The 57671-nt window shown below is 58.9% G+C and carries 46 protein-coding genes, 1 tRNA gene and 1 pseudogene (1 of these 48 running past the window's edge); 20 read left to right on the top strand and 28 right to left on the bottom strand.

The window, feature by feature from the left end; translation table 11 throughout:
• Both cobS and ACFSE1_RS13485 read right to left on the bottom strand, forming a co-directional pair.
• On the bottom strand, nucleotides 1-924 hold the 5' portion of the coding sequence (gene cobS, locus ACFSE1_RS13490; protein ID WP_377402179.1) for a cobaltochelatase subunit CobS. It extends 69 nt beyond the left edge of the window; 924 of the gene's 993 nt are visible here — the first part of the coding sequence; the start codon lies at nucleotides 922-924; the stop codon falls past the left edge of the window.
• Nucleotides 925-997: 73 nt separating this feature from the next.
• Nucleotides 998-1624 carry a J domain-containing protein gene (locus tag ACFSE1_RS13485; protein ID WP_377402176.1) on the bottom strand — a complete coding sequence of 209 codons (627 nt, stop codon included), beginning with the start codon at nucleotides 1622-1624 and terminating at the stop codon, nucleotides 998-1000.
• Between the two features lie 101 nt (nucleotides 1625-1725).
• Here ACFSE1_RS13485 and ACFSE1_RS13480 point away from each other — a divergent pair, with 101 nt between their 5' ends.
• Nucleotides 1726-2007, top strand: coding sequence for a BolA family protein (locus ACFSE1_RS13480; RefSeq protein WP_377402173.1), 282 nt, complete (start codon nucleotides 1726-1728; stop codon nucleotides 2005-2007).
• A gap of 13 nt (nucleotides 2008-2020) precedes the next feature.
• On the opposite strand, the gene aroB is transcribed toward ACFSE1_RS13480, so the two are convergent.
• Nucleotides 2021-3151, bottom strand: coding sequence for a 3-dehydroquinate synthase (aroB, locus tag ACFSE1_RS13475; protein WP_377402170.1), 1131 nt, complete (start codon nucleotides 3149-3151; stop codon nucleotides 2021-2023).
• Nucleotides 3148-3741: a shikimate kinase gene (locus ACFSE1_RS13470; protein WP_377402167.1), complete on the bottom strand. Its 594-nt coding sequence runs from the start codon at nucleotides 3739-3741 to the stop codon at nucleotides 3148-3150. The genes aroB and ACFSE1_RS13470 overlap by 4 nt, the downstream gene beginning before the upstream one ends.
• A gap of 159 nt (nucleotides 3742-3900) precedes the next feature.
• On the opposite strand from ACFSE1_RS13470, the gene ACFSE1_RS13465 reads away from it, so the two are divergent.
• The 5 genes from ACFSE1_RS13465 to ACFSE1_RS13445 all read left to right on the top strand — a co-directional run bounded on the left by ACFSE1_RS13465 (nucleotide 3901) and on the right by ACFSE1_RS13445 (nucleotide 7770).
• Complete coding sequence (locus ACFSE1_RS13465) at nucleotides 3901-4062, top strand: hypothetical protein (RefSeq protein ID WP_377402164.1); 162 nt, start codon at nucleotides 3901-3903, stop codon at nucleotides 4060-4062.
• Nucleotides 4059-5006 carry a site-specific tyrosine recombinase XerD gene (xerD, locus tag ACFSE1_RS13460; protein ID WP_377402161.1) on the top strand — a complete coding sequence of 316 codons (948 nt, stop codon included), beginning with the start codon at nucleotides 4059-4061 and terminating at the stop codon, nucleotides 5004-5006. The genes ACFSE1_RS13465 and xerD overlap by 4 nt, the downstream gene beginning before the upstream one ends.
• Before the next feature lie 49 nt (nucleotides 5007-5055).
• The gene (locus ACFSE1_RS13455; protein WP_377402158.1) at nucleotides 5056-6009 is read left to right on the top strand and encodes an acetyl-CoA carboxylase carboxyltransferase subunit alpha; all 954 of its coding nucleotides are present in this window, start codon (nucleotides 5056-5058) and stop codon (nucleotides 6007-6009) included.
• A 190-nt stretch (nucleotides 6010-6199) separates the two neighbouring features.
• Nucleotides 6200-7537 carry a L,D-transpeptidase family protein gene (locus ACFSE1_RS13450; protein ID WP_377402155.1) on the top strand — a complete coding sequence of 446 codons (1338 nt, stop codon included), beginning with the start codon at nucleotides 6200-6202 and terminating at the stop codon, nucleotides 7535-7537.
• A gap of 5 nt (nucleotides 7538-7542) precedes the next feature.
• Nucleotides 7543-7770, top strand: coding sequence for a sulfurtransferase TusA family protein (locus ACFSE1_RS13445; protein WP_377402152.1), 228 nt, complete (start codon nucleotides 7543-7545; stop codon nucleotides 7768-7770).
• A gap of 155 nt (nucleotides 7771-7925) precedes the next feature.
• Here ACFSE1_RS13445 and ACFSE1_RS13440 read toward each other — a convergent pair whose 3' ends face one another.
• Both ACFSE1_RS13440 and ACFSE1_RS13435 read right to left on the bottom strand, forming a co-directional pair.
• Nucleotides 7926-9110, bottom strand: a complete 1185-nt coding sequence (locus tag ACFSE1_RS13440) for a CobW family GTP-binding protein (RefSeq protein ID WP_377402149.1) — start codon at nucleotides 9108-9110, stop codon at nucleotides 7926-7928.
• 153 nt (nucleotides 9111-9263) lie between these two features.
• Nucleotides 9264-10373, bottom strand: a complete 1110-nt coding sequence (locus ACFSE1_RS13435; protein WP_377402146.1) for a D-alanyl-D-alanine carboxypeptidase family protein — start codon at nucleotides 10371-10373, stop codon at nucleotides 9264-9266.
• 148 nt (nucleotides 10374-10521) lie between these two features.
• On the opposite strand from ACFSE1_RS13435, the gene ACFSE1_RS13430 reads away from it, so the two are divergent.
• Entirely contained in the window at nucleotides 10522-11685 is a 1164-nt protein-coding gene (locus tag ACFSE1_RS13430; protein ID WP_377402143.1) for a M20 aminoacylase family protein, read from the top strand.
• Between the two features lie 42 nt (nucleotides 11686-11727).
• Nucleotides 11728-11804: transfer RNA gene (locus ACFSE1_RS13425), tRNA-Arg, on the top strand.
• 94 nt (nucleotides 11805-11898) lie between these two features.
• On the opposite strand, the gene ACFSE1_RS13420 is transcribed toward ACFSE1_RS13425, so the two are convergent.
• The 3 genes from ACFSE1_RS13420 to ACFSE1_RS13410 all read right to left on the bottom strand — a co-directional run bounded on the left by ACFSE1_RS13420 (nucleotide 11899) and on the right by ACFSE1_RS13410 (nucleotide 14560).
• Nucleotides 11899-12516, bottom strand: coding sequence for an exopolysaccharide biosynthesis protein (locus ACFSE1_RS13420; RefSeq protein WP_377402140.1), 618 nt, complete (start codon nucleotides 12514-12516; stop codon nucleotides 11899-11901).
• 169 nt (nucleotides 12517-12685) lie between these two features.
• The gene (locus ACFSE1_RS13415; protein ID WP_377402137.1) at nucleotides 12686-13033 is read right to left on the bottom strand and encodes a hypothetical protein; all 348 of its coding nucleotides are present in this window, start codon (nucleotides 13031-13033) and stop codon (nucleotides 12686-12688) included.
• 315 nt (nucleotides 13034-13348) lie between these two features.
• Nucleotides 13349-14560, bottom strand: a complete 1212-nt coding sequence (locus ACFSE1_RS13410; RefSeq protein ID WP_377402134.1) for an FAD-dependent oxidoreductase — start codon at nucleotides 14558-14560, stop codon at nucleotides 13349-13351.
• A gap of 148 nt (nucleotides 14561-14708) precedes the next feature.
• Between ACFSE1_RS13410 and dxr the strand changes: the two genes are divergently transcribed.
• Nucleotides 14709-15869 carry a 1-deoxy-D-xylulose-5-phosphate reductoisomerase gene (gene dxr, locus ACFSE1_RS13405; RefSeq protein WP_377402131.1) on the top strand — a complete coding sequence of 387 codons (1161 nt, stop codon included), beginning with the start codon at nucleotides 14709-14711 and terminating at the stop codon, nucleotides 15867-15869.
• Between the two features lie 4 nt (nucleotides 15870-15873).
• On the opposite strand, the gene scpA is transcribed toward dxr, so the two are convergent.
• The gene (gene scpA, locus ACFSE1_RS13400) at nucleotides 15874-18012 is read right to left on the bottom strand and encodes a methylmalonyl-CoA mutase (protein WP_377402128.1); all 2139 of its coding nucleotides are present in this window, start codon (nucleotides 18010-18012) and stop codon (nucleotides 15874-15876) included.
• Nucleotides 18013-18118: 106 nt separating this feature from the next.
• Between scpA and ACFSE1_RS13395 the strand changes: the two genes are divergently transcribed.
• Nucleotides 18119-18388: a type II toxin-antitoxin system ParD family antitoxin gene (locus tag ACFSE1_RS13395; protein ID WP_377402125.1), complete on the top strand. Its 270-nt coding sequence runs from the start codon at nucleotides 18119-18121 to the stop codon at nucleotides 18386-18388.
• Nucleotides 18378-18740 (top strand): type II toxin-antitoxin system RelE/ParE family toxin, encoded by a 363-nt coding sequence (locus tag ACFSE1_RS13390; RefSeq protein WP_377402122.1) that lies wholly within the window; start codon nucleotides 18378-18380, stop codon nucleotides 18738-18740. The genes ACFSE1_RS13395 and ACFSE1_RS13390 overlap by 11 nt, the downstream gene beginning before the upstream one ends.
• Before the next feature lie 26 nt (nucleotides 18741-18766).
• Here the strand turns inward: ACFSE1_RS13390 and ACFSE1_RS13385 are convergent, their stop codons facing one another.
• The 5 genes from ACFSE1_RS13385 to ACFSE1_RS13365 all read right to left on the bottom strand — a co-directional run bounded on the left by ACFSE1_RS13385 (nucleotide 18767) and on the right by ACFSE1_RS13365 (nucleotide 24160).
• Nucleotides 18767-20767 (bottom strand): acetyl-CoA carboxylase biotin carboxylase subunit, encoded by a 2001-nt coding sequence (locus ACFSE1_RS13385; protein ID WP_377402119.1) that lies wholly within the window; start codon nucleotides 20765-20767, stop codon nucleotides 18767-18769.
• Nucleotides 20768-20784: 17 nt separating this feature from the next.
• Nucleotides 20785-21147, bottom strand: coding sequence for a hypothetical protein (locus tag ACFSE1_RS13380; protein WP_377402116.1), 363 nt, complete (start codon nucleotides 21145-21147; stop codon nucleotides 20785-20787).
• 39 nt (nucleotides 21148-21186) lie between these two features.
• Entirely contained in the window at nucleotides 21187-21564 is a 378-nt protein-coding gene (locus ACFSE1_RS13375; RefSeq protein ID WP_377402113.1) for a hypothetical protein, read from the bottom strand.
• Nucleotides 21565-21633: 69 nt separating this feature from the next.
• Complete coding sequence (yghU, locus tag ACFSE1_RS13370; protein WP_377402110.1) at nucleotides 21634-22527, bottom strand: glutathione-dependent disulfide-bond oxidoreductase; 894 nt, start codon at nucleotides 22525-22527, stop codon at nucleotides 21634-21636.
• Between the two features lie 100 nt (nucleotides 22528-22627).
• Nucleotides 22628-24160 carry an acyl-CoA carboxylase subunit beta gene (locus tag ACFSE1_RS13365; RefSeq protein WP_377402107.1) on the bottom strand — a complete coding sequence of 511 codons (1533 nt, stop codon included), beginning with the start codon at nucleotides 24158-24160 and terminating at the stop codon, nucleotides 22628-22630.
• Between the two features lie 128 nt (nucleotides 24161-24288).
• Here ACFSE1_RS13365 and ACFSE1_RS13360 point away from each other — a divergent pair, with 128 nt between their 5' ends.
• On the top strand, nucleotides 24289-25698 hold the full coding sequence (locus ACFSE1_RS13360; protein WP_377402104.1) for a helix-turn-helix domain-containing protein: 1410 nt from the start codon (nucleotides 24289-24291) through the stop codon (nucleotides 25696-25698).
• Between the two features lie 3 nt (nucleotides 25699-25701).
• Here the strand turns inward: ACFSE1_RS13360 and ACFSE1_RS13355 are convergent, their stop codons facing one another.
• The 5 genes from ACFSE1_RS13355 to ACFSE1_RS13335 form a co-directional block, all read right to left on the bottom strand.
• Complete coding sequence (locus tag ACFSE1_RS13355; protein ID WP_377402101.1) at nucleotides 25702-26820, bottom strand: serine hydrolase domain-containing protein; 1119 nt, start codon at nucleotides 26818-26820, stop codon at nucleotides 25702-25704.
• Between the two features lie 86 nt (nucleotides 26821-26906).
• Nucleotides 26907-28121, bottom strand: coding sequence for a 5-aminolevulinate synthase (hemA, locus tag ACFSE1_RS13350; RefSeq protein ID WP_377402098.1), 1215 nt, complete (start codon nucleotides 28119-28121; stop codon nucleotides 26907-26909).
• 312 nt (nucleotides 28122-28433) lie between these two features.
• On the bottom strand, nucleotides 28434-29231 hold the full coding sequence (locus ACFSE1_RS13345; RefSeq protein WP_377402095.1) for an FAD binding domain-containing protein: 798 nt from the start codon (nucleotides 29229-29231) through the stop codon (nucleotides 28434-28436).
• Nucleotides 29232-29244: 13 nt separating this feature from the next.
• Nucleotides 29245-31608: a xanthine dehydrogenase family protein molybdopterin-binding subunit gene (locus tag ACFSE1_RS13340; protein ID WP_377402092.1), complete on the bottom strand. Its 2364-nt coding sequence runs from the start codon at nucleotides 31606-31608 to the stop codon at nucleotides 29245-29247.
• Between the two features lie 115 nt (nucleotides 31609-31723).
• A complete protein-coding gene (locus tag ACFSE1_RS13335; RefSeq protein WP_377402089.1) occupies nucleotides 31724-32215 on the bottom strand; it encodes a (2Fe-2S)-binding protein in 492 nt (163 codons plus the stop codon).
• 277 nt (nucleotides 32216-32492) lie between these two features.
• Here ACFSE1_RS13335 and ACFSE1_RS13330 point away from each other — a divergent pair, with 277 nt between their 5' ends.
• From ACFSE1_RS13330 to ACFSE1_RS13305, 6 genes are all read left to right on the top strand, one after another.
• Complete coding sequence (locus ACFSE1_RS13330; protein ID WP_377402086.1) at nucleotides 32493-32756, top strand: glycine zipper domain-containing protein; 264 nt, start codon at nucleotides 32493-32495, stop codon at nucleotides 32754-32756.
• 182 nt (nucleotides 32757-32938) lie between these two features.
• Nucleotides 32939-34852, top strand: coding sequence for an autotransporter assembly complex protein TamA (locus ACFSE1_RS13325; RefSeq protein WP_465269780.1), 1914 nt, complete (start codon nucleotides 32939-32941; stop codon nucleotides 34850-34852).
• A gap of 64 nt (nucleotides 34853-34916) precedes the next feature.
• Entirely contained in the window at nucleotides 34917-41015 is a 6099-nt protein-coding gene (locus tag ACFSE1_RS13320; RefSeq protein ID WP_377402083.1) for a translocation/assembly module TamB domain-containing protein, read from the top strand.
• A gap of 290 nt (nucleotides 41016-41305) precedes the next feature.
• Nucleotides 41306-43093, top strand: coding sequence for a methyl-accepting chemotaxis protein (locus tag ACFSE1_RS13315; RefSeq protein WP_377402079.1), 1788 nt, complete (start codon nucleotides 41306-41308; stop codon nucleotides 43091-43093).
• Nucleotides 43093-43572, top strand: coding sequence for a chemotaxis protein CheW (locus ACFSE1_RS13310; RefSeq protein ID WP_377402076.1), 480 nt, complete (start codon nucleotides 43093-43095; stop codon nucleotides 43570-43572). Before ACFSE1_RS13315 ends, ACFSE1_RS13310 begins: the two co-directional genes overlap by 1 nt.
• Before the next feature lie 245 nt (nucleotides 43573-43817).
• The gene (locus tag ACFSE1_RS13305; RefSeq protein ID WP_377402073.1) at nucleotides 43818-44666 is read left to right on the top strand and encodes an asparaginase domain-containing protein; all 849 of its coding nucleotides are present in this window, start codon (nucleotides 43818-43820) and stop codon (nucleotides 44664-44666) included.
• A gap of 181 nt (nucleotides 44667-44847) precedes the next feature.
• Here the strand turns inward: ACFSE1_RS13305 and ACFSE1_RS13300 are convergent, their stop codons facing one another.
• From ACFSE1_RS13300 to ACFSE1_RS13270, 7 genes and pseudogenes are all read right to left on the bottom strand, one after another.
• Nucleotides 44848-46500: an OFA family MFS transporter gene (locus ACFSE1_RS13300; protein WP_377402070.1), complete on the bottom strand. Its 1653-nt coding sequence runs from the start codon at nucleotides 46498-46500 to the stop codon at nucleotides 44848-44850.
• Between the two features lie 68 nt (nucleotides 46501-46568).
• Nucleotides 46569-46910, bottom strand: coding sequence for a formate dehydrogenase subunit delta (locus ACFSE1_RS13295; protein ID WP_377402067.1), 342 nt, complete (start codon nucleotides 46908-46910; stop codon nucleotides 46569-46571).
• Nucleotides 46897-47723: pseudogene (gene fdhD, locus ACFSE1_RS13290) on the bottom strand (formate dehydrogenase accessory sulfurtransferase FdhD). The gene ACFSE1_RS13295 and the pseudogene fdhD overlap by 14 nt, the downstream one beginning before the upstream one ends.
• A gap of 8 nt (nucleotides 47724-47731) precedes the next feature.
• Nucleotides 47732-50614 (bottom strand): formate dehydrogenase subunit alpha, encoded by a 2883-nt coding sequence (gene fdhF / locus ACFSE1_RS13285; protein WP_377402064.1) that lies wholly within the window; start codon nucleotides 50612-50614, stop codon nucleotides 47732-47734.
• Nucleotides 50615-50618: 4 nt separating this feature from the next.
• Nucleotides 50619-52175 (bottom strand): formate dehydrogenase beta subunit, encoded by a 1557-nt coding sequence (locus ACFSE1_RS13280; RefSeq protein ID WP_377402061.1) that lies wholly within the window; start codon nucleotides 52173-52175, stop codon nucleotides 50619-50621.
• Complete coding sequence (locus ACFSE1_RS13275) at nucleotides 52172-52651, bottom strand: formate dehydrogenase subunit gamma (protein WP_377402058.1); 480 nt, start codon at nucleotides 52649-52651, stop codon at nucleotides 52172-52174. Before ACFSE1_RS13275 ends, ACFSE1_RS13280 begins: the two co-directional genes overlap by 4 nt.
• A 116-nt stretch (nucleotides 52652-52767) precedes the next feature.
• The gene (locus tag ACFSE1_RS13270; protein WP_377402055.1) at nucleotides 52768-53703 is read right to left on the bottom strand and encodes a LysR family transcriptional regulator; all 936 of its coding nucleotides are present in this window, start codon (nucleotides 53701-53703) and stop codon (nucleotides 52768-52770) included.
• A gap of 168 nt (nucleotides 53704-53871) precedes the next feature.
• Here ACFSE1_RS13270 and glpD point away from each other — a divergent pair, with 168 nt between their 5' ends.
• Both glpD and ACFSE1_RS13260 read left to right on the top strand, forming a co-directional pair.
• A complete protein-coding gene (gene glpD / locus ACFSE1_RS13265) occupies nucleotides 53872-55386 on the top strand; it encodes a glycerol-3-phosphate dehydrogenase (protein ID WP_377402052.1) in 1515 nt (504 codons plus the stop codon).
• 76 nt (nucleotides 55387-55462) lie between these two features.
• Nucleotides 55463-56530: an HWE histidine kinase domain-containing protein gene (locus ACFSE1_RS13260; RefSeq protein WP_377402049.1), complete on the top strand. Its 1068-nt coding sequence runs from the start codon at nucleotides 55463-55465 to the stop codon at nucleotides 56528-56530.
• A 174-nt stretch (nucleotides 56531-56704) separates the two neighbouring features.
• On the opposite strand, the gene ACFSE1_RS13255 is transcribed toward ACFSE1_RS13260, so the two are convergent.
• Nucleotides 56705-57667 carry an L-lactate dehydrogenase gene (locus ACFSE1_RS13255; RefSeq protein ID WP_377402046.1) on the bottom strand — a complete coding sequence of 321 codons (963 nt, stop codon included), beginning with the start codon at nucleotides 57665-57667 and terminating at the stop codon, nucleotides 56705-56707.
• Nucleotides 57668-57671 lie beyond the last annotated feature (4 nt).

The raw sequence follows: 57671 nt of genomic DNA, 5'->3' as shown, positions 1-57671 counted from the left end.
AGCCACCAGCGTCCGTTCAAGTTCATCGCATTTGTTGAGGAAGGTGATGCGGAAGGCGAAGGCGACATCGCCGAAGATCGCCGCATTTTCCGCCCAGGTGATCACGGTACGCGGGCTCATGACGGTCGAAAGATCGCCATTCATGAAGGCAGCGCGCGTCATATCGGCCACGCGAACCATCTTGGAAACGATTTCGCGACCTTCAGATGTTGCGCCGAAGCTCTTCACCTTTGCAGCAACGATATCGACTTCCTTGTCATGCGGCAGATAATTCAATGTCGTCACGATAGACCAACGGTCCATCTGCGCCTGGTTGATCTGCTGCGTGCCGTGATAAAGGCCGGTGGTATCGCCAAGGCCAACCGTGTTGGCGGTTGCAAACAGGCGGAAGGCGGGGTGAGGACGGATCACGCGGCTCTGGTCGAGAAGCGTCAGGCGGCCTGAGCTTTCGAGAACGCGCTGGATCACGAACATCACGTCCGGGCGACCTGCATCATATTCGTCGAAAACCAGAGCCACATTGTGCTGGTAAGCCCAGGGCAGAATGCCATCCTTGAATTCGGTCACCTGCTTGCCGTCCTTCAGGACGATAGCGTCCTTACCGACAAGATCGATACGGCTGACATGGCTATCGAGGTTCACGCGAACGCAAGGCCAGTTCAGGCGCGCTGCAACCTGCTCGATATGGGTTGACTTACCCGTGCCGTGATAACCGGACACCATGACGCGGCGGTTGTGCGCGAAACCGGCAAGAATTGCCAGTGTCGTGTCGCGGTCAAACAGATAGTCCGGGTCCAGCTCCGGCACATAGGGGTCGCCATTGCTGTAGGCGGGGACCTTCAGATCCGTGTCGATGCCGAAAACATCACGTACAGAGACGGTTGTGTCCGGAAGGTTGGAAATATCAAGATCGATTTTGCTCATCACCACTCCACGCCAAACCGCGTCCCGGTCCGGTCGCAATCCTCACTGCCATGTTGCCTTGCACCAGAACGGCTTAGCAGAAACCTGACTGCTTTAACAATTGGTAGGCTTGTATCACAGCCCTAAATCGTTCTTCCGATCCGCGATCGCCGCCATTCGCGTCCGGATGGTGCTTCTTGACCAGTTCCTTGTAGCGGCTCTTGATTTCTGCTGCGGTTGCACTCGCAGTCAAGCCCATTGTGTCGAAAGCTTTCGCTTCAAGCGTCTTAACTTTGCGCATTGGCTGCGCTGCACCGCCGGCCGCACCCTGCCCTTCTCGAACGAATCCGAACGGATCCTTGACCCGGTTGAAGCTTGCGGCAGAACCAGAGCGCGAGGTTGAATGCAGCGGCGACTGCTTCGCCGACTTATTGACACCAATGGTCCAGGTCGGGCGATGCCCGGTAATGGCTTCCTTCTGATAGCGGGCAATCTCGCTGTCAGAGAGGCCGGAGAAATAATTGTAGCCCTTGTTGTAATCCTTCACATGTTCAAAACAGAACAGGAAGAACTGGCCCTCGGCATTGCGGCCAACGGGTGCGCGATGCACACCCGGCCTGTCGCACCCGTCCCACTGGCAGGTCGGCGCCTGCGGGGGCGCCTCCTGCTCACGTTTCCGGCGCGTCCGGATGCGGTCGAAATATTTGGAATCGAGTTTCATCTAGCCACATTATGGGGTGCCGGCAGAGGCAGGACAAGAATTGACAAAGCGGTTTCTTGCTGCTTTCTGGGCTCCCCTTTCACGAAAGAAAGTTCACGATCATGACTGTCCGCTCCCGCATTGAAGCCACACTCCGCGAGCACCTCACGCCGGAACGGCTGGAGGTGATCGACGAGAGCCATCACCATGCAGGGCATCAACCCGGCATAACAGGTCAGGAAGAATCTCACATGCGGGTGCGCGTCGTCTCAGCTCGCTTTTCCGGCCTCACCCGGCTTCAAAGGCACCGTCTGGTCAACGATCTCCTGAAGCCGGAACTGGATGCCGGATTGCATGCTCTGGCGGTGGAACCAGCGGCACCGGGCGAGCCGACCCGCTGGTAACTAAAATAAGGTCTCAAGCCAAGTTTTGCGAGAGGAACGTCTGAACCTCAGACGTTGCAACATCGTTGGCCACGAAGCTTTGCCCGATGCCGCGCGTCAGGATGAAGGTCAGCTTGCCGCTTTTTACCTTCTTGTCTTGCGCAATGGCATCCATCAGCACCTCCGTCGAGGGCATATCGCCCGGAATATCGGAGATCCTGGTCGGAAGCCCTACCGCCTTCAGATGTGCCTCGACACGTGTAGCATCGTCCGGGCTGGCCAGATTGAGCCGTGCGGAGAAACGATGCGCCAGAACCATGCCGATGGCGACACCTTCGCCATGCACCAGACGGCGGCTGTCATAATGCGTGGCAGCCTCAAGCGCATGGCCGAAGGTGTGGCCGAGATTGAGCAACGCGCGGCGCCCGGTCTCGCGCTCGTCTTCAACAACCACATCGGCCTTGGCCTGGCAACTGAGGGCGATTGCCTCGGCACGCGCGGGACCACCGGCAAAAACCTCTGCCCAGTTCTTCTCCAGCCATTCGAAGAAATCGGGACGATCAATCAATCCGTATTTTGCCACTTCGGCGTAACCGGCGCGAAACTCCCGCTCGCTCAGCGTATCGAGCGCGCTGGTATCGGCCAGAACGAGATCGGGCTGGTGGAACACACCCAGCAGGTTCTTGCCATGCCGGGTATTGATGCCGGTCTTGCCACCGACGGAGGAATCCACCTGGGAAAGCAGGCTGGTCGGCATCTGCACAAAACGCACGCCGCGACGAACGATACCGGCGGCAAAGCCCGCCAGATCACCGATCACGCCGCCCCCCAGTGCGATGATCGCATCGTTGCGCTCGATTCGTGCCGAAAGTGCCAGATCGCAAACGGTTGTCAGATGCTCAAGGCTCTTTGTCTTTTCGCCGGCGGGAAGCGTCAGCGAAACGGTTTCGACACCGTCGGTCTGCAGGCTGTCGACAAGACGGTCAAGATAAAGCGGTGCAACATTCTCGTCCGTGATGATCGCGGCTTTGCGCACCTTCAGACGAGAGGTAATTTCTCCGCCTGCATGGGCAATCAGGTCAGGCCCGATCAGGATATCATAGGCGCGGTCGCCCAGGGGAACATGGACAAGGCGTTCATTGTCACGAGAAATTGTCGATTTCACTTTTCCTGCCCCTCGGCCATTGCTGCGATGGCAGCCAGAACCTCGGCTGTCACCGTTTCCTTGCGCACATCGCGGGATTCCACAGTCAAATCAGCTTCCGCATAAATCGGGTAACGCTGGTTCATCAGGTTTTCCAGCGTCTGCTTGGGATTTTCCGTCTTCAGCAGCGGCCGGTGTTCGCGGCGGCAGACGCGCTCCCAGAGAACTTCGAGATCGGCCCGAAGCCAGACGGAAACACCATCGCGCTTGATGGCGGCGCGGGTGCGCTCGTTGATGAAGGCACCGCCGCCCGTGGAGATGACCCGCGGCCCGCCCTTCAACAAACGCTCCATCACCCGCGTTTCAAGCGCACGGAACTCCACTTCACCGTAACTGGCAAACAATTCGGAAATCGTCATGCGGGAAACACGCTCGATCTCGGCATCCGTGTCCATGAAAGGCAGAGACAATTGCTGGGCGACCATGCGACCGATCACGGACTTTCCCGCCCCCATGAGACCGACAAAAACGAGATTACGCCGCCCGATGGCGAGACGTGCCTGCTCAGCCAGCGGTGTTCTTGCCGGCGGAGACTTCAAAAGATCAGTCATGGAATTCGGCATGGCCCTCTCGCAGTCTATGCTGAGAACCCTATCGACAAATGACCGACCAGCGTCAAGCAAAAGCGCTTCCAAAAGCATACATTCCCGCTTCTTGCGCTTGTCAGCCGCATTCCTCATAAAGAGGCCAAGGTCGAATCGGAGCGAGACATGCCAACCCTATTCCGCTTCCTGTTCATTCTCGCCGTCATCGCCGGAATGATCTATGGGGGCCTCTCCGCACTGGTGCTGCTGGTGGAACCGCGTGAACGCGACATTACGGTTCGTATTCCCTCCGAGCGCCTCAACCCGCCACCGCCGTCCAGCCCATGAGCGACATGTCCCACGCCCATGTGGAAGCATTCCTGGAAATGATGAGCGCTGAACGCGGTTCCGCGGCCAATACGCTGGCCTCCTACGAGCGGGACCTGGACGATCTTTCGGCTTATCTGCGCGAGAGGAAAGCGACCCTTATCAGCGCGACGAGCACAGATCTTGCGGCCTATCTCGGGCACCTCGCCGCAAAGGGTTTTGCAGCATCCTCACAAGCCCGGCGGCTTTCCGCCATGCGCCAGTTCTACAAGTTTCTCTATGCGGAAGGGATCAGAACCGATGATCCCTCCTCCATTCTGGATGCGCCGAAGAAACGCCAGAGCCTGCCGAAAACGCTGACGGAGGCGGATGTTTCCAGACTTCTGCAGCGCGCTCAGGACGAGGCGAAGGAAGAAGGCAGAGGCCGCTATATGCGCCTGCGAATGCTGGCGTTGATGGAACTGCTCTATGCGACCGGCATGCGCGTCAGCGAACTGGTCTCCCTTCCGGCCAAGGTTCTCGATCAGGAAGGGCGCTTTCTCATCATTCGCGGCAAGGGCAACAAGGAAAGGCTGGTGCCGCTGTCACGCGCGGCAGTGAGCGCGCTTGCCGATTACGCCGATGCCCGTGCAGCCGCGGTCCGGGCGGGAGAACCGGACAGTCCCTGGCTTTTTCCCTCGGGCGGTCGGGAAGGCTTCCTGCCACGGCAGGTGTTTGCACGCGACCTCAAGGGCCTTGCCGCACGTGCCGGAATTCGCACTGCCGCCATTTCGCCGCACGTGCTGCGCCACGCCTTTGCCAGCCACCTGTTGCAGAATGGCGCAGACCTTCGCGTGGTGCAGGAATTGCTTGGCCATTCCGACATATCGACGACACAGATCTACACACATGTGCTTGAAGAAAGGCTGCGGGAAGTGGTGGAAACACATCACCCCCTTGCCAAAACTCAGAAAAACCCCGATTAGAGCCCGGGCGGAGCGCGGCACGGCCGCCTAACGATCGGAAACGGAGCTCATGCATAACGATCTCGACTTCGAAAAGCCCATCTCCGACCTGGAGGCAAAGATCCACGAGTTGAAGAAACTCGCCTCGGAGGATGAGAGCATCGATACCTCAGACGAGATACAGCGTCTGGAGAGCAGGCTGCAGGAAGCCACGCGCGAAGTTTACTCAAAACTGACCCCCGCGCAGAAGACGATGGTGGCCCGCACAGCCCGCCGTCCGCACTTCCTCGATTACGCCAAGCGCCTCTTTACGGAATTTACGCCGCTGGCCGGCGACCGTTCCTTTGGTGAAGATGCAGCCATTCAGGCGGGCCTGGCACGTTTTCGTGGCCAGCCGGTTGCGGTTCTTGGCCAGGAAAAGGGTAACGACACAAAATCCCGCATCAAGCACAATTTCGGCAGCCCTCGCCCTGAAGGCTATCGCAAGGCCATCCGCATCATGGAGATGGCGGATCGCTTCGGTCTGCCGGTCATTTCGCTTGTCGATACGGCAGGCGCCTATCCGGGCGTCGGCGCTGAAGAGCGCGGCCAGGCGGAAGCCATCGCGCGTTCCACCGAAATGTGCCTCGGCCTCAAGGTGCCCATGGTTTCCGTGGTGATCGGCGAAGGCGGCTCCGGTGGCGCCATTGCCATTGCGGCAGCCAACAAGGTCTACATGCTTGAGCATGCGATCTATTCGGTCATCTCGCCGGAAGGTGCCGCATCGATCCTCTGGCGCGACGCGACGCGCTCGCGCGAGGCAGCCACCGCCATGAAGATCACGGCGCAGGATCTCAAGGCGCTCGGCGTCATCGATGACATCATTCCGGAACCGCTCGGCGGCGCGCATCGCGATCCGGAAGCCGCCATCGACGCGACTGGCAACGTGATCAACGCCGCCATTGCAGAGCTGAGCAAGCTCTCCCCCGACGAGGTTCGCAAGGTCCGTCGCGAGAAATTTCTCGCCATCGGCCGCAATCTCTGATGTTATGGCGCTGGCCGGTGGCCCGAAAGGGACGATCGGCCAGCGAAAAGCCCAGGATCTGGCTATTCGGAAGTCGCGCTTCAGGCGCAAGCGGTTAAGAGAATGTAAACCTTACCGCTTTATTATCGCAGATAAAATGGCTATGCAGGATAAGCCTGCACCGTTGCTCGATTATACGTGAACCGTACCGATGCGCTTGAAACACGTCGCTTACATCCTGCTGATGGCAACCGCGCTGACCGGCTGCAACGATACCATTGACACCGCTGTTGACCTTTCAAAGGTCAAGAACAAGGTGGAACAGCCTCTGCCGTCGCGCATCGTCGCGGAGATGCAGAAAAAAAACATGCCGCGCAATTCGCCGATCATGATCCGTGTCTTCAAGGAAGAAGGCAAGATGGAGATCTGGAAGGCGAAGGCGGATAATCGCTTCGACAAGATCGCCGATTACGATATCTGCGCCTGGTCCGGCAAGCTTGGTCCGAAGGTGAAGGAAGGCGACCGTCAGGCACCGGAAGGTTTCTATAACCTCACGCCTGCGCATCTCAATCCGAATTCGAAATACTATCTGGCCATCAATACAGGCTTCCCGAACCGCTATGACGCCGCGAATGGCCGCACCGGATCGAACCTGATGATCCATGGCGCGTGCTCCTCATCCGGCTGCTATTCCATGACGGATGAGCAGATCCTCGAGATCTATGCCTTTGCGCGTGATGCCTTCAAGGGCGGGCAGTCCTCCATCCAGCTTCAGGCCTTTCCCTTCCGCATGACAGCGGAAAACATGGCGCGTCACCGCACCAGCGAGCATTACGACTTCTGGAAAATGCTCAAGGTTGGCTACGATAATTTCGAAGTCACCAAGCGTCCGCCGGAAGTCGGTGTGTGCGAGAGGAAATACGTCTTCAACCAGCAGACACAGGCGCCCGGACCGGGTGCGGCATGCCCGCCTTCCTCCACGCCACCGGCCCTCACGGCCGCACTCAGCGCCTATGAGAAGCAATATGATCTGGCCTATGCCAAGGCTCTCGAGAAGCTGGACGGCATGGTCTGGTACGAGCCAACCGAGGCTGAACGCAAGGCAATCGTTGCCAGCAAGCGCAAGGGCAAGGATCTGGCCTATGCGCCAACCGGCACCTCGCTGGCGGCGGGCAAGCTTGTGAAGCAGGAAGAATTCGATGCCCTGATGGCAGCGCGGCTTGAAAAAGCCAAGCCCGCCGGAACAATGCTGGCCTCCGCTGCACCTGGCGGCGCAGCCGCAAGGCAGGGGCGTGTGACCGCCACAACCGTTGCCGCGACGGCACCCGTCAACCGTGCCAACATGTCGGTGGCAACCGCCATGGCAACCCCGAATGACATGAAGCGCCCCGGCGCTTCCACACAGGCGCAAATGGCATCCAATTCCGCCTCTGGCCAGGTGGTGAACGGTGTTCCGGTTCCGGCTCAGAATCCGCTTGCCTATGCTGCGCCGCAGCCAGCCTCGGCGCCAGCGGACGAGAGCAAGAAGCCCTTCTGGAAGCTCTGGTAATCCCGGTGAGTTCAGGCGAACTCTACGATCTGCGCGGGCTGAAATGCCCGCTGCCGGTTCTCAAGACACGCAAGAAGATGGCTGGGCTCGCTTCAGGGGCTTGCCTTACGCTGGAAACAACCGATCCACTGGCCGGGATAGATATTCCCCACTTCTGCCACCAGGATGGCTACGAGCTGGTGATGAGCGAAAGGACCGAAAGCGGTCACCGCTTCGTCATCCGCAAACCTTGACAAGAAGCAAGGCTCTCGCAAAGCGCCCTTCCCCGCCTCTAAAGCATGTCGCGCAAAAGTGTGCAGCGGTTTTGCGATAACGCCATGCGTGAAAACAAGAATCTAATGCAGGTTGCATGAGGCTGATAAGCCGCAACGTGCTTTTAGGAAACTGATCAGAACTTCATACCCGGCACAGCCAGAGGATTGTCTTCCAGGGCCGCACGGTCTGGGCGGTCCACGCGCGGTTGGCCGGTAAACGCGCCAAACAGATCACGCACGAATTCCTCCGGCAGTCCTTGGGTAATCAGCACCATGCGGGTTCGCCGGTCAGAACCTTCCGGCCAGCGCGGCAGGCGCTCCGGCTGATGGAAAATGCTCTGCACCCCATGCAGAACCAGCGGACGCTCCGGGTTATCGCTCAACTGAACGATCGCCTTCATGCGCAGCAGCTTCTCACCGTGGGCAGAGCGCAGAAGATCCACAAACATCTCCACCGCCATCGGATCGATCGGCTGATCGTGGAGTATCGAGAAAGAGCGAATATCAGCACCATGACGGGTTACGTCATGATGGTGGGCGTGAGGCGCATGATGGTGCGCATGATCATCGTGTTCATGCTGATGATGATGGTGGGTGTCGTGGCCATGATGATCATGATCGCTGTCATGGTGATGATGATCCTGCCCTTCTTCCCTCAGCCAGCGCGCAACCTCCGGCGCCTTGCTGTCGGGATCGTAAAGGCCATTGACCAGAAGGCCAATGCCTGCGGCGACATGGCTGTCACCATCCACGATGTCGGCGCGGGGGTTAAGGCTGCGCAAGCGCTGCACCAGCTGCTGAACGTCCGACGCTTCCGTCAGGCTCTGCTTGCTCAAGACAAGCCGGTCCGCGACAGCGACCTGCTTCAGGGCTTCCGGGTGTCGTGAGATTGTGGAAAGCCCGTGAACTGCATCCACCACCGTGACCACGCCATCCAGGCTGAAACTCTGTGCGATGACGGGATTGCCCATAACGGCCTGCATGACGGGGGCTGGATCCGCAAGCCCCGTCGTCTCGATCACGACGCGGCGGATTGGCTTCATCCGTCTGGTCTGAATCTGGTCCACAAGCGATGCCAGTGTTTCCACCAACTCGCCTCGCACCGTGCAGCAGAGGCAGCCATTGGAAAGCTCAAGAAGCGTATCGCCCGAGGTCTCGACGAGGAAGTTATCGATCCCCACCTCACCGAATTCATTGATGATCACCGCCGTATCATGCGCGGCAGGATCTTTGAGAATGCGGTTAAGAAGTGTCGACTTTCCCGCCCCCAGAAAGCCCGTGAGGATGGAAACAGGAATACGGTCACTCATGGTCGGCATCGGGCAATCCAGTACTGTCAGCGCATTTGCGGCGGTAAAACAGCCCTGTTTAGCGCGAAGTGGAAAGCGAGGCTATATCTGCCAGGCTGCGGGCGCAAAACTGTGCGGCGGTGACACGTGACAAGGGCTGAAGCGAAGGCGCGCCCGAAAGCCTCAAAGCGTATCGGGGCGCGGAATGGGCACCGGAACATTGGAGGGCTGAGCCCCGCCTTTCACCGGCTTTTCCGGTTCTGCCACAGCCACCACACCCGCAAAGGTGAATTGCGGCGGGCGCGTCATTTCATGCACGTAAGGCGAATGCAGAACCATGCGCCCTGCATCGTCGCGTCCTTCGCTGCGTACCTTGGCAGCCTTGGGATTGCAGATCTCAGTGCTGATATCGACCACCTGATCCTGATCCGGCCCGTAGGGGGCGAGAGACGCCAGGGGCTCGCCCTGATTGGCAGGCGCTGTCAGCCCCTTCTGCAAAAGCTCGGCAGAGTCATCGGCGCGTCCGCCAAGACTGTCTGCCCCCAGCACCACCGATACAACGGTGCGGCCATCACGCGTGGCAGAGGAAACCTGATTGAACCCGGAGGCGCAGATAAAGCCGGTCTTCATGCCATCGGCACCATCAAAGCGGCCGATCAGCATATTGTAATTGGGATATTCCTTGCTTCCGGTCGTTACGCCTTCAAGCGCAAAATAGCTGCCATATTCGGGAAACTCCCGCTTCAACTGCATGGTCAGCACGGCCAGATCGCGCGCCGTCGTATATTGGCCCTTGCCCGGCAGCCCGTGAGGATTGATGAAGCGGGATGAGCGCATGCCGATGCGGGCCGCTTCGGCATTCATCATTTCAACGAACTGTTCTGTCGAGCCGCCCACGGCTTCCGCCACGGCAACAGCAACATCATTGGCCGATTTGACGAGAAGGATTTTGAGTGCCGCATCGAGCGTCATGGAGGAGCCAGGCCGCACGAATATCTTGCTGGGGGGCTGATCGGCGGCGCGTTTGCTCATGACCACCGGCGTATCCAGCGTGATCCGCCCGCTCTTCAAGGCGCGAAAGGTCACATAAGCCGTCATCAGCTTGGTCAGGGACGCCGGATACCAGCGACGAAAGGCTTCCTGATGTGCGATGACCCGTCCCGTTCGAACATCGACCACCATTTTGGGATTGGCAAAGGCGGTTTGCGCGGTAGCCGACACCGCAAGAGCGGCAGCCAGCAAGACATGGAGTGGCCGGCGAACGGACGGCGTGACAAATGACAGGTTTGGCAAGATAGCCCTCGGTCTCAACAGCGCGCGGAAAAGGTGCAGCAAAGGTGCAAACTCAAGCCCTAGGAATGGCAAAGATGATTGATTCCGTCAATTCCGCAGCGCAATATCCGGCTGCTTCGCCTATCAGTATCACAGGTCAGGAATTGCAATGCCGATTTTGAACAGAGCCGCTGAATTACAACGGGAAGTCATGGAATGGCGGCATCATATCCATCAAAATCCAGGCATTCTTTACGATGTTCAGGAAACCGCCGCCTTCGTGGAAGAGCGGCTGAGAAGCTTCGGCGTTGACGAGATTGTGACCGGCCTGGGACGAACGGGCGTGGTGGGCCTGATCCACGGACGCAGCCAGAGCGACCGGGTCATCGGTCTTCGCGCCGATATGGACGCCCTGCCGCTGGAGGAGATCACGGGCAAACCCTATGCCTCGAAGACCCCCGGCAAGATGCATGCCTGCGGGCATGATGGGCATACCGCCATGCTGCTGGGCGCGGCACATTATCTGGCTGAAACGCGCAATTTCTCAGGCACGGTCGCCGTCATTTTCCAACCTGCCGAAGAAGGGGGGCGTGGCGCTCTGGCCATGGTCGAGGACGGCCTCATGGAGCGCTTCAATATTCAGGAAGTCTACGGCATGCACAACATGCCGGGAATGGCGCTTGGCACTTTTGCCATTCGCAAGGGCGGCATCATGGCAGCACCCGACAAGTTCTCCATCAGGATCAAGGGGCGCGGCGGCCATGCTGCCGAGCCGCATCGAACAGCAGACCCGATTGCCATTGGCGCCCAGGTGGTGAACGGCTTGCAATTGATTGCGGCGCGCAATGCCAATCCGCTGCGCTCGGTGGTGGTCTCCGTCACCCAGTTCCACGCTGGCACAACGCATAACATCATTCCCGAAGAAGCCTATCTGGCAGGAACCGTGCGCAGCCTCGACGAAGCCGTGCGCGACATGGCGGAAATGCGCATCCGCCAGCTTGCCGAGGGCATTGCCGCTGCCAATGATGCCGTGGCGGAAGTCGATTACGAACGCGCCTGCCCGGTTACGGTCAATCACGCGCAGGAAACGCTATATGCGGCGCGCGCAGCCATGGAGGTTGTCGGGGAGCCCAACGTCAACACAGAAGTCGATCCGAGCATGGCAGGCGAGGATTTCGCCTTCATGCTGCAAGCGCGCCCGGGCGCCTACATCATGATCGGCAATGGCGACAGTGCGGCTTTGCACAATCCGGCCTATGATTTCAACGACGAAGCCATTGCCTACGGCATATCCTATTGGGTGAAACTTGCCGAACAGCGACTTTCCGCATGATCTTGGCAAGGCGGAATGTCTGGGTTATGTAGCTTACCGAGTGTCCACGTAGCTCAGCAGGATAGAGCACAGGATTCCTAATCCTGGGGTCGGAGGTTCGAATCCTCTCGTGGACGCCATTCCTTCAAGCCCAGCCGGGCCACTCTCCACGCCACCAGTCGCTCAGCGTTAAGATTACGCTCCGGTCCCGTGCCGCAAGAAGGGCTTTGGCCATCAGATCGGCAGCCGCTCCAGAAGCCACCAGCCACCAAAGAAGATGAAGGCGGAAAAGGCGATAGCCGCCACCCCCAAACCGAGACCGATCAGCACCGCGACGCCATCGCGTTGAGCAAGACCGAGCGCGATGAAGAAAATCGCAAACCCCGGCAGCACATTGCCAAAGGGGATCGGCAGCGCAATCAGCAAGGACATGAGCAGAACGAACAGTCCGTGCAGGCGCGACAAGCCCTTCGAGGCAAGACCGGAAAGACGGGGATGCAGCCAGCCCTCCAGCCACGCAAGTTTTGGCCCAAGTCGCACCTGCATGGCTTTGAGAAGCCTGTCCGGCAGTTCGACACGGCCCAGCCGCCGCGGCAGATAGAAACCATCCGCACCGGCAATCAATTGCAGGGATAGAATGGCGAGCGCCGTGCCAAATATCATTCCTGCAGGAATGCCAGGCGTCGGTACGATAGCCGGTATTGAAAAAATCAGAAGAATCGAGGCCGTGGCCTGATGACCGAGCAGGTCAAGCAGTTCTGCCAGGCTGGACTTGCGCCCGCTCAACCGGACCACAAGCTGTTCGAGCACCTGCGAAAGTGCCTGCGGCTGCTCACCGCTGCCATCCGTCATCGGCTCTGCTCCGCCACCATGACGGGGAGGCGAAGAAAGTATGTCGTCAGACAACTCGACAAGTTCAAAACTATACTATGGATCTTCCTCATAAGGCTTAACTGGGGAGAGCCAGAGGAAAATTCCAGTGCTGGTGACAAGGCAAAATGGTAGCGCTGTCAAGGTGTTGCTAATTGTGATCGGTTGCTCGCAAGGCATCCAGGAACCGATTGCTCTGCTGGCTGAGGCGCGCTTCGTCGATGAAAGCATCCAGGCATTCCAGCAAACGCCCGCGCCGATTTGCAACCTCCTGTTCGGGAAGTGGCGTTCTATTGAAAGCTCCGATCCCCGTCAGGAAAGACTGTACGTTTGCGCTGAGAGAGGGAAGAAGATCAATAAGATAGACGCTGGGCTCACGCGTATCCAGCACCGATGCCACATAGGAAAACAAGAGTTTGGGCAACTGAAGCGCGCTGCGCCAATCGCAGGAAGCCACCAGTTCACGCACAAGAGCACTATCAAGCGGTTGCGAGCTCATTACCATCCCTCGCCATGGAGAACGCGAGTCCACAGAAGATCCATCTTCGAAGCCTTTCATAGCTCCCTCCTCGTTTCTGCCTGGGCATCTCACATGATGCCGAACTCCGGTAAAATCGAGACTTTACCAGTTATGGCAGCTTAAAGTAAAGAATTTGGAAAAATAAATACAACTAATGAGAAATATGTCAACCTTCTACCAAAAGCACTGATATAGCTGGGTTTTATTCGTTTCATTATAGTACAACTTGAAAAGAAGCACACAGCCACTGGTGGCAAACATGCTCCGTTTCCACCCAGCCCAGCTTCAAGGCGCTCAATTCGCGACATGTTCCATGCGGAATCCAATGCCGATCAGGCGGCCAGCCAGATGCGCAAGAAGGGGGAAACGAGCAATTCCACGAATGAACGCAGGTGGCCCCTTTCTTTTCTCATCGCTCTTCTGATCCTGCCGACGGCTTGAACGCATCATCAATTGCAATTTCTGCGTCGCCTTTGTGGGGAAAAGACGGCGCCTTTCCACGGCAGCGAGATCGGCATCCGTCAATCGGCCAGCTTTAAGCGGCCTTGCCAGAATATTGCCCGCGGCAACCGCATCCTGAATGGCAAGGTTCACCCCGACACCGCCAATGGGGGACATGGCATGGGCAGCATCACCGATGGCAAGAAGCCCCGGCTTCCACCATTTCTCCAACCGGTCTATGCGCACCTGCAACAGGCTTACATCGTCCCAGCTCTGAATTTCCCCCATCCTCTCTGGCGGCAGAGGAGAGACCTGCCGCACCAGATTGCGGAAGCTTTCCAGTTCGCCTGCGCGCAGATCCGCAAAGCTTCCCCTGCGAACGATGAAGCCACATTGCCAGTAATCGCCGCGATCGATCAGAACGAAACCCTGTCGCGGCCCTGCATGGCCCATGGTCTCCGACGGGTCGCCTGGCTGTTTGGATAGCTTCATCCAAACGACTTCGCTTGGGTTGCCAAAGCTCATCACCTGCAATCCGCCCTTTTCGCGCACGATGGAATTGCGCCCGTCAGCTGCCACCACCAGCGTGGCATGAAGGGTGAGAGAGCCTTGTTCTGTTTCCAGGTGAAGGCCGCAGACGCGTCCATTCTCCTCGAGAACATCCGTCACCCTGGCGCTCATCAGCAGACGGAAATTGGGATAGCGAGAGGCCTCGCGAGACAGAAAATCAAGAAAGTCCCACTGCGGCATAAAGGCAATGAAGCGGTTTCTGACCGGAAGGCGAGAGAAATCCGCCATCGTGATCGTGCGCCCGCCCATCTCTGCGGAAAGCTTGGCTGCCCGCGTGTGCGGCAATTGCAGGAATTTCTCCTCCAGACCCAATTCGTGGATGACCTCCAAGGTGGATGGATGGATCGTATCTCCACGAAAATCGCGCAGAAAATCTGCGTGCTTTTCAACAACGGTGACATCCACGCCCGCTCGCGCCAGCAGTAGACCCAGCATCATCCCCGCAGGCCCACCGCCCGCAATTGCACAGGATGTCGTCAATTCCGTTTGCGCCATACTGCACCTCCAATACCGCCTGTCATCCGCAATTCTAGCGCATGTGGCACTGGTTGAAACGACTTTCAATTAGCACTTCAAGCAATGGCACTTGTGAGCGCTTGCCGCCAACTGTAAACGAACGGCAACGAGAGGAAACGCATCCAGCATGACCAGACGCAGCATCAGCATTCTCGGCTCCACCGGCTCTATCGGCACAAACACGCTGGATGTGATTAGCCAGACAGAGGAAGCAGATGCCTTTGAGGTTGTCGCACTGACAGGGTCCGGCAATATCGAACTTCTGGCAGCCCAGGCGAGACAGCACCGCGCACGCCTCGCCGTCACGGCAGACGAAAGCCAATATGTGGCGCTGCGCGATCTTCTGTCCGGCACCGGCATAGAAGTGGCCGCAGGACAAACCGGCCTTCTGGAAGCGGCCTCAGCCGAGGCCGATATGGTGATGGCAGCCATCGTCGGCACCGCGGGCCTTCGCCCAACACTGGCAGCCGCAAAGCGCGGAGCAGATATTGCGCTTGCCAATAAGGAATGTCTCGTTTCGGCTGGCGATCTTTTCGTTTCCGCCGTCAGCCAAGGTGGTGGGCGCCTGCTACCTGTCGATAGCGAGCACAATGCCATCTTCCAGGTGCTGGAAGAAAACCAGCGCCATGCCATCGAGCGGGTCATCCTCACCGCATCCGGCGGGCCTTTCCGCACCTATACCAAGGCGCAGATGGCAGATGTCACCATGGAAACGGCACGCGCGCACCCCAACTGGTCGATGGGCCTGAAGATTTCCATCGATAGCGCCTCCATGTTCAACAAGGCGCTGGAGATGATTGAGGCGAAGCACCTGTTCGGCCTCTCACCGGAACAGGTGGAAGTGATCGTGCATCCGCAATCGATCATTCACTCCATGGTGGGTTATGCGGATGGCTCCGTGCTGGCGCAGCTTGGCGCACCGGATATGCGCCACGCCATCGGCTATGCGCTCCATTATCCGCGCCGGGGCAAGCTGCCGGTGGAACGGCTGGATTTCGCCAAGCTTTCCCGCCTCGATTTCGAAGCCCCCGATGAGACCCGCTTCCCGGCTCTGCGTCTGGCAAAACTTGCCATGAAGCGTGGCGGTGTGCAGGGCGCTGTACTGAACGCCGCGAAGGAAATGGCGCTGGAAGCCTTCATCGCGGGGGAAACCTCGTTCCTCTCCATGGCGGAGGTCACCGAAGCGGTGATGGAAGACCTGGCGCATCTGCCAGCCGCTACCACCATGGAAGATGTGTTCGCTGCCGATCTGGAAGCGCGCCACCGGGCAAAGGCGCGCCTCAGCTGATCCTTCAGGCGTTCCTGCGGCGGCCTTCCATCAGGTCCAGAATGGCGCGGGCCGCATCCAGCACATTGGTGCCGGGGCCGAAGACGGCCGCGACCCCTGAAGCCAGCAGGAACTGGTAATCCTGCCGCGGAATGACACCGCCGACCACGACAATCACATCCTGTGCACCCTTGGCCTTCAGCGCCTCGATCAATTGCGGTGCCAGCGTCTTGTGCCCGGCAGCGAGCGAAGACATGCCCACCACCTGCACCTTTTCCGAAACCGCAAGGCTTGCCGCCTCTTCCGGCGTCTGGAACAGTGGACCGGCCACCACCTGGAAGCCGATATCGCCAAAAGCCGAGGCGATCACCTTCGCGCCGCGATCATGCCCATCCTGGCCAAGCTTGGCGACCAGCATTTTCGGCTTGATGCCCGTAGCCTTGGCGAACTCCGAAAGACGGCCAGTCAGCGTCTGATACTCCGGATCGTCCTCATAGGCTGAACCGTAAATATCGCTTACCACCTCCGGCACGGCGGAATGATCCCCGAAGACGGAGCGCATGGCATCGGAAATCTCACCGACGCTTGCCCGCGCCCGCGCTGCCTCCACAGCCGCTTCGAGCAAATTCCCCTCGCCCGTTTGCGCAACCTTGTTCAGCACCGCCAGGGTTTCCTCGACGCGCTTCGGATCGCGCTGGCGGCGAAGCTGTTCCAACCGCTTGATCTGCGAATTGCGCACGGCGGTATTGTCGATGTCGAGAATGTCGATCGGCTCTTCGTTTTCCAGCCGATACTTGTTGACACCGACAATGATCTCCTCGCCGCGATCCACCCGTGCCTGACGCCGCGTTGCCGCCTCCTCGATCAGCCGCTTCGGCAGGCCATCGGCCACGGCCTTGGTCATGCCACCCAGCGCCTCGACCTCTTCGATCAAGGCCCAGGCCTTGTCTGCCAGCTCTTTGGTGAGGCTCTCCACATAGTAGGACCCCGCCAGCGGATCGACCACCTTGGTCACGCCTGTTTCATGCTGAAGGATGAGCTGTGTATTGCGGGCAATGCGCGCCGAGAACTCGGTGGGCAGGGCAATCGCCTCATCCAGCGCATTGGTGTGAAGGGATTGCGTGCCGCCCAGCACCGCAGACAGCGCCTCATAGGCGGTACGGATGACGTTGTTATAGGGGTCCTGCTCTTGCAAGGACACGCCGGAGGTCTGGCAGTGCGTGCGCAGCATCAGCGAGCCCGGCTTCTTCGGCTCGAACTCCTCCATGATGCGCGACCACAGCAGGCGGGCGGCGCGAAGCTTTGCCGCCTCCATGAAGAAGTTCATGCCTATGGCAAAGAAGAAGGAGAGACGGCCGGCAAACTCATCCACGTTCAAGCCGCGCGCCAAGGCAGCACGCACATATTCACGGCCATCCGCCAGCGTGAAGGCCAGTTCCTGCGTCAGCGTCGCGCCTGCTTCCTGCATGTGATAGCCGGAAATGGAGATGGAGTTGAAGCGCGGCATTTCTTTTGCCGTATAGGCGATGATGTCGGCAATGATCCGCATGGAAGGCTCCGGCGGATAGATATAGGTGTTGCGGACCATGAACTCCTTCAGAATGTCGTTCTGAATGGTGCCGGAAAGCTGATCGCGCGAAACGCCCTGCTCCTCCCCCGTCACAATGAAGTTGGCAAGGATCGGGATGACCGCGCCGTTCATGGTCATGGAAACGGAGATATCCTGCAACGGAATACCGTTGAACAGGATCTTCATGTCCTCAACGCTATCGATCGCAACGCCCGCTTTGCCGACATCGCCTAGGACACGAGGATGGTCGGAATCGTAACCGCGATGGGTGGCGAGATCGAAGGCCACGGATACGCCTTGCTGACCGGCAGCCAGCGCTTTGCGATAGAAAGCATTGCTTTCTTCCGCCGTCGAAAAGCCCGCATATTGCCGGATCGTCCAGGGGCGACCGGCATACATGGTGGCGCGCGGCCCGCGTACAAAAGGCTTGAAACCGGGCAGGCTTTCCAGATGCTCCATGCCCTCCAGATCTTCAGCCGTGTAAATCGGCTTCACCGGAATGCCCTCGGGCGTGTTCCATACCAGCTTATCCGGCGATGCCTTCAGCTCTTTTTCGGCCAGCGCCTGCCAGTCTGCGACGGTTTTGCTTGTCATCGGCCATATCCTCCGGGTGCTGCTGCCATGATCGGCGCGGCAGTAAGATTGACGAAATTGCTACTGAGTAGCATACTAGACCTACTCTTCACGGGAGCTTTGAGCCATGACCGTAAAAGCATCTGTTTCCATTTCCGACCAGCAGGACGCCTTTGCCCGCCGACTGGTAGAAGAAGGCCGCTATTCGAGTGTAAGCGCCGTGGTGCAGCAGGGGCTGGAGCTGCTGCGCGAGCAGACGGAGATGAAGGAGGCGGAATTGGCGGCTTTGAAGGCTTTGCTGGATGAGCGGCGTAAGGGACCGTTCCTGACAATGGAAGAAAGCAAGCAACAGATTCAGGAAATGGTCGCCAACGTAAAGGCTTCATATGGGCTTTAAAGTCGAGCGTTCGAAACAAAGCATTCGGGATCTCGAGCTGATATTTCGTCACTTGATTGAAAGTTACATTGGATTCGGCGACTCGGTTGAAGAGGCCATTGAACGGGCCCTGCAACGGCTTCAATCCATTGAGAGTGACATGAATGGTCTGGCCCGCATCCCCCATCAAGGCACTGCGTGGAGCACGGATAGCGGTACCCATATTCGTCATGTGACGAAGAAGAATGTTATATTCTACTTCGAAATCAATGCTGAACCCAAAATCATTAATATCCTGGCCGTTTTCTTCGGTGGGCAGGACCACAGGCGGCACATGCTGGAGCGGCTGAGGATGCCGAAGACAAACGGCTGACTTCTGGGCCGCCCACGCGTGGCGCATCACTCGAACTCCATAATCAGCTCGTCCACCGCAAGGCTCTGACCAGCACTTGCAGCCACCCGCTTGACGACGCCCTTTCGTTCCGCCTTCAGCACATTTTCCATTTTCATGGCTTCAACAGTTGCCAGTGTTTGGCCCGCTTCCACCGTATCGCCCGCCTTCACCGCAACGCCGGTAATGACGCCCGGCATGGGGCAAAGTAGCATTCTGGATGTATCCGGCGGCAGTTTGACCGGCATGAGTTTTGCCAGTTCCGCAATGCGTGGGCTGCGCACGCGGGCTGAAACATCCATGCCGTTGGCGCGAAGGCGAATGGCAGAACCAATGAGGTCCACCTTCACGCCGAGCTTTTCCCCATTCAGCAGGAAATGCGCATGGGTTTGACCTGGTTGCCATTCACCGGAGACGGTGATTCTGGTTCCAGCTTCACCGAAATGCGCCACATCTGCATCCAATGACACCGCATGGCTAACATCGCCAAGCTGCACCACCCATTCCTTTCCGATCTTGCGGGCATGGTTGCCGATAGTGCCGGAAATCTGCGCTGCCCGGGCCTGAAGCTTGGCATTGATGACGGCGGCAATGGCGGCCAGCTTTTGCGAGGATACGGCATCGGGCATCACACCGGAGAAGCCCTCCGGGAACTCTTCGGCGATATAGGCCGTGGTCAGCTTGCCGGAACGGAACCGCTCCTGCCCCATCACGGCGGATAGGAAGGGCAGGTTATGGCCGATGCCTTCCACCTCGAAATCATTGAGCGCCGCGGCCATGGCATCGATAGCCACCTCACGCGTCTCACCCCAGGTGCAGAGCTTGGCGATCATCGGGTCGTAATACATGGAGATCTCGCCGCCCTCATAGACGCCGGTATCATTGCGCACGACCGTGCCATCAGCCTGTTTGCCCTCGACAGGCGGACGATAGCGGGTAAGCCTGCCGATGGAGGGCAGGAAGTTGCGGAACGGGTCTTCCGCGTAGAGGCGGCTTTCGATGGCCCAGCCATTCAGTTTCACATCGGCCTGGGCAAGCGCGAGCTTTTCGCCGGAGGCAACCCGGATCATCTGCTCAACGAGATCAATGCCGGTCACAAGCTCGGTCACCGGATGCTCGACCTGCAGACGGGTGTTCATTTCCAGGAAGTAGAACGTGTTGGCCTTGCCATCGACGATGAATTCCACCGTTCCCGCTGAATGGTAACCCACGGCCTTGGCCAGCGCCACCGCCTGCTCACCCATGGCGCGGCGCGTTTCTTCGGTGAGGAAGGGCGACGGCGCTTCCTCGATCACCTTCTGGTTTCGCCGCTGGATCGAACATTCGCGCTCACCCAGATAAATGCAGTTGCCGTGCTTGTCGCCCAGCACCTGAATTTCAATGTGACGCGGCTCCGTCACGAACTTCTCGATGAAGATGCGGTCGTCGCCGAACGCACTTTTCGCCTCGTTTTTCGAAGACTGGAAGCCTTCACGGGCTTCCGCATCGTTCCAGGCAATGCGCATACCCTTGCCACCACCGCCAGCGGAAGCCTTGATCATGACGGGATAGCCGATGGAGGCGGAAATCCTTACCGCCTCATCCGCATCCTCGATCAGGCCCATATGGCCGGGCACCGTGGAAACACCCGCTTCGGCGGCGATTTTCTTCGACGTGATCTTGTCGCCCATGGCGTGGATGGCGCCAACCGGCGGACCGATGAAAGTTACGCCTTCCTTTTCCAGCGCTTCGGCAAAGAGCGGGTTTTCCGACAGAAAGCCATAGCCCGGATGCACGGCATCGGCCCCCGTCTGGCGGATGGCCTCCATGATCTTGTCAATCACGATATAGGACTGTGAAGAGGGCGAAGGGCCGATATGCACGGCTTCATCGGCCTCGCGCACATGCTGGGCATTGGCATCGGCATCGGAATAGACGGCGACCGTCTTGATGCCCATCTTCTTCGCCGTGCGGATGACGCGGCAGGCGATTTCGCCTCGGTTGGCTATGAGGATTTTCTGGATCGGCATCACGTCACCCCTGATTTTCAATCTTCAAACGCACCCGGAAAGTTCTTCCTTGCCGCAGCCTCGTTGATCTTCAGCTTGGCAGAATAGGAGGCTGGATCGAAGCCGCGCTCTGCGGCGATCACTTCGCGCCCAAAAAGGCGGCTCAACCGCTCGCCATCCAGATTGCCTCGCTCGAAGGGTTCAGCCCCGAAGAACTGCCAGAGCGACTGCAAGAAGCCTTCGTCCGCCAGCGCCACGGTCTGATCCAGCGTGCGATGACGCGGCATGGCAGTGAGCTTCGTCACCTTGGAATTGGCGCGGCGCAGCACGTATTGCCACTGCGTGCCGGGAAGGCCCAAGGGGAAACCGCGATGCTTCGGCATTTCAGGGGTCTTTGCCATTAGCTGTTCTTCCCGATCGATAAGAACCTCACCATGGCATCACACCTCAAACACATCTTCGAAGGATTCGGGAAAATTCTGCCGCGCCACGCGCTCGTTGATCTGCAGCATGGCCTGATAGGAGAGCGGATCGAAATCCTTCTCGGCTGGCACCACCTCGCGCCCGAAGAGCAGGCAGAGGCGGGCCGCATCCAGATTGCCGCGTTCAAAGGGTTCCGCACCGAAATGATGCCAGAGCGCATGCAGAAAGGCCGCATCGATGCGGTGTTCCTTTGTTCCGGGACGGGCCTTGCGCGGAATGGCCTTCAGCGGCGTCACGCCCTTCGGGTTGGCACGGCGAATGGTGAACTGAATGCCCGTTCCGGGCATGCCGCCCGGAAAACCTCGGTGTTTCGTCATTTCGGGCAGGTTGGCCACGGCAGTCTCCAGTTCATCGCTTGTCTCAGGTCTGCCTCTCCCGTCAGGAAGAGGCAGAATGTTTTCAGTTCAAATCTTCAGGCCGTCAAAATCGGAAGCCGAATGACGTTCCGGCAGGAAGGTGCCGGGATCGCCGGAGGCCTTGTTGACGATGCCGCCGCGTTTTACGCCGGGACGCGCCGCCAATTGCTTGGCCCAGCGCACCACATGCTCGTATTCGCTGGTGGACAAGAAGTCGCCTGCATTCGGATAGGACGAATCCAGCGCCAGACGGCCATACCAGGGCCAGATGGCCATATCGGCAATCGTGTAATCGCTGCCAGAGACGAATTCATTGTTGGCCAGCTGGCGGTTCAGCACATCCAGCTGCCGCTTGGTTTCCATGGCATAACGATCAATGGCGTATTGGATCTTCATCGGGGCATAGGCATAGAAGTGACCAAAGCCGCCGCCGACGAAGGGTGCAGACCCCATCTGCCAGAACAGCCAGTTCATGGCCTCTGTGCGCGCCCGCAGGTCAGCAGGCAGGAAGGCACCGAATTTTTCAGCGAGATAGACGAGGATCGAGCCGGACTCGAACAGGCGCACAGGCTCACCGCCGCCCTTCGGCTGGTGATCCATCAGAGCCGGAATCTTGGAGTTGGGGTTCACGCCCACAAAACCGGAACCGAACTGATCGCCCTTGCCGATATTGATCAGCCAGGCATCGTACTCGGCGCCGGAATGGCCTGCTTCGAGCAGTTCCTCCAAGAGGATCGTCACCTTCTGTCCGTTCGGCGTACCCAGTGAATAGAGCTGAAGCGGATGCTTGCCGACACTCAGCGGCTGCTCATGCGTGGCCCCTGCCGTCGGGCGATTGGTGCTGGCAAAAGCGCCGCCATTACCGGGTTCCCAAGTCCAGACTTTCGGCGGCTCATAGCCGGCGGGCAGGTTCTTTTCCGGCGGAAATTTGGAATCGCTCATAAGAAATCAGTTCCTTGTTTCGTGAGGCATGCGCCGGGAGGTTTGGCGCGTTCTCAAGATATAGGTGATCGGCTGGAACACGCGAGTCTTGCAAGCGAAACTAGAGCGGGATCGTGTCGTGCTTTTTCCAGTGTGTCGTCACCTGCTTGTTGCGCAGCGAGGCAAAGGCGCGGGCAATGCGGCGACGCGAGGAATGCGGCATGATGACCTCATCGATAAAGCCGCGCTCTGCCGCCACGAAGGGGTTGGCGAACCGCTCCTCATATTCCCTGGTGCGCGCCGCGATCTTTTCCGCATCACCCAGTTCAGAACGATAGAGAATTTCGGTCGCGCCCTTGGCGCCCATCACGGCGATTTCGGCAGTCGGCCAGGCATAGTTCACATCCGCGCCGATGTGCTTGGAGGCCATCACATCATAGGCACCGCCATAGGCCTTGCGGGTAATCAGCGTCACCATGGGCACGGTGGCTTCCGAATAGGCGAAGAGAAGCTTTGCGCCATGCTTGATCACGCCGCCATATTCCTGCGCCACGCCCGGCAGGAAGCCCGGCACATCCACCAGCGTCAGGATCGGGATCGAGAAGGCATCGCAGAAGCGCACGAAGCGCGCCGCCTTGCGCGATGCATCGATATCGAGGCAGCCTGCCAGCACCATGGGCTGATTGGCAACGACGCCGACAGTCTGCCCCTCCAGACGGATGAAGCCGGTAACGATGTTTCTGGCAAAAGCTTCCTGAATCTCGAAGAAATCGCCCTCATCCGCAATCGCGTAGATCAGCTCTTTCATATCGTAAGGCTTGGTGGCGGAATCCGGGATCAGGCTGTCGAGCCGCATTTCAACGCGCGCCGGATCGTCGAAGAAGGGGCGAACCGGCGGCTTTTCGCGATTATTCAGCGGCAGGAAATCAAACAGCTGGCGCACCGCCTCCAGTGTTTCGATATCATTCTCGTAGGCGGCATCGGCGACGGAAGATTTTTTCGTATGCGTGGAAGCGCCGCCCAGTTCTTCCGCCGTGACGATTTCGTTCGTCACCGTCTTCACCACGTCCGGCCCGGTCACAAACATGTAGGATGAATCGCGCACCATGAAAATGAAATCGGTCATGGCAGGCGAATAGACGGCACCGCCCGCACAGGGCCCCATGATGACGGAAATCTGCGGAATGACGCCCGAGGCCTCCGCATTACGACGGAAGACTTCCGCATAGCCCGCCAGTGACGCCACACCTTCCTGAATGCGTGCGCCGCCCGAATCGTTGAGGCCAATGACAGGCGCACCGACGCGAACCGCCATATCCATGATCTTGCAGATCTTCTGCGCATGGGTCTCGGACAGCGAGCCGCCCAGAACGGTGAAATCCTGGGAGAAGACATAGACCTGACGGCCGTTGATCGTGCCCCAGCCGGTCACGACGCCATCGCCTGGCACTTTCTGCTCACCCATGCCGAAATCGACACAGCGGTGGGTGACATACATGTCGTATTCCTCGAAGGAACCCTCATCGAGCAGAATCTCGATGCGTTCCCGCGCAGTCAGCTTGCCCTTGGCGTGCTGCGCATCAATGCGCTTCTGCCCTCCGCCCAGACGAGCCTCCGCCCGCCGTGCTTCCACTTCGCTCAAGACTGCGCGCATATCGCCTCCACTCTTTTGTCGGATAAGTTTTATCGCGTTGAAGTCATAGGTGAAACAGCGATTTTCGTTGAATGCGTGCCGATGTGTAATCTATAAATATGCAAATTGAATTTTGCGAAGTTGCAAACATGGCGATCGGCAAGCTCTATATCGGACGAAAAGTACGTGAAGTGCGCGAAGTGGCGCGTGCCACACAGGCGCAGTTTGCCGAAAGGCTGGGAATTTCCACCAGCTATCTCAACCAGATTGAAAACAACCAGCGGCCCGTATCCGCTGCCGTTCTTTTGGCTCTTGCGGAAAAGTTTGGTGTCGGCATCACGGAGCTTTCCTCGGGCGAAGGAGATCGCCTGCTCTCCGCCCTTTCAGAAGCCCTGTCCGATCCCCTGTTCGAAGGCTACAGCGCCAATTTGCAGGACTTGAAGCTCGTAACCCAGAATGCGCCGGGGCTTGCGCATGCCCTGATTGCTGCGCATCAGGCTTATCGGCGCTCCAGCGAGCAGCTTGCCAGCATGGACGACCGGCTGGATCGCGCCGCTTTGACGGAAGCCACGCCTTATGACGAAGTGCGCGACTACTTCCACTTCGTAGACAACTACATCCACGAGCTGGATGTGATGGCGGAACGGCTGGCGGGCGAAATGGGGCTTGGCGGTGGCGACAATCACGCAGCCCTCCAGCATTTTCTCCTGCATCGCTTCGGCGTGCGGGTCGAAAAGACCGCCCTGAAAGGCGAGCTCATCCGCAGTTTCGATCCTGTGACCCGCAGGCTTTCACTCAATGCCTATGCCACGCCGGCCACCCGCGATTTCCAGATGGCACAGCAGGTTGCACAGCTTCATGCCGCATCGGCCATTGACGAGATCGCTCGCGGGGCCGGATTTCGTGCAGCGGAGGCGGTGGAAATCTGTCGTATCGGTCTGCAGAACTATTTCGCCGGAGCGCTGCTGCTGCCCTATGAGACCTTTTTGAAACGGGCACGCGAACTGCGCCACGATCTGGACCTTCTGGCTGCCCATTTCGGCGCAAGTCTTGAGCAGATCTGTCATCGGCTCAGCACGCTGCAAAGACCGGGGCAGAAGGGTATCCCGATCTTCTTTGCGCGTGTGGATCGCGCCGGAAACATCACCAAGCGCCATAGCGCCGCCAAGCTGCAATTCGCCCGCTTCGGTGCTGCCTGTCCGCTGTGGAATGTGCATCAGGCCTTTGAAATGCCGGGCCGCATCATTCGCCAGCTGGCGGAAACACCGGACGGCGTTCGCTATCTGTGCCTTGCCACCCAGATCACCAAGGGCAGCGGCGGCTATCGTGCCGTTCAACCGCGCTATGCGCTCGCACTTGGCTGCGAGATTTCCTATGCGGACAGCTTCGTCTATGCCGACGATCTCGACCTCACCAATCGCTCCGCCTTCGATCCCATCGGCATTTCCTGCCGTATTTGCGAGCGGCATAACTGTGCACAAAGAGCCATGCCGCCCTTGAAGAGCAGGCTGTCGGTGGATCACGACAACCGCTCGATCATTCCCTACCGGCTCGTCTGACGGTTACAGGCTGGCGCAGACGGCTCTACGCAACTCCTCAGGATAGGCGCCATTGCAGCCTTCCAGCGCGTTGTTGGTCATGCTCACCACCGTTACGCCCTGCTCTGGCAAAATGAACCAGGTATTGCCGTAAACGCCGCCCCATTGAACGGCACTGGGAGGCAATGCTGTCGAAGCGGCTGCGGGATCGGTGATGATGGCGCCGAAATAGCCGAAACGTTGACCGGGATTGCCGGGAATGTCGCCAATCTGGTTGGAGAGACCGGCTTCAGCCATCTCGCGCGAAAAAAGCGGATCGCCGCCCGTGCGAATGGTTTCCAGAAGCAGCATCACATCGCGCGCCGTGCCAGCCATTCCAGCGCCACCCGCCTGAAAGGCCTGCCGGTTGAAGATGCGGGCCGGAGAGAAATAGGCTTCGAAACCGGCGGCATTCGTTCCATGCCAGGGGGTTGGCATGCGCACCGGCCCCTCGGCTGAATCGGCATAGGCCACGGCCAGCCGCGACAGATCCGTCACATGAAAACGGGCATCCTTCATCTGCAGAGGCTCGCCCACATATTTGACCACCGCGTCTTCGAGAGGCGCACCATGAACCGTCTCCAGCACGGCTCCCAGCACGTCGATCCCGGTGGAATAGGCCCATTGCTCGCCGGGACGGAAGGCAAGTTTCTTCCCGCTCAACCGCGAGAAATTCTCCTCCACGGACAGGTTAGTGTCACTCAGCCCCTGGTTCACAGCCTCATTTTCCGCAAGTCGTTCAAGACCCGCATCATACATCAGCCCTGATGTATGGGTGATGAGATGCCGAACCCGCACGTCTGCCGGTGAACCATCCGGGTTGAGCGGGCGGAACCACGGCAGATGGTCCACAACGGCATCATCCAGGGACAGCAGCCCTCGCTCGACCATCACAAGTGCCGTTGCTGCCACAATGGGCTTAGTCACAGAGGCGTAGCGGAAGATCGTATCGAAGGCGACAGGCACACCCGCCTCGCGATCCTGATAGCCGACGGCGCGCTCCAGAACCGGCACCCCGTTGCGATAGATGAGGACAACGGCACCGGTAATGCGGCCACTCGCCGTCGCTTGATCGAGAAGGCTATTCACACGATCCATGGGCATGCAAACTCCGAGCAAAAACAAAAGGCGTCTCATGTGTCCATGAAACGCCCTTCGAAAACAAGCGGTTTGTCAGCAAATCCGAAAGCTTAGGCCACCGCGCGAGCCAGTGCGCAACGCGACCAGAGCTGATGCAGCGCACCCACCAGATGCTCGATATCGGCATCGGTATGAAGCGGGGTTGGCGTGATGCGCAGACGCTCGGTCTTGCGCGGCACAGTCGGGTAATTGATCGGCTGCACGTAGATATCCGAATGGTCGAGCAGCAGGTCGGAAATCCACTTGCACTTGGCAGCATCGCCCACCATGACCGGCACGATATGGCTCGGGTTCATCATGTGCGGAATACCGCGTGCATCGAGAGAGGCGCGCAGCTTGCGCACGCGGTCCTGATGACGGGCGCGCTCGAACGGGCTGTGCTTCAGGTGACGAATGGAGGCAACAGCGCCCGCGGCCAGAGCTGGCGGGATGGCCGTGGTGAAGATAAAGCCGGATGCGAAGGAGCGAATAAAATCGCAAACGACGTGTGAGCCGGTGATGTAACCGCCCATGACGCCGAAAGCCTTGCCAAGCGTGCCCTCGATAATGGTGATCCGATCCATCAGGCCTTCACGTTCGGCAATGCCGCCGCCGCGTGGACCATACATGCCGACGGCATGCACTTCATCGAGATAGGTCATGGCGCCGAATTCATCGGCCAGATCGCAGATTTCCTTGATGGGCGCGATATCGCCATCCATGGAATAGACGCTTTCGAAAGCGATCAGCTTCGGAGCCTTCGGATCTGCTGCAGAAAGCTTTGCGCGCAGATCGTCCAGATCATTGTGCTTCCAGATCACGCGCTCGCACTTGCCGAAGCGAATGCCCTCGATCATCGAGGCGTGGTTCAGCGCGTCGGAGAAAATGATGAGGCCGGGAATTTTCGCGCCGAGCGTGCCGAGCGTTGCCCAGTTCGAGACATAGCCGGAGGTGAAGATGAGAGCGGCTTCCTTGCCGTGCAGATCGGCAAGTTCCTGCTCCAGCAGAACATGGTAATGGGTGGTGCCAGAAATGTTCCGGGTGCCGCCAGCACCCGCGCCACAGTGATCGATGGCTTCATGCATTGCGGCGATGACAGACGGATGCTGGCCCATGCCGAGATAGTCGTTGGAGCACCAGACTGTGACGTCACGCTTGCCTTCCGGAGTATGGCGCGTGGCACGCGGAAAATTGCCGCGATGACGCTCGAGATCGGCGAACACGCGATAACGGCCTTCCTGGTGAAGGCTGTCCAGTTCGCCTTTGAAAAATGCCTCGAAATCCATTCTCTCACTCCAGAACCTGCAACCGTCTTTTGGGTTCTCGTCTGACACACGTCAACCCTGCATAAGCCGATTCCCTGCCACCTGCGGCATTTGGCCCATTTCTTTGAATTATTCCAATATAGATTTACGAAGGAAGCGATAACAAAAATTGATCTGCGTCAACGGAGACGAAAAAATGAGCGGCCGAAGCCGCCCAAGTTGCTCTCACCTAAATCGCCAAATGTGTCTGAAGACGCACATAGGACGATATAGCTCCTGTATCGCTCAACGGATGCCCGAAAACGGCGAACCGCATTTCGGGTCCGATATCCTTCATTGCGCAGCCAGCACCGCCCGCTTCGCCATGACCTTCACCAGATTGGCGCGATAATCCGCGGTAGCATGCATGTCCTCCATCATCTGCGATGCATCCATGCCGACACCGGAGATTGCTTCAGGCGACCAGCTGGAGGCCAGCGCCTGCTCGATATCGCGCGCACGGAAAACCCCGTTCGATCCGGCTCCGGTAACGGCAACGCGCACGCCGGATCCAGTCCTGGCCACGAATACGCCAGCCAGTGCATAGCGTGAGGCGGGGTTGGGAAATTTCGCATAACCCGCCTTTTCCGGTGCCTCGAAGGTGATGGCGGTGATGAGCTCGCCATCTTCCAGTGCCGTGTCGAACATGCCCTGGAAGTAATCCTCCGCTGCGATTTCCCGCCGATCCGTCACCACCGTCGCGTTCAGTGCCAGCACGGCAGAGGGATAATCCGCGGCAGGATCGTTGTTGGCAACCGATCCGCCAATCGTTCCCATGTGCCGCACATGCGGATCGCCGATCATGCCCGCCAGTTCGCAAATGGCGGGGCAAACAGCCCGTAGCGCAGAAGAGGATGCCACGTCCGCATGGGGCGTCGCCGCCCCGATCCGAACCCGGCGCCCCTCGACCGTAATGCCCTTCATGGCTTCGATATGCCGCAGATCCACCAGATCCGAAGGCGCAGCAAGCCGCTGCTTCATGGTGGCGATCAACGTCATGCCGCCGGAGAGATATCGACCTTCCTCGCGGGCTGAACGCAGCTTGACCGCATCCTCAACGGAAGAAGCGCGATGGTAAGTGGTCTCATACATAACGTCCCCTCCCTTATTCCGCAGCCATGCGCGTGTGCGCAGTCTGCAAAGCAGTCCAGACTTTCACAGGTGTCGCCGGCATGGTGATTTCCATGCCAATGGCATCCGTAATGGCATTGATGAGTGCTGGCGGAGAACCGATTGCACCGGCCTCACCGCAGCCCTTGATGCCGAGCGGATTTCCGGGGCACGGCGTATTCTGGTGCGACAGCTTGAAGGAGGGCAGATCATCAGCACGCGGCATGGCGTAATCCATGTAGCTCGCCGTCAGAAGCTGGCCGCTCGTCTCATCGTAGCGAACCTCTTCCAGAAGCGCCTGCCCGATGCCTTGCGCCAGGCCCCCATGCACCTGCCCCTCCACGATCATTGGATTGATGATGTTGCCGAAATCATCAGCCGCCACGAACTGGATGATGTCCGTCTTGCCAGTATCCGGATCGATCTCCACCTCCGCAATGTAGCAGCCTGCCGGGAAGGTGAAGTTGGAGGGGTCGTAAAAGGCGGTTTCCTTCAGGCCGGGCTCCATTCCGGCAGGAAGATTATGCGCGGTATAGGCGGCAAGCGCCACCTGGAACCATGGCAGGGTCTTGTCCGTACCCGCCACTTTCAGCTCGCCGTTTTCGATGACGATATCGCTCTCGTCGGCCTCCATCAGATGCGCGGCAATCTTCTTCGCCTTCATCTCCACCTTGTCGAGCGCCTTCACAACAGCCGACATGCCGACTGCGCCGGAGCGGGACCCATAGGTGCCCATGCCCATCTGCACCTTGTCCGTATCGCCGTGGACGATGTTGACACTGGCAAGCGGCACGCCGAGACGATCCGCCACCAGCTGCGCAAAGGTGGTTTCGTGGCCCTGACCGTGGCTGTGCGAGCCGGTCAGAACCTCGATCGTGCCGACCGCGTTCACCCGCACCTCAGCCGACTCCCACAGACCGACACCGGCACCAAGCGAACCGACGGCCTGGGAGGGCGCGATGCCGCAGGCCTCGATATAACAGCTCATGCCGATGCCGCGCTTCTTGCCGCGACGCTCCGCCTCGGCGCGCCGGGCCGGAAAACCGTCCCAATCCGCCGCTTCCATGGCCGCACTCAGCGAGGCTTCGTAATCGCCAGCATCGTAATTCATGATCACCGGCGTCTGATAGGGAAAGGAGCGAATGAAGTTCTTCCGGCGCAGTTCCGCTGGCGAAACGCCCAGTTCGCGGGCCGCAATCTCCATTGTTCGCTCAAGAAGATAGGTCGCCTCGGGCCGCCCTGCCCCGCGATAGGCATCCACCGGCACCGTATTGGTATAGACCGTGCGCACATTCGCATGGATCGCCGGAATGGCGTACTGGCCAGACAGCAGCGTCGCATAGAGATAGGTCGGCACAGCCGAGGAAAAGAGCGACATATAGGCGCCGAGATTGGCAATCGTCTCCACCTTGAGACCAATCACACGATGGTCCTTGTCGAAAGCCATCTTCACTTTCGAAACGTGGTCACGGCCGTGAGCATCCGTCAGGAAGGCTTCCGTGCGGTCAGAGGTCCATTTCACCGGCACGCCAGTTTTCTTGGAGGCCCAGAGACAGACGATTTCCTCGGGATAGATATAGATCTTGGAGCCGAAACCGCCGCCCACGTCCGGCGCAATCACGCGCAGCTTGTTTTCCGGCGCGACATTGTAGAAGGCGCTCATCACCAGGCGCGCCACATGCGGGTTCTGGCTGGTGGTATAGCAGGTGTAATGGTCTTCCGCCGAATCGTAGATGCCAAGTGCCGCACGCGGCTCCATCGGATTGGGAGAGAGGCGGTTGTTGAGAATTTCAACATCCGTCACATGCGCCGCCTCAGCAATGGCCTTGTCAGTCGCAGCGGCATCACCGATGTCCCAATCGAAAATCAGATTGCCGGGCGCTTCCGGGTGGATCTGCGGGGCCCCCGCTTCCAGTGCCGCAAGACTGGTGATGACGGCGGGAAGCTCATCATATTCCACCGCCACGGCCTCTGCCGCATCCCGCGCCTGCGCAACGGAATCGGCCACCACGATGGCCACGGCATCGCCCACATAGCGCACGGTATCGACAGCCAGCGGCCGCCACGCACCCATTTTCATGGGCGAGCCATCCTTGGAATGGATCATCCAGCCGCAGATCAGATTACCGATGCCATCTGCCTGCAATTGCCGCCCATCCAGCACATCGATCACACCCGGCATTGCCTTGGCCACGGAAACATCGATGCCGGTAATCTTTGCATGTGCATGCGGGCTTCGCACAAAGCAGGCATATTTCATGCCCGGAACGACCATATCGTCGGTGTAGCGACCCTTGCCCGTGAGGAAACGCTTGTCCTCCTTGCGGGCAACGCGCGCACCAATTCCTTCCATACCCATATCATCTCCTCCCGAGAGCGCTCGATGAGAGCGAAAGAACAGCAATGAGAAAGGGCGACGGCGCAATGAGATCTTAGACTGGCAGGCGCGCCGAATGCCGGATTGGGAAAGCTGATTATTCAGCAGCCTGACGCTGAGCGCCGTGCATTTCCTCATTGGCGGAAAGAACGGCCTTCACGATGTTATGATAACCGGTGCAACGACAGATATTGCCTTCCAGTTCTTGGCGAACCGTCGCCTCGTCGAGCTTTCCGCCATGACGGTTGATCATGTCCACAGCCGTCATCACCATGCCCGGCGTGCAGAAGCCGCATTGCAGGCCGTGATGCTGATTGAAGGCGGACTGAACCGGGTGAAGCTCACCCTGCGCGGCAAGTCCTTCAATGGTGGTGATCGTCGATCCCGAGGCCTGAACGGCAAGGACGGAACAGCTTTTCACCGATTTTCCATCCATATGGATGACACAGGCACCGCATTGGGTCGTATCGCAACCCACATGTGTTCCTGTTAGTGCCAGTTTGTCCCGAATGAAATGAACGAGCAAGGTGCGATCGTCGCACTCGCCCGACATCGTCCGGCCATTGACCGTCAACGTCACTTTCGTCATGAACTCCTCCAAATCCTCGACGAGGCGCGTGTCTCCTCAAACACGCAAGGCATATCATTCGTCTTTTTTCATGTACGATCAATAGATAGTTTTTGTGACGGCACGTTATCGTGGAAGATGAGTTCTTCTCATTTCGGGAGAATCTTGATCGCGGTATCTGGACTTCCCTCTTGAGTGTCATATCCTTCCGTTCAAGCTGCGTTAATGTTGGATGGGTTTAGCGTATGCGGGACCGGTCGCAGAACCGGGACGCGCTCGTATTTTTTTGGAGAGAGTGATGAAGAAGGCGATTATGCTTCTGATGGTGGGCCTGACCATGGCAGGCTGCACGCAGACCGAACGGGGTGCCGGCATTGGCGCTGGCGCTGGCGCAGTGATCGGTGGTCTGGCAACCGGCAACGTGCGCGGTGCAGCTGTGGGTGCTGCTATCGGCGGTCTTTCCGGCGCAGTCATCGGTAACGTTACCCAGCAGCCTGGCCAGTGCTACTACCGTGACCGTTACGGTCGTCGCTACGTAGACTCCTGCCCGCGCGGCTACTGATACTTTAGCGCCACTAACGGCCAAGGGAATGCAAAGCCCCGGAGACACAGCCGGGGCTTTTTGATGACTGTATGACAGAAACGTGGTACCGCAGCGAAAGACATGCAGTTACATTAACTGCTAATATAGAGTGACGCTCGCGTCTGAAGGGTGGGAAAACCAAACTGCGTACGAGCAATGACATGCCCGTCCAGGATCGCATGAAGGCGGTCCGGAAGCTGAGCCTCGTAGCTGCGCTGCTCGCGGGTGCCTCCCTGATTCCGGGATATACACAGCCCGCCCAGGCCTTCAAACTCTTCGGCTTCAATCTCTTCGGAAGCGAGGAGGAAACCGCCGATGTCATCGATCCGGTCCGTTATGCAGCCACCCTCAATCTCACCGGTGCAAGCGGGGATCTGAAGGACAGGCTGGAGGATGGCAGCGCGCTGAAATCCGATGAGGAAAAGCCGGTTTCAGGCGATCTGGGGCTCGTGATCAAGGCGCGGGAGGACCGTGACCGGCTTGTGGCCATCCTTTACGAAGAGGCCCGCTATGGCGGCGTGGTTCGTATCACGATCGATGGACAGGATCTCGACCGTCTGCCGCCGATCCCCGAATTCGATCACAGCAGACCCGTTCCCGTTGTCGTGACGATAGAGCCAGGGCCGGAATTCACGCTTGGGCAAGTACGGTTTGAAGGTGATGCGGCCTCCATTCCGCCGGAAGATGTCGGTTTGAAACCGGGCCAGAAGGCAGGCTCCGTCTCGATCATCCAGGCGGGCGAGCGTGTGGTCCAGGCATTGAAAAAGCAGGGACGCCCGCTCTCCAGGCTCGGCACGCGAGAGGTTGTTGCCGACCATGCGACAAACACGGTTGCCGTCACCCTTTCCGCCACCAGCGGCCCTGTTGCACCCTTCGGTACAGTTGCGGTCAAAGGCTCTCGCGGCGTGGATGAGAACTTTATCCGGCGCTATTCGCGCCTTGACCGGCGCGAACAATATTCGCCGGAGCAGTTGAAAAAGGCGGGCGAGAGGCTGCGCGAACTGGGTGTCTTCTCCAGCGTCAACATCCGCGAGGCAGACAGGCTGGCGGCCGATGGTTCGCTACCGCTGACCATTGAGGTCGCAGACGGCAAGTTCCGTTACTTCGGTTTCGGCGCGGAATATTCCTCGCTCGATGGCGCTGGCATTTCCGGCTACTGGGGTCACCGCAACCTCTTCGGGCAGGCTGAATCGCTTCGCATCGAAGGCCAGGTTTCCGGCATTGGCGCGACGACCGATCTCAATAGTTTCGATTATTCCGCAGGCATCATCTATTCGGAGCCGGGCTTCAAGATTCCCGAACTGACCTTCGACGCCAGCCTGAGGGCAAAGCGCGAAACCCCGGATGTCTACACGGCCAATTCCATCACAGCGCTTGCCACCCTCACCTATGAGTTAAGCGAGCAGGACAAGCTGACCGGCGGCGGCGAGGTGTCGTGGAGCCAGTCCGAGGACGCATTCGGCAAGAACGAATATCTCACGCTTTCCATTCCGCTCACCTTCGACCGCGATGCGCGGGACAACAAGCTGGAGCCAACGGAAGGCTATCGGTTCACCGCCTCCACCAAACCAAGCTACGAAACCTATCGCGGCACCTTCTTCTCCTCTTTCGAGGGATCGATGTCCGGCTATCTCGGTTTTGGCGAGGAAGATCGTTTCGTTCTGGCAGGCAAGCTATCGGCCGGAACCATCGTCGGCGGTGACAGGCTGGCCGACATTCCCACCACACGGCGCTTCTTTGCCGGTGGTGGCGGTTCCATCCGGGGCTATACGTTCCGCGAAGTCTCGCCCTACAATGCGCAGAATGAGGCCACAGGCGGGCGCTCCTACACGGTGGCAAACCTCGAAGCACGTATCAAAGTCACTGATAAAGTTGGAATTGTTCCCTTTTTTGATGTCGGAAGCGTGTCTACCGAAATCGTGCCCGATTTTACCGATATTCGCATGGGCGCCGGTATTGGGCTGCGCTATGCAACTCCGTTCGGTCCGTTGAGGTTAGACGTGGCCGTGCCATTGAATCGCTATGACGGCGGCAGCCAATACGGTATTTACGCGGGCATCGGGCAATCATTCTGATGTCGCACAAAATCGCAGATCAGGATAAGGATTCCCACAGCTTGCCAAAGGTGAACCCGCGTTCATGACATCGCCGCGTCCGACAAACTGGATCCTGCGCGCCGCGCTTGCCGTGGTGGCGCTTGCCGTTGTTCTGGTGGTGGCATTCGTGCTCTTCATCGGCTTCACCCCTGCTGGCAATCGATTGGCCGGAAACCTGGCCTCCTCGCTCGTTTCCTCCCCGGACCAGACGATCACGATTTCTCCCCCGCGCGGTCTATTGACCGGACGATTGAAACTGGAAAGCGTTACGCTGGCGGATCGGAACGGCATCTATGCGCAAGCGTCAGACATTGCCGTTGACTGGTCGCCGCTTTCGCTTCTCAGCGGAACCTTCCATGCGCAGCGGATCGAGATCGACGCACTGAAGGCCATCCGCGCACCGCTTCCCGCCACGACACCCGCACAGAACCAGACGGGCAGTTCCGGCAACGGTTTTTCACTGCCGGTTGCAGTTCAGATCGATCACTTCAAACTGCCGAGTATTGCGCTGGAACCGGCGCTGACAGGGCGTCATTTCGATCTGCAGGCAGAGGGCGCTGCCAATGCGACCGGCGAACGGATTGCCTTGCAGCTATCGGCCCGGCGCAAAGATATTCCGAACGCACTGGCAAAGACCGATCTTGTTTTTGCTCCGAGGCAGAACGAGCTGAAGCTGCAGGCACTCGTCTCCGAGCCGCAGGGCGGCCTTCTGGCCCGCCTTCTCCATCTGCCGGGTTCGCCATCGCTGGCCCTTGCGCTGGATGGCCAGGGGCCTTTGTCCAACTGGTCCGGCCAGTTGCGCGGCACGGTGGATGGACGCCCCGTGATCCGCCTCGACGGGCAGCACAGCCTTTCTCCCGAGGGCGCGCATCAATTGCAGCTTCGTGGCGGCGGCGAATGGACATCGCTTCTGCCTCCCAGCTTCCGCCCCCTTTTCCCGGGCCGCACCGATTTGAACATCGGCGCAGTCATGACATCGGCAGGCCGGATCGAGATCAAGACTGGCGAACTGACAACCGGCTCGATGAAGCTTCAGGCGTCCGGTGCGCTCGATCCTTCCGGCGACAACAGCCTGACGGGCAGCGCGACAGCCACGAACGGCTCGATCAACCTCGAATGGCCGATGGACACGCAGCCAGCGCGGGTTTCCATCGACAACCTCAACTTCACCCTCACCGGCCCCGCCGAATCTTCGCGCTTCAATGCAACCGCTGCGCTGAAATCCATATCCGCCAGCGGCACGGCACTGGGACAGGTTCGCCTTCAGGCTGAGAGCGAAGACCTTAATCTTGTCGACAGAACCGGCAGCATCCGCACCCGCCTCAGCATTGCCCAGGCGAAATTCGACAATCCCGATCTCGACCGGCTGATCGAGGGCCCGATCCGTCTGGATGCGCCCATCCGGCTTGCTCCGCCCGCCATCGGGCTTGATGCATCGACCTTTGAAAGTGCCAATCTGTCCGGCACGATCAGCGGTGCCTACAACACGTCCAAGCAATCCGTGACGGGCAACATCCGCATGTCTCTCAATCCCGAAGGTCTGCCGGAAGCGGCAGGCCGCTATTTCGAAGATATGGTGGGCATCGAAGGCTATGTGGATGCCGTGATCGGCGGGCGCATGAGCCTGGAAAATCTGGTCGTCAAATCCAATGTCGTGGAAGGTCACGGCAATGTGCTTCTGAATGGCGGCACGCTGGAAGCGCACCTGGCGGGGCGTGTGGCCGATATCGCCAAGTTCCGCGCCGACGCCAAGGGGGCGGCCGGCTATGACATCACCCTGAACGGCCCCCTGGACGCGCTTGGCGTCAAGGCCGTGGTGAATGCCGCCGAGGCCCGATATGGCGGACGCATGCTGGAGGCCGTCAGCGCACGTTTCGAAGGAACCGTCGGCAGCGGCAAAACGGCGGGAACGGCGATCGTTTCCGGTCGGGTCGATGGCAAGCCGTTGAAGCTGGACGCGGAAATCCGTCAGGAAAACGATCTTTACAGATTGCCGCGCGTTGCGCTGGATGCTGGCGCAAACCGCATCAGCGGCGCTCTCGATCTTTCCAACAATTTCCTGCCACAGGGACAACTCGCTTTCGATTTGCCTGACATCGGCCTGTTGGCCTCACTTGCAGGTCAACAGGCAAGCGGCGACCTTCGCGGCTCCCTTTCGCTTGGCAATGATAACGGCAAAATGTCCGCGACCATCAACGCCACTGGCCAATCGGTTTCAGCGAACGGCAGCGTGATCGAAGCTCCAGCCATTGATCTGGCCAGCACCGATGTGATGGCGCTGATTGCACAAGGTACGGTTCGCGCCAATGCTATCACGGTCGCAGGGCAAAAGCTTCAGGACGTAAATCTCAAGCTGGAGGGCGATGCGAAGCGTACGAATCTTGATCTGGAAGCTCGCTATTCCGATGCTCCTTTGGTGATGCAGGGCGTTGTGGACCGCACGGCACCCGACCAAATCGCAATCGACATCAACCGCTTGGCTGCAAAGCCTAATGGCATTGACATTGCACTGGCGGAACCGGCGCGGGTTCGTCTTGCGTCAGGCAGCGCTGCTCTTGGCACGATTACTCTGAATGCGGGCGGTGGCAAAGTCGTGGTGGAAGGCACAGCCGGGCCGCAATTGAACGTAGCCTTGCGTGTCAGTGATCTTCCAGCTGCCATAGCCGATAGCTTTGTGCCGGGCCTTGGCGCGGAAGGTAAAATTGGTGGCGCTGCCACACTTGCCGGGCGTTCCTCCGATCCTGTTATTCGTTACAGCCTCGCATGGAACGGTGCCCAAGTTGGCGAAACCCGCACTCGCAACCTCGGCGCTTTCACGCTTTCCAGCCGAGGCCGTATGCAAGGCAGCTTGCTGACGGTGGAAGACGCGGCCCTGACCGGACGCGACGGCCTCTCATTGCATGCAAACGGTACCGTTTCGACAACAACACCGCAGACCCTGAACCTGAAAGCGGACATCGCTTCCATTCCGGCCAGCATCGCCAACAGCTTCGTGCCGAACCTCGATGCGAAAGGCCAGATAACAGGCACAGCAACGGTTACTGGCACGGTTGGCGCACCTGTCGCAACCGCTCAGCTGGATCTTGCGGAAGGTTCCACCGTTCAAACCCGCGCTGGCGGGATCGAGGCATTGCGCGGACGGTTGGATGGCCGCTTCGAGAACAATAGACTGACGGTCAACGAATTCGTTCTGCAGGGCGGCAAAGATCTCGCCGCACGCGTGACAGGCAGTCTCAACCTTGCCGATGAGCGGGCCATCAACCTTCAGGCCGATCTTTCGTCCATTCCTGCAAGTCTTGCCAATGCGTTGCGCCCCGATCTTGGTGCGGTCGGCACCCTTTCCGGCACTGTCAACGCATCTGGTACGCTGGCTGCTCCTAAGGCCTCCTTCCAGGCCAAGCTGGCCGATGCTTCCTTTGAACAGACACGCAAGGCTGGCCTGCCCAATCTCAATTTGATCGCCAACGGTACAGTTGAGAACCAGATCCTGACACTTTCCCAAGCAGAGCTTGTCGGCGGCGACAATGTTTCCTTGAAAGCCAGCGGCACGGCGGCCCTTGATGGGGACAGGGCGCTCAATATGAGCCTTGATCTTGTCAATCTGCCCCTGTCGCTCGCAGATGTGTTGCGTCCAGGGCTGGATGCGAAGGGGCAGTTGAAAGGTCGCGTGACACTTGGCGGCATTATTGCTGTTCCAGTCGTTCGCTACGATCTTTCAGGCTCTGATCTTTCGATAGCAGAAAGCCGTCAGGCAGGCGCAAACTCCATCGCGCTGCGCGCTCTCGGAAGCCTTGAAAACAACACGCTGACACTGGACGATACGTCCCTTACCGATCCTTCCGGCCTTTCGGTCACGGCAAAAGGTCGCGTTCTGCTGAATGGTCCGCAAGGGCCGGTGCTGAACGTCAATGGCAATATCGCCTCACTGCCGGCTGCACTGGCGAATGCATTCGTACCAGGACTTGACGCAAGCGGGATCATTTCCGGCTCCGTTCAATCCAGCGGAACGGCTGAAGCACCTGTGGCGGATTTTAATCTGGCCTGGCAGGATGCGGCAACAGCGCAAACGCGAGCAGCAGGCATTCAAGGCTTGGCTTTCAATGCAAAAGGCAGACTGGAAAACGGGACTCTGACCATTGCCGAATCCGGTTTGACGGGTCCGTCTGGCCTATCGGCAAAGGCCAATGGTACCATTGGCCTGACGGGTGAACGTGCGCTTAATCTACAAGCCGCCCTCGACGCATTTCCGGCTGCGCTCGCCAATGCCTTTCTTCCCGGCATGCAGGCTTCCGGCATTGTTTCTGGCACGGCTGCGGTGTCCGGCACGACTGCTGCACCGGCTATTCGGTACGATCTGCAATGGGCCGATGGCTCGATTCGTCGTAGAGGTGATGCAGGTGTTGGACCGCTGAACCTGCGAGCTGAAGGTTCATTTGAAAACCGCAAGCTGACTTTGGGCGAGACCCGCCTTAGCGGCCCGAATGGGCTTTCCGTCACAGCCAGTGGCGATGTGACGTTGCCGGCAGAGGGAGACAGCATTCCCCGGACCAATCTGAACGCAGATATTGCCGCACTTCCAGCAAACCTCGCCAACGCCTTTGTTCCAGGCCTTGGGGCAACCGGCGTCGTCTCCGGCAAGGTCACTGCCCTGCCGGGGGAAGGTGGAACCGGAGCGCGCTTCAACCTGACCTGGACAGATGCATCGCTGGCCCAGATCAGAAGCGCCGGTCTCCAGTCCTTTCGCGTTGGTGTGAATGGAAGCCTTGAGAACAATGCGGTCAACTTCCAGACGGAGCTGAGTGGCGCTGGAGGTTTGAACCTTTCCGGCGGCGGCACGGTTGGGCTTGCGGGCGATAGACCGCTGAACCTGCAATTTCGCGGCGGCTTTCCCTTTGCCCTCCTGGCCACACAGCTTTCGGCACAGGGCTTCGTTCCTTCCGGCACCGGCAATGTAAATGTCTCGGTTGGCGGGACGGCAAGCGCACCTCAGATCACCGGGACAGCCTCAACGAGCGATGCCCGCTTGATCGATGTGCGCCGAAACCTCGCGCTCAACAAGATCAACGCGCAGGTAAATTTCAATCGAGACCGCGCGGAAATCTCAAGTGCTACGGCAGCCCTTTCCACTGGCGGCACGATCAGCGCGCAGGGCTCGATCGGCTTAACAGACGGCTTTGCCGCTGATCTGCGCATCGCACTGAACGATGCGACCTATGTGGATGGTACGCTGGTGACGGCCACCGTAAACGGCAATCTGACAGTAACTGGCCCACTGCTGCAGGATCCGCGCCTTGGCGGCACGGTCACCCTTGTCAAGGCCAATATCACGGTTCCGGCAAAACTTCCCGCTTCGCTTGCAGAGATCAATGTCAAGCACAGGAACGCGCCTGCCGATGTACGCGCCCTTCTGGCGGCCCTCGCCCCCAAAGGTGGCGAAGGCACCGGCCGCAATATCGGACTCGATGTGACATTGAATGCGCCGAACGGTATCTTCGTTCGCGGACGTGGCATTGATGCGGAACTGGGTGGCAATCTGACGGTGCGCGGCACAACGGCGGAGCCAATCGTGGCTGGCGGGTTCGAGATGCGGCGCGGGCGCATTGTCATTCTCACCAAGCGTCTGGACTTCACCACCGGCAGGATCACCTTCGGCGGCAGCCTGATCCCGGTTCTGGACATGGTTGCCGAAACACGCTCAGACCAGACAACCATCACCATCAATGTGTCTGGCGTGGCAAACAACCCGGATATTACCTTTGGCTCCTCCCCTTCCCTGCCGCAGGATGAAGTTCTTGCACGCCTGATCTTCGGCCAATCCGTGTCGCGCCTCTCTGCCTTGCAGATTGCGCAGCTGGCTGATGCGGTGAGCCAGCTTGCCGGCGGTGGCGACAGCTCCCTCTTCCAAACATTGCGGGGCAGGCTCGGCGTGGACGATCTGGACCTGAGGACCGATGACAATGGCCAAACCAGCGTTTCGGTTGGACGGCGTTTGAACGACCGGACCTATTTTCAGCTCGAACAGGGTGGCAGCAGCGGCGCAAAGGCGTCCATCAATCTGGATATCGGCCGTGGCGTAAAGTTGAAAGGCTCGGCAGGCAGCGAAGGCGGCTCTGCGGGAATTTTCTACGAAAAAGAGTATTGATGAAAAGCAATTTCTCCTGGAATTTTGGCTCAAAATAGCCCGCATTAGTACTTTAGAAATAATTCACTCCCGCAAAACGCTGTCATTTAGAGAAGTCTGTTTCTCTTTTTGGTTGTTTTCAGCCTATCCTGTAATATGTTTTCAGCTTATAAAACAGTTGTTTAAGGCGCTTTTGTCGGAGCTCTTTTTAGAGCTTATTAAGAACTCACTGCTAGTTATTTTTTCACTCAGCAAAAGTGAACCAGCGCCAATGCGGTTACGTATTCCGTGTCTTATCGAGGAAATTCCGCATGAATATTAGCTTTGCCTCCCCTAACAATTCCAAGGCGCTTCTTGCCGCCATCGGAAGATCACAAGCCATCATCGAGTTTGATACGGACGGGAAAATTCTCGAAGCGAATGAGAACTTCTGCAAGGCGCTTGGTTACACATTGTCGGAAATCAAAGGCCGCAATCACGGCATGTTTTGTGATCCAGCCTATGTGAGCACCCCGGCCTACAAGGAATTTTGGGCACGGTTGAAGCAGGGCGAGTTTCAGGCCGCAGAATACAAACGGCTTGGCAAAGGCGGACGCGAGGTCTGGATACAGGCCTCCTATAACCCGGTCATGTCCGGGAGCAAAGTAATCAAGGTGGTGAAAATCGCGACCGATGTTACCGCTGCCAAGTTGAAGGCGGCTGAAGACGCCGGCAAGATTGCGGCAATTTCCGCCACGCAGGCCGTCATCGAATTCACGCCAACCGGCGACATCCTGTATGCCAACGAGAACTTCCTGAACTGCCTTGGCTACAGTTTGGATGAGATCAAGGGCAAACATCACCGGATGTTCTGCGAACCGGCCTATGTACAGACAGCGGATTACACGGACTTCTGGAGAAGGCTGGCTGGTGGCGAAGCCTTTTCTGCCGAGTACAAGCGCCTCGGCAAAGGCGGAAAAGTGGTCTGGATCCAGGCCTCTTACAATCCGATCAAGGACAGTGATGGCCGTGTCTTCAAGGTCGTCAAGTTTGCAACGGACATCACCGAGCGTGTGCGTGCTTGCGACGAACTAGGTGAAGGCCTCATGGCACTTTCGCGCGGCGATCTTACCATCCGCCTCGAGCGTCCGTTCATCCCGAGCCTGGATGGCATCCGCAAGGATTTCAACGCATCGATTGAAAAGCTATCCGGTGCCATGGAGGCTGTCGCAAACAACGCCACCGCCATTGCTGCAAGTTCTGGCCAGATTCGTGAAGCCTCCAGCAGCCTTGCTCAGCGCACGGAGAAGCAGGCGGCAGCCGTTGAGGAAACTGCCGCTTCGCTGGAGCAAGTGACGCAAACGGTTTCCACAAGCGCCAAGCGCGCGGAGGAAGCCGGTCAACTCGTGGAGCGCACAACCAAGGGAGCAACGCGCTCTGGCGAAGTCGTGTCAGCGGCCATCGAAGCCATGGGGCAGATCGAGAAATCGTCTGGAGAGATTTCCAATATCATCGGCGTTATTGATGAAATCGCCTTCCAGACCAATCTCCTCGCCCTGAACGCCGGTGTGGAAGCAGCGCGCGCTGGCGAGGCGGGCAAGGGCTTTGCGGTCGTTGCCCAGGAAGTGCGCGAACTGGCGCAGCGCTCCGCAAAGGCCGCCAAGGAAATAAAGGCGCTCATCAACACTTCCAGCGCACAGGTCCAGCAGGGCGTGTCGCTTGTCGATCAAACCGGCAAGGCTCTGCAGGCTATCATCACCGAGGTTGACGACATCAACACCAACGTCAAGGCGATCATCGAGGCCAGCAGAGAACAATCCGTGGGCCTGCGCGAAATCAGCAACGCCATCAACCTGATTGACCAAAACACCCAGCAGAACGCAGCAATGGTGGAAGAATCCTCCGCCGCCAGCCACAGTCTCGCCGGCGAAGCAAATTCTCTTCGCGAAATGCTGCAGCGATTTAGCTTTGAGAAACGAACTTCCGCTACAGTTGCTTCTATCGCGCGAACCGATGCAGGATCCACCTCATCGCCACCGCGCCAAAGGGCGGTCAATGTTGCACGCGGGCGTTCCAGCGCAGCAGCAGCCTTGGCATCGGAGAGTTGGGAAGAATTTTGATGGCTACGACGATTACATCAAACAGTTTCAGTGGTGACACGCTCGAAATCATCGCATTTCGCCTGCACGATCAGGAATTCTGCGTCAAGACCACCACGATCCGCGAAATCCGGGGTTGGGCACCCTCGACCCCGATTCCGCACGCACCGGCGGATGTGATTGGCGTCATGAACCTGCGCGGTTCGGTCATTCCGATCATCGACCTCGCCTACAAGCTCGGTATGAAGAGCACCGTCGCAAACGAGCGGTCCGCCATCGTGGTGACAGAGGTTCATAATATGGTGATCGGCATGCTGGTTGATCGCGTATCGGATATTCTGACGATCAGCTCCACCCAGATCCAGCCGGTTCCCGAAGTCTCCGCATCGTTCGACAAGTCGTTCTCCGAAGGCATCATCTCCAGCGAGAACGGCATGATCTGCTTCCTGAATCTCTCCAAGATGTTCAAGGGATCGGATCTGGAAGATCTTGCGGCCTGAAGCAGGCCCAGCAAAACAGTGTCAGCGCTTTCGCCTCCAGCTGCGCCCAAACAGAGATTGAAGGCGCGAGTCGCACCCTGAAGGATAGCGAGCCCCGTCAAGCAATCACATCAAGTTGAGAGGCAGCCCATGACCTTGTCGGGGGCTGCCTCTTTCCTTTGGCGGCAAGCTGTAGCACTGATCGCCATATTGATCTCGACCTGCTCTTTGGCTAAGAAACCTTGTATTTTTTGGGGGATTTTATTTTGCCTAGACTGCTTCTCATTCATACTGGCGGCACAATTGGAATGGCACCCGGCCCCAACGGGCTTGCCCCCGTCAAAGGTCTCGTCGAAAGCGCGCTGAGCGCCCGGCTGACGGATGACATCACGCTCGTGGCAAATGTCTTCAATCCCCTTCTCGATAGCGCCAGTGTCGGCCCGACCCACTGGAACGCCATGCTTGAAGCAATCCGCGCTCATCCCGGCGTTCCGACCATCATCACTCATGGGACCGACACCATGTCGTTCACGGGAGCAGCACTTTCGCAGGCACTTGTAGGCGAAGGCAGGCGCGTCATCCTGTGCGGTTCCATGGTTCCCCTCGGCGAGAATGGCGATGCGGAAGGCAATCTTTCGCTCGCAATCGAGGCTAGCCAGCAGGAAGGCGAAGGTGTCTTCCTTGCTTTTGCCGGCCAATTGCTGCGCGCCGAGGGCCTCGTGAAGCATCACAGCCATGACCCGATTTCCTTCCGGGCTCTGCCGCAGGCGCCGCTCCCGCAACCCAAATCCCGCACATTTGACGAGCGTAAATTTGCCATTCTGACGCTGAGCCCCGGCATTGCGGCGGATACGCTTGCAGCAGCACTCGCGACGCTCGACGGTGCTGTCCTGCGCGTTTTCGGCGCTGGAACAGTCATGGCCTGCCCGGTCGTATTGAAGGCGTTTGAAGATGCCGTCAAGGCAGGCAAGCGCATCCGCGCAGTAAGTCAGTGCGAAGGCGGCGGCATCATTCCGGGTTCCTATGAAGCAGGTGCTGGTCTCTGGGAAGCGGGGGTGGAAAACGGCGGGGACGACACGCCGGAAGCCGCTCTGATCAAGCTCTGGCTGAACTGAGGCATCAAGTCATCTCACGCAAAGCGTGCGTGAGAGGTTTGCAAGACGGTATGCATAGAAACAATGTTTTGTGCGTGACGCGTAATGCGACAGAGTGCGAAGCACTTTTCACGTCCAGACCAACAGGAAAAAGGCGGGCCGAACGACCCGCCTTTCTGTTTCTGCGAACTAGGGCTTGCGGCTATCCGAAAAGCGCAAGACTGCTTTTCAGTGTCACCCAGACACCCCACAGAAGCGGGATGCCCACGACAACCCAGGCGAGCGCTGCCTTGGCATCCAGACCACCCTTGCCGATACCGAAGGAGCCCGTCGGGCCGGCATTGGCAGCAGCAGTCTTGGCCTGCAGCGACGCGACCTCTTCCTCCGACATGAACCATTTGTCGGAAAGAGGCTTGACGAAGGCGTTTGCAACAAGGCCAAGCGCCAGCATACCTGCGAGGATATACATGGTGCTGGTGTAAAGCTCGGGTCCGGGTGCAACACCAGCCGCGATTTGTGCTTCACGGATGTAGTTCACGACAACAGGACCGACGATGCCTGCCGTTGCCCATGCCGTCAGAAGGCGACCATGAATAGCACCGACGAACTGTGTGCCGAAAATATCGGCCAGATAGGCGGGAATGGTGGCAAAACCACCGCCATACATGGAGAGAATGATGCCGAAGGCGAGAACGAAAAACGCCTTGGAACCCAACATGGCCAGCGTCGGAGCCGCGGCATAGAGAACGATGCCGAGAATGAAGAAGCAGAAATAGGTGTTCTTGCGGCCAATCTTGTCAGACATGGAAGCCCAGAAGAAACGGCCACCAATGTTGAAGAGAGACAGAAGACCCGTAAAGCCCGCAGCAATCGCCGCGATCTGCGCTTTCTGCGCCGCATCGAGCTGTGCAAAGGCAACACCGGGCTGACCGATCAGCGAACCGGCAAAGATTTCCTGCAACATGGGGGAGGCCATGCCGATCACGCCAATGCCTGCCGAAACATTCAGGCAGAGAACAGCCCAGATCAGCCAGAATTGCGGCGTCTTGTGCGCATCGCGCAGGTGAACGTGGCGGCTGGTAATCATCGTGCTTTTGGCAGCGGGCGGTGTCCAACCTTCGGGTCGCCAGCCTGCAGGAGGAATCCGGTAGCCGAAGGCACCGCCCATCATGAAGACGAAATAGATGAGCGCCATCACCACGAAGGTCTGCCAAACGCCGACGGATACATCCGTTTTGAAGTAACCCATCAGAAGGTTGGCGAGAGGCGCGCCAATCATGGCACCACCGCCAAAGCCCATGATGGCCATGCCGGTTGCCATGCCGCGTCGATCCGGGAACCACTTGATCAGAGTGGAAACCGGCGAAATATAGCCAAGGCCAAGACCGACACCGCCAATGACGCCTGCACCAAGCCACATCAGCCAGAGCTGGTGCGTCATGACGCCAAGGGCTGCCACGAGAATGCCGCCACACCAGCAGCAGGCCGAGACGAAGCCCGCCTTGCGCGGCCCGACGCGTTCCAGCCAGCCGCCCCAGATGGCTGCCGAACAGCCAAGAAGAACGAAAAACAGGGTGTAGATCCAGCCAAGATCCGCCACGCGCCAGTTACAGGCGGTGGTGAACAAAGCGCCCACCAATGTCAGGCTGGAACAGGTCGGATCCGTCGCCGGAAGCGCCCTGCTGAGCGGCAGCCAGAACACGCTGAAGCCATAGGCCATGCCAATGCACAGGTGAATGGCCAAGGCCGCCGGCGGCACCAGCCAGCGGTTAAAACCCGGTTGAGCGATAATTCGCTCTCTGTCCAGCAGCCCCGCCTGCGGCGCCGCCTCCTCTGTAACTCCTGCCACAGCCATAACCCCAATCTCCCTTCCAATATGCGGACAGTCGCAAATGAAAAACGATTGCCCGCAACGTCATTCCGTTAAACTCGCTGCTCGGGAACGCTGGGTTCCGAAAGCGATTCACCCGCAATCGCTCCCTGACCGCCCGGCGCACCCCTGGCCGCATCGGCACCGAGACCTATGCCCTTGGCCCGGCTTTCCGGCCGTTTGATCTTCTCCGCAGCGGCAATCACCAGCGGCAAGAAGCCGCCAATACCGCCATCGATCATCTCGAAGAAGCGCTGGCGCATGCGCGGCTCCCAGAACTTGTTGATATGTGTGGCTACGCCATCTACCCGAACGTCCTCCGGTTGCGAATGGAAGAAGGTCGCGATCTGGTTGGCCATGCGGACGAGCTTGTCGTCCGTGTTATTGTGCGACATGACGGTGTTCTCCTGCCGAGAGGCGATCAGGCCTTGTAAAAACTTCAAATTCATCGCCACGAACGATACCGATCAGGGTGATGCCAGCCTGTTGGGCGGTCTCTATGGCAAGCGCTGTCGGGGCAGAAATGGCGATGAGTATCGCGCATCCCATCAGTGCGGTCTTCTGCACCATTTCGACGGAAAGGCGGCTGGTGACGACCACGCAACCCGCAGAGGGATTTGCTCCCGCTCGCAACACGGCACCGCACAGCTTGTCGAGCGCATTGTGACGCCCCACATCTTCCCGCACGGCCAGCAGCCCGCTGCCCGGCTGGTAGAAACCGGCCCCATGAACAGCGCGCGTTTCCCGGTTCAGCGCCTGCTCTCTTGCCAGCAGGGACACCGATTCCGAAATCTGCAGAGGCGAAATGAGAAAACCAGGCTCCGCGACGGGAGAAGTCTGACGCGTGGCCTGTTCGATTGATTCAATACCGCAAAGGCCGCAGCCCACCGGGCCGCCATGCGCCTGCGGCGAGAAACCAGCGCCTCTGCACTGTCATCGACCAGCGTAATCTGAATGTCGATGCCGGCACCGGCTTCGATAGGCTCGACACTGACAATCTCATTGGCTGAACGGATGATTTCCTCCGCCAGCGAAAAGCCGTAGGCAAAGTCAATCAGGTCGCCGGGCGTTCCCATCATGACAGCATGGGTAGAACCACCATAGGAGAAGGCGATCGGCACTTCTTCCGGGACATGACGATTGGCAGGAGCAAGCTGCCCCTGGCGAAACGTCCATTCATCGAATTGGCGGCGCGTCACCCTTTGCATCCGCCGGCCTATTCAGCCGCTTCGAGCTTGCCAGCAATCCTGCGCGATCTGCGGCTCAGCTCGTCATAATCCTCCTGCCATTCGGTCGGTCCGTTGGAGGGCGAAATCTGCACCGCCGTCACCTTGTATTCCGGGCAATTGGTCGCCCAGTCAGAGAAGTCGGTGGTGATGACGTTTGCCTGGGTGCCGGGATGGTGGAAGGTGGTGTAGACCACGCCCGGTGCCACACGATCCGTGATCAGCGCGCGCAGGGTCGTATCGCCGGAGCGGCTGGCGAGCTTTACCCAGTCACCATCCTTGATACCCCGCTGCTCGGCATCGTGCGGATGGATCTCCAGCCGGTCCTCTTCATGCCAGACAACATTTTCGGTGCGCCGCGTCTGTGCACCCACATTGTACTGCGAGAGAATACGTCCGGTGGTGAGCAAAAGCGGGAAGCGCGGCCCTGTCCGTTCATCGGTCGGCACATATTCAGTGCGGATAAACTTGCCCTTGCCGCGCACGAAGCCATCCGTGTGCATGATGGGCGAGCCGTTCGGAAACTTCTCGTTGCACGGCCACTGAACGGACCCCTTTTCCTCCAGATAGGCATAGGAGACCCCGGCAAAGCTCGGAGTAGACAGGGCGATCTCGTCCATGATCTGAGACGGATGCGTGTAGTTCCAGTCAAGCCCCATGGCCTGGGCCAGTTTCTGGGTCACTTCCCAGTCCGCATAACCGTTCTTCGGTGTCATCACCTTGCGCACGCGGTTTATGCGGCGCTCTGCATTGGTGAAGGTGCCGTCTTTTTCCAGGAAAGTAGAACCTGGCAGGAAGACATGCGCGTAATTGGCCGTCTCGTTCAGGAAGAGGTCATGAACGACGACACATTCCATGGCCGCCAGACCGGCGGAGACATGCTTGGTATCCGGGTCGGACTGAAGAATATCCTCGCCCTGAATATAGATGCCCTTGAAGCTGCCATCCACGGCAGCATCCAGCATGTTGGGAATACGAAGGCCCGGCTCGTTGTTGAGCGTCACACCCCACAGCTTTTCAAAGGTCTCGCGCGTTGCATCGTCCGATATGTGGCGATAACCCGGCAATTCATGCGGGAACGAACCCATATCGCAGGAGCCCTGAACATTGTTCTGACCGCGCAGCGGGTTCACGCCGACACCCGGACGACCGATATTGCCGGTCGCCATGGCAAGGTTGGCAATCGCCATAACCGTTGTCGAACCCTGGCTATGCTCGGTCACGCCGAGGCCGTAATAGATCGCGCCATTGCCGCCCTTGGCATACAGCCTTGCCGCACCACGCAGATCCTGCGCCGGAACGCCGGTAAACTTTTCCGTTTCTTCCGGCGAATGCTGGGCCTCGGATACAAAGGAGGCCCAGTCTTCGAACTCGGACCAGTCGCACCGTTCACGGATGAAGCGCTCGTCAAAGAGACCTTCCGTCACGATCACATGGGCAATGGCTGTCATGACAGCCACGTTGGTTCCGGGCTTCAGCGGCAAATGGTAGGCCGCTTCAATGTGCGGCGAGCGCACGAGATCGATCCGGCGAGGATCGATAACGATCAGCTTGGCCCCCTGGCGCAGACGCTTCTTCAGGCGAGAACCGAAAACCGGGTGCCCGTCGGTCGGGTTTGCACCGATCACGACCACCACATCCGAATGCTCGACGCTGTCGAAATTCTGTGTTCCTGCCGACGTGCCGAAGGCCTGGCCGAGACCGTATCCGGTTGGCGAGTGGCACACACGGGCGCAAGTATCGACGTTGTTATTGCCGAAACCAGCGCGGATCAGCTTCTGAACGAGATAGGTCTCTTCGTTCGTGCAGCGTGAGGAGGTAATGCCGCCGATGGCCTCGCGGCCATACTGATACTGGATGCGGCGGAACTCGGACGCCACATGCGCAAAGGCCTCTTCCCAGGTTACTTCCCGCCAGGGATCCGAGATCTTTTCGCGGATCATCGGGTTGAGAATGCGGTCCTTGTGGCTTGCATAGCCGTAAGCGAAGCGGCCCTTGACGCAGGAATGGCCGCGATTGGCCTGACCGTCCTTCCACGGCACCATGCGAACCAGCTCTTCGCCGCGCATTTCCGCCTTGAAGGAGCAGCCAACACCGCAATAGGCGCAGGTTGTCACGACAGAATGCTCTGGCTGACCGATTTCGATCACCGACTTTTCGGTGAGGGTCGCCGTTGGGCAAGCCTGAACGCAGGCCCCGCAGGACACGCATTCGGAGGAGAGAAACGCCTCATGGGCTCCGGGCGAAACGCGACTGTCGAACCCGCGGCCTTCAATGGTCAGTGCAAACGTGCCCTGCACTTCTTCGCAGGCACGCACGCAACGGGAGCAAACGATGCACTTGGACGGATCATAGGTGAAATAGGGGTTGGATTCGTCCTTCGGCATCCACTGGGCATTGATGGCCCCCTCGGCAGACCGCGCCTTGACGTGATTCTCACCCTCATAGCCGTAGCGTACGTCGCGCAGACCGACAGCACCCGCCATGTCCTGCAGCTCGCAATCGCCATTGGCAGCGCAGGTCAGGCAGTCCAGCGGGTGGTCGGAGATGTAAAGCTCCATCACACCCTTGCGGATCTGCTTCAGCCGTTCCGTCTGGGTGTGAACGACGATACCGGGGGCAACCGGCGTCGTGCAGGAGGCAGGGGTTCCGTTGCGGCCCTCCACCTCGATGAGACAGAGGCGACAGGAGCCGAACGCATCCACCATGTCCGTGGCGCACAGCTTGGGCACCTGAATCCCGGCTTCCATGGAAGCACGCATGATGGATGTGCCAGCCGGAACCGTGATCTGGCGACCGTCAATGGTCAGTGTAACCAGTTCTTCCGACCTGGAGGCCGGTGTACCGTAATCGATTTCAGGAACGAGGCTCATGGTATCACTCCGCCGCTTCAACAAGTGGGGTGGGTGCAAAATCTTCCGGGAAATGCGTCATGGCACTCATGACCGGATAGGGCGTGAAGCCGCCGAGCGCGCAAAGCGAGCCGAACTTCATGGTGTTGCAGAGATCTTCCAGCAGCACCTTGTTCTTCTCCGGCTCGATGCCACGGGCGATCCTGTCCACCACTTCGACGCCACGGGTGGAGCCGATGCGGCAGGGCGTGCACTTTCCGCAACTTTCCACCGCGCAGAATTCCATCGCAAAACGTGCCTGCTTCAGCATGTCCACGCTGTCATCGAAGACGACGACACCGGCATGGCCGATCAAACCGCCAGCAGCCGTGAAGGCCTCGTAATCGAAAATCGTATCGAAGAGCGATGGTGGGAAATAGGCGCCCAGGGGGCCACCCACCTGAACGGCCTTTACGGGACGACCGGAAATGGTACCGCCACCGATTTCATTCACAAGCTGCCCGAGAGGCAGACCGAATGCTGTCTCGTACAGGCCGCCATGCTTGAGATTGCCTGCAAGCTGGATCGGGATCGTGCCATGGGAGCGACCAACGCCGAAATCGCGATAGAATTCCGGCCCGCGGTCCAGAATGACCGGGATCGATGCCAGGGACATGACATTGTTGACGACCGTGGGCTTGCCGAAAAGGCCCTGTAGCGCCGGAAGCGGCGGCTTTGCCCGCACCACGCCGCGCTTGCCCTCAAGGCTGTTCAAAAGCGAGGTCTCCTCGCCGCACACATAGGCGCCAGCCCCAACCCGCACTTCCATGTCGAAGGCATAGGGCGAACCCAGTACGGAGGCACCGAGAATGCCATCCCGGCGTGCGATTTCAATAGCTTCCTGCATGACGGCAATCGCATGCGGATATTCGGAGCGCGTATAGACGTAACCCTTGGTGGCACCCACGGCGATACCGGCAATCGCCATGCCCTCGATCAGCACGAAGGGATCCCCCTCCATGATCATGCGATCGGCAAAGGTGCCGCTATCGCCTTCATCGGCATTGCAGACGATGTATTTCTGATCGGCCTTGGCATCCGCAACCGTCTTCCACTTGATGCCGGTTGGAAAGCCAGCGCCACCACGTCCGCGCAGGCCGCTCTGCGTAACCTGCGCCACGATCTCGGCGGGAGAGAGAGCAATGGCCTTTTCCAGACCCTTCAGGCCCTGATAATGGCGGTAATCTTCCAGCGACAGAGGATCGGTAACGCCGCAGCGCGCAAATGTGAGCCTGGTCTGCCCCTTGAGGAAGGGAATTTCCTTGGTGAGACCATGCCCCAGCGGATGATCGGCGCCGGTGAGGAAACCCGCATCGAACAGCGAAGCCACATCGGCAGCGCGCACCGGACCATAGGCCATGCGGCCTTTTTCCGTTCGCACTTCCACCAGAACCTCGAGCCAGAGCATGCCGCGCGAACCGTTACGAACGATCCGCACATCCTCTCCCCGAGCCTCTGCCTCACGCGCAATCGCAGCGGCAACCTTGTCCGCGCCGACAGCCAGTGCGGCAGCATCGCGAGGAACGAATACAGTGACGCTCATTTGCGCACCTCCGCCAGCATTTCGGTGAGACAGTCTTCATCCACACGCGCGTAAATCTCGCCATCCAGCATGGCAGCGGGCGCGGAGGCGCATAGCCCCAGGCAATAGACGGGCTCGAGTGTCACGGCACCATCCGGGGTCGTTTCATGCCAACCTATGCCAAGGCTGGCCTTCACCTGCTCTGCCAGCGCATCGCAGCCCATGGACTGGCAGGCCTCTGCACGACAGAGCTTTAGGCTGTGGCGCCCGGCGGGATGATCGCGAAAATCATGGTAAAAGGTCACAACGCCGTGCACTTCAGCGCGCGAAAGGTTCAACGCCTTCGCAATCACCTGCTTTGCCTGTTCAGGAATATAGCCGAACTCCTCCTGCACGCGATGCAGGATGGGCAGAAGCGGGCCTTCCAGCTGCCGACAGTCTTCGACGATTTCGGAAACACGTGTTGCCTCGTCTACGGCAACCGCACGAATGTTCATGAGCCAGTCCTCCCAAACCGACCGGGCATTCCATCAGGCAAGCCAATCTTCCGCAGAAGGCTTTTCCGCCGGTCGGTCAGATTTGCCTTTTGTGAAGGATGGCGAAAATCCGAGCACTAGGTCAATAACGGCTTTCCGTCGGTCGATAGGAAATTTCTATCAAAATCCGAGGCTGCCGCTCGCAGTCGCGCCTCATGAAGAAGCGCCGAGACCAAAGGCGTGTGCGGCTCACGATGGGTTGCGACAAGTCCCACCAGATGCTCGGCATCCGGCTCCGTGATTGGAATCATGCGGATCTGCTCGGAAAATCCGAAGGATTCTGCGACGTTGCGGGGCATGATCGAGGCCCATTGACCGGTGCGGATATGCGAGAAGAGCACAATCATCGAATTGGATTCCAGCGTGGGCTTGGCCCAGACGCCGGCTTCCGCCATGTGCTTGTTGATAATCCGTCGGTTCTGCATGTCGGAAGTCAATAGACAAAGCCGAAGAGCCGAGACTTCTTTCCAGGTGACCGATTCCTGATCCGCAAGGGGCGTTCCTGCGGCTGCGATCAGATGGTAGCGTTCCGAATAGAGCGGAACGGTGGTTACCCGCCCGAGCGGTTCGTTATCGAGATAGGTAATCCCCGCGTCGATCTCGAGATTTTCCAGCTGGCTGAGCACCTGCAGCGATGTGCGCGAGGTGACCGAAAAGGTAACCGCCGGATGGCGCGCCTGGAACGGCTCTGTCAGACGCGGCACCATGGCAAGGGCCGTCGGGATCACGGCAATGCGGATGTGGCCAGCGAGACCCTTGCGGGCGGCGCGCATTTCCTCGCGCATCGTCCGTGTATCGCCGACAATCCTTCTTGCCCATTCCAGCACGCGCTGCCCTTCAGGCGTCAGCCCCTGATATCGCGAACCCCTGACCACGAGAACGACCCCGAGCTGATCCTCCAGCTGGCGGATGGCGGCAGAAAGCGTCGGCTGGGAAACGCCGCACTCTTCTGCGGCGCGTCCGAAATGACTGGCACCCGCCAGCGCAATGAAGAATTCCAGCTTGTCGATCATAACCTCTCCCCCAAAGCCGAGGCAAACCCGACACCAAACCAAAAGATAGTGCCGGGATGATCCCTTTGAAACCGTTTTCGTATTTGCCGATGAGCGGCAATTTTCGCTAAAGAAGAAAACCATCCTATATGACAGCGTGAAACAAACCTTCGCAATGGCGGAGGAGACATGGAGACAGACGTGGCAGGCGAAAGTCCGGTGGACATCCTGGTAATCGGGGGCGGCATCAATGGCTGCGGTATCGCGCGCGATGCGGTAGGGCGCGGCTATTCGGTCACCCTGGCCGAGATGGATGATTTTGCCTCCGGCACGTCCTCCCGCGCGACCAAGCTTATTCACGGCGGGCTTCGCTATCTCGAATACTATGAATTTCGCCTGGTTCGGGAAGCACTGATGGAGCGCGAAGTGCTTTGGGCCATGGCACCTCACATCATCTGGCCGCTGCGCTTCGTTCTGCCCTTTCAGAAGGGCGGCATCCGCCCCGCCTGGCTGATCCGCCTGGGCCTGTTTCTTTACGATCATCTGGGCGGCCGTAAACTCCTGCCTGCGACGAAAACGCTCGACCTGCGCAAGGATCCCGCCGGCAAGGCTCTGAAGCCGCTGTTTTCCACCGCCTTCGAATATTCCGATGGCTGGGTGGACGATGCCCGCATGGTGGTTCTGAATGCGCGCGACGCTGCCGATCGGGGCGCGGAGATCCTGCCACGCCACAAGGTCGTTTCCGCCAGACGGGAAAATGGTTTGTGGAGCGTGGAGCTTCACGATCAGATGTCCGGCAAAAGCCTGACGCGGAAGGCGCGCATGCTGGTCAATGCCGCTGGCCCCTGGGTGGACCGCGTCATCGCCTCGACAGGCGATAATCGCCGCGCCAGCGTGCGCCTCGTGCAAGGCAGCCATATTGTCGTTCGCAAGAAATTCGAAGGCTCACGCGCCTATTTCTTCCAGAACCCGGACAACCGGATCATCTTCGCCATTCCCTACGAGGACGATTTCACCCTGATCGGCACAACCGATCAGGATTATCAGGGCGACGCGAAGGACGTTGCCATCACCCAGAGCGAAATCGATTATCTGTGCAACGCAGCCAGCGAGTATTTCGCAAGCCCCGTCACGCAGCAGGATATTGTCTGGACCTATTCCGGCGTACGTCCGCTCTATGATGACGGCGCATCCAAGGCCCAGGAAGCCACGCGCGATTACGTATTGAAGGTCGAGGGTGAGCAGAATGAGGCTCCCATTCTCAACATCTTCGGTGGCAAGCTGACGACCTATCGTCGTCTGGCCGAACATGCGCTGGAAAAAATCGGTGAGACGATTGGCGCCAAGGGCCCCGCATGGACGGCGAAGAGCCACCTGCCCGGCGGCGATTTTCCGGTGCAGGGGCGTGACGCAGAGATCAAGAAACTCAAGGCGGACTATCCCTTCCTCAGCCAGCCGCATGCGGACCGCCTGATCCGCACCTATGGCACGAAGGCGCGCATCATCCTGGGTTCGGCCAAAAGCTCCGCTGATCTTGGCGAAGATTTCGGCGCTGGCTTCCATGCCGCAGAGTTGCGCTATCTGGTGCAGCACGAATGGGCAAGAACCGCAGAAGATGTGCTTTGGCGCCGAACCAAACTTGGCCTTAAACTCACGGCGGATCAGAGAGCACGCGTGGAATCGGCGCTGCAGGAAATTGCCTAAGCCGGATCCGACCCTACCTTCTCTTCTGCAAGGCGTTCAGCAGTGGTCGCCTTGCGGATGAGTGAGGGAGTAGACGGTGGCCACCCAACAAAGCGTTCCTTTTCTTCAGGTATCCGGGCAATCTGCGCGTTTGGTGCTGGATTACGATTGGAGCCAAACGCCGCTCGGACACCTCGAGACCTGGCCGATCTCACTCAGAACCGCCGTCGCAAACATTCTCAATTCAAGTTTCCCGGCAGCCGTGATCTGGGGCCGGGACATGACAACCATTTATAACGACGCATTCAGGCCCTTGCTTGGCCAGAAGGCAGAGGCGATGGGACGCCCCTTCTCCGAAGTCTGGGCCGAGGTCTGGCCAAGCCTTCAACCCATTGCAGCAAAGGCCTATGGGGGCGAACCTACCTTCATTGAAGATTTCGCCCTCACCGTTGAGCGAAACGGCTTCTCGGAGGAAGCCTATTTCACCTTCTGCTATAGTCCGCTATTTGATGATGAAGGCCGTGTTGCGGGGATCCTCGATACTGTGGTGGAAACCACGGCCCGTGTGGAAGCCGAGCGGCGCATGCACCTGATGAATGCGGAGCTCCAGCACCGCATGAAAAATATGTTCGCAACGGTGAATTCCATTGTCAGCCAGACGCTCAGGGTGGAGCGCCCCCTTGGCGAAATTCGCGCCTTGCTTCTGCAACGTCTCGCCACGCTTGCCGCCGCACATGCCGTGGTCACCGAAGCGAGCAAGGGAAGCGTGCCCATCCGGCACGTCATTGAAGCCGCACTTGCGCCGCATCGCAGTGGCACCGGAAGAATGCGGATGGAGGGACCCGACATCTCACTGGCAGAAAAGCCTGCGCTCTCGCTCTCACTCGCCGTGAACGAATTGGCCACCAACGCCATCAAATATGGGGCGTTTTCGCGAGACGGGGGCACGATTGCAATTTTCTGGTCCTTCACCGACGAAGGCGCGTTCGAACTCACTTGGCAGGAGCAAGGCGGACCGCCCGTCTCTCCTCCGCAGCGACGCGGTTTTGGCACCACTCTGATGGAAAGGGTGGTAGCGCATGATTTCGCCGGAACAGCCAGGATCAGCTACGAACCCGCCGGACTGCATTATCGGCTGACTACCGACCGGCTACCCTCTCGCTGATACGTCCAGCGGCGACCTGCGGTTACCGGCGGGCGAGAGACTTCGGGCGCTGCACATCGGCCCATATGCGATTCTGACAAAAGACGGCGGAGGAGCCTACCCCCCTCAACATGTCTAGCAAAATGGCGTTACCGTTTTGCAGCCGGACCGGCTCAAACACGGTGACAGAGGAATTCAAACGCTTCCGTTTGCATCGAAAATGCTCGAGACCTGAACAGCTGAGGCGGTATCCAGAAGCAAGGCGGCGCTCCGCTGCAAGGCGACCCTCTCCGCCGGCGTCAATTCAGGGTGAAGGGTCGTGATGACTCCCGCCCGCCCCACAACACGTGGCAGAGAGAGTGTGACATGTTCAACACCCTCGACGCGATCCGTGCGTATTGAAACTGACAGTATGGCGTGTTGATCGAGTACGATCGCCTTGACGATCCGCGACAGCCCGCCGCCGATGCCATAATAGGTCGATCCCTTGCCTTCGATGATCCGGTAGGCAGCGTTGCGCACGTCATCATCGATACGCGCCCGCACTGTCTCGTCAATCGGCCGGCCGATTTGCGCGGCAAAGTCATCCACCGAAACCGAGCCGGCGCGTGCATTCGACCAGGCCAGCACCTCGCTGTCACCGTGTTCACCCAGAACATAGGCATGTACCGATTGCGGCGAAATGCCGAGGTGGCGCCCGATGAGGCTTCGAAAACGCGCCGTATCCAGAATTGTGCCCGAGCCTATGACCCGCTCCGGCGGCAAACCCGAAATCCGTGCCGCAATGTCTGTCATCACATCCACGGGATTGGCAGCCACCAGAAGAATTGCATCAGGCGCCGCCGCAAGTACAGATGCCACCACCTGCCGAAATACGGCTGCATTGCGCTCCAGCAGCGCCAAACGCGTTTCTCCCGGCTTCTGGTTCACTCCGGCCGCCAGAATGACAATGCCCGCACCCCGCAGCGCATCGTAATCGCCTGCGCTGACCTTGGTGGCGGAATGAAAGGGCGTCGCATGGGCAATGTCCTGCGCCTGCGCCACGGCCAGCTTCTCATTAACGTCCACCAACACGATTTCAGTGGCTGTGCCTGACAAGGCAAGCGCGAATCCGGCTGAGCTACCGACCATTCCGGCGCCCACGATACCAACCTTCATGCCA

Source organism: Affinirhizobium helianthi (assembly GCF_042680945.1).
GTDB classification, from domain to species: domain Bacteria; phylum Pseudomonadota; class Alphaproteobacteria; order Rhizobiales; family Rhizobiaceae; genus Neorhizobium; species Neorhizobium helianthi.
Note: the sequence above shows the minus strand (reverse complement) of the source record. Positions and strands in the feature narration are given on the sequence as shown.

What these genes read in the sequence shown, in the direction of transcription:
- ACFSE1_RS13385 (WP_377402119.1), bottom strand. Translation starts at nt 20,767, where the DNA reads ATGCCGATCCAGAAAATCCTCATAGCCAACCGAGGCGAAATCGCCTGC.
- ACFSE1_RS13345 (WP_377402095.1), bottom strand. Translation starts at nt 29,231, where the DNA reads ATGTATGAGACCACTTACCATCGCGCTTCTTCCGTTGAGGATGCGGTC.
- ACFSE1_RS13330 (WP_377402086.1), top strand. Translation starts at nt 32,493, where the DNA reads ATGAAGAAGGCGATTATGCTTCTGATGGTGGGCCTGACCATGGCAGGC.
- ACFSE1_RS13340 (WP_377402092.1), bottom strand. Translation starts at nt 31,608, where the DNA reads ATGGGTATGGAAGGAATTGGTGCGCGCGTTGCCCGCAAGGAGGACAAG.
- ACFSE1_RS13410 (WP_377402134.1), bottom strand. Translation starts at nt 14,560, where the DNA reads ATGGCGCAAACGGAATTGACGACATCCTGTGCAATTGCGGGCGGTGGG.
- ACFSE1_RS13355 (WP_377402101.1), bottom strand. Translation starts at nt 26,820, where the DNA reads ATGCCCATGGATCGTGTGAATAGCCTTCTCGATCAAGCGACGGCGAGT.
- ACFSE1_RS13320 (WP_377402083.1), top strand. Translation starts at nt 34,917, where the DNA reads ATGACATCGCCGCGTCCGACAAACTGGATCCTGCGCGCCGCGCTTGCC.
- ACFSE1_RS13300 (WP_377402070.1), bottom strand. Translation starts at nt 46,500, where the DNA reads ATGGCTGTGGCAGGAGTTACAGAGGAGGCGGCGCCGCAGGCGGGGCTG.
- ACFSE1_RS13335 (WP_377402089.1), bottom strand. Translation starts at nt 32,215, where the DNA reads ATGACGAAAGTGACGTTGACGGTCAATGGCCGGACGATGTCGGGCGAG.
- ACFSE1_RS13455 (WP_377402158.1), top strand. Translation starts at nt 5,056, where the DNA reads ATGCATAACGATCTCGACTTCGAAAAGCCCATCTCCGACCTGGAGGCA.
- ACFSE1_RS13380 (WP_377402116.1), bottom strand. Translation starts at nt 21,147, where the DNA reads ATGGCAAAGACCCCTGAAATGCCGAAGCATCGCGGTTTCCCCTTGGGC.
- ACFSE1_RS13280 (WP_377402061.1), bottom strand. Translation starts at nt 52,175, where the DNA reads ATGAGCGTCACTGTATTCGTTCCTCGCGATGCTGCCGCACTGGCTGTC.
- ACFSE1_RS13365 (WP_377402107.1), bottom strand. Translation starts at nt 24,160, where the DNA reads ATGCGCGCAGTCTTGAGCGAAGTGGAAGCACGGCGGGCGGAGGCTCGT.
- ACFSE1_RS13275 (WP_377402058.1), bottom strand. Translation starts at nt 52,651, where the DNA reads ATGAACATTCGTGCGGTTGCCGTAGACGAGGCAACACGTGTTTCCGAA.
- ACFSE1_RS13255 (WP_377402046.1), bottom strand. Translation starts at nt 57,667, where the DNA reads ATGAAGGTTGGTATCGTGGGCGCCGGAATGGTCGGTAGCTCAGCCGGA.
- ACFSE1_RS13270 (WP_377402055.1), bottom strand. Translation starts at nt 53,703, where the DNA reads ATGATCGACAAGCTGGAATTCTTCATTGCGCTGGCGGGTGCCAGTCAT.
- ACFSE1_RS13450 (WP_377402155.1), top strand. Translation starts at nt 6,200, where the DNA reads ATGCGCTTGAAACACGTCGCTTACATCCTGCTGATGGCAACCGCGCTG.
- ACFSE1_RS13420 (WP_377402140.1), bottom strand. Translation starts at nt 12,516, where the DNA reads ATGACGGATGGCAGCGGTGAGCAGCCGCAGGCACTTTCGCAGGTGCTC.
- ACFSE1_RS13440 (WP_377402149.1), bottom strand. Translation starts at nt 9,110, where the DNA reads ATGCCGACCATGAGTGACCGTATTCCTGTTTCCATCCTCACGGGCTTT.
- ACFSE1_RS13430 (WP_377402143.1), top strand. Translation starts at nt 10,522, where the DNA reads ATGCCGATTTTGAACAGAGCCGCTGAATTACAACGGGAAGTCATGGAA.
- ACFSE1_RS13390 (WP_377402122.1), top strand. Translation starts at nt 18,378, where the DNA reads ATGGGCTTTAAAGTCGAGCGTTCGAAACAAAGCATTCGGGATCTCGAG.
- ACFSE1_RS13485 (WP_377402176.1), bottom strand. Translation starts at nt 1,624, where the DNA reads ATGAAACTCGATTCCAAATATTTCGACCGCATCCGGACGCGCCGGAAA.
- hemA (WP_377402098.1), bottom strand. Translation starts at nt 28,121, where the DNA reads ATGGATTTCGAGGCATTTTTCAAAGGCGAACTGGACAGCCTTCACCAG.
- scpA (WP_377402128.1), bottom strand. Translation starts at nt 18,012, where the DNA reads ATGACAAGCAAAACCGTCGCAGACTGGCAGGCGCTGGCCGAAAAAGAG.
- ACFSE1_RS13325 (WP_465269780.1), top strand. Translation starts at nt 32,939, where the DNA reads ATGCCCGTCCAGGATCGCATGAAGGCGGTCCGGAAGCTGAGCCTCGTA.
- fdhF (WP_377402064.1), bottom strand. Translation starts at nt 50,614, where the DNA reads ATGAGCCTCGTTCCTGAAATCGATTACGGTACACCGGCCTCCAGGTCG.
- ACFSE1_RS13310 (WP_377402076.1), top strand. Translation starts at nt 43,093, where the DNA reads ATGGCTACGACGATTACATCAAACAGTTTCAGTGGTGACACGCTCGAA.
- xerD (WP_377402161.1), top strand. Translation starts at nt 4,059, where the DNA reads ATGAGCGACATGTCCCACGCCCATGTGGAAGCATTCCTGGAAATGATG.
- ACFSE1_RS13415 (WP_377402137.1), bottom strand. Translation starts at nt 13,033, where the DNA reads ATGAGCTCGCAACCGCTTGATAGTGCTCTTGTGCGTGAACTGGTGGCT.
- ACFSE1_RS13465 (WP_377402164.1), top strand. Translation starts at nt 3,901, where the DNA reads ATGCCAACCCTATTCCGCTTCCTGTTCATTCTCGCCGTCATCGCCGGA.
- ACFSE1_RS13315 (WP_377402079.1), top strand. Translation starts at nt 41,306, where the DNA reads ATGAATATTAGCTTTGCCTCCCCTAACAATTCCAAGGCGCTTCTTGCC.
- ACFSE1_RS13395 (WP_377402125.1), top strand. Translation starts at nt 18,119, where the DNA reads ATGACCGTAAAAGCATCTGTTTCCATTTCCGACCAGCAGGACGCCTTT.
- yghU (WP_377402110.1), bottom strand. Translation starts at nt 22,527, where the DNA reads ATGAGCGATTCCAAATTTCCGCCGGAAAAGAACCTGCCCGCCGGCTAT.
- ACFSE1_RS13360 (WP_377402104.1), top strand. Translation starts at nt 24,289, where the DNA reads ATGGCGATCGGCAAGCTCTATATCGGACGAAAAGTACGTGAAGTGCGC.
- glpD (WP_377402052.1), top strand. Translation starts at nt 53,872, where the DNA reads ATGGAGACAGACGTGGCAGGCGAAAGTCCGGTGGACATCCTGGTAATC.
- ACFSE1_RS13480 (WP_377402173.1), top strand. Translation starts at nt 1,726, where the DNA reads ATGACTGTCCGCTCCCGCATTGAAGCCACACTCCGCGAGCACCTCACG.
- ACFSE1_RS13295 (WP_377402067.1), bottom strand. Translation starts at nt 46,910, where the DNA reads ATGTCGCACAATAACACGGACGACAAGCTCGTCCGCATGGCCAACCAG.
- dxr (WP_377402131.1), top strand. Translation starts at nt 14,709, where the DNA reads ATGACCAGACGCAGCATCAGCATTCTCGGCTCCACCGGCTCTATCGGC.
- ACFSE1_RS13470 (WP_377402167.1), bottom strand. Translation starts at nt 3,741, where the DNA reads ATGACTGATCTTTTGAAGTCTCCGCCGGCAAGAACACCGCTGGCTGAG.